Origin of the sequence: Pseudomonas sp. R38(2017) (assembly GCF_002112395.1) — a bacterium.
Lineage (GTDB): Bacteria > Pseudomonadota > Gammaproteobacteria > Pseudomonadales > Pseudomonadaceae > Aquipseudomonas.
This window is the reverse complement of the sequence record NZ_NEHN01000001.1, coordinates 396,769-453,338: the sequence shown is the minus strand read 5'-3', so window position 1 is coordinate 453,338 and position 56,570 is coordinate 396,769. Positions and strand designations below refer to the sequence as shown.

The window sequence follows — 56,570 nt, the reverse complement described above, 5'->3', positions numbered from 1 at the left end:
TGCACGCCGGCATCGGCCTCACGGAAACCTTTCCAGCCCGCTCGCTCGATCAACCAACCCGCCGCCAGCTTCATCTGCCCGTCCGGTTGCGCATAAGCCACCAGATCCGAGTGCTGCGCCTTGATCTGCGCAACCACCGCCGCTGACACCAACGGGTTTTTGAAGAAGCTGCCGGCATTGCCCAGCACGGCCGGGTCCGGCAGTTTCTCGCTGCGGATGCTGCAAATCGCGTGGCTGACATCCGTCGGCGTTGGCTGCTCGATGCCCTGTTCGGTCAGGCGCTGACGCACCGGGCCGTATTCCAGGTGCAGATGCGCGACACGATCAAGCTTGAAGCGCACTCGCAGAATCAACCAACGACCCGGTTGCTGCTTGAACACGCTGTCGCGGTAGGCGAAGTTGCACTCTTCCAGGCTGAAGTCGCGCAACTCGCCGGTCTGGCGATCCAGCGCCGTCAGGCCGGCAAACACGTCCTTGATCTCGACGCCGTAGGCACCAATGTTCTGCATCGGCGCGGCGCCGACGGTGCCGGGGATCAGGCTGAGGTTTTCCAGCCCCGAAAAACCCAGTGCCAGCGTGTGCTGGACGAACGGGTGCCACGGCTCGCCAGCTTCTGCTTCGATCACCACGCGGTCGCCGTCATCGCTGATGACACGAATGCCACGACTGGCCATGCGCAGCACCAGTGCCGAAATGTCCGCTGTCAGCAACAGATTGCTGCCGCCACCGATAACCAGCAATGGCACATCGTGGGCGGTCGCATAAGCCAGGGCTTCGCGCACATCACCGTCGTTGTGGGCTTCGGCAAACAGTTGCGCGCGAACGTCGACGCCAAAGGTGTTGAACGGTTTCAGGGAAACCTGAGGGTGTACCTGCAAACTCATAACCGGCCCTTCACTTCGATCAGCAACCGGTCGCAGGCGCGCTCGATCAGATCCAGCACCTGCTCGAAACCCTGATCGCCGTCGTAATACGGATCCGGCACTTCATCGACTTCGCCTTCATAGCGACGCAGGAACAAGTCCAGCTCGGCCTTGCCGGTAGACGGTTGCAAAGCCTTGAGGTTGCGCAGGTTGCTGTTGTCCATGGCGAGGATCAGGTCGTAACTGGCGAAATCGGCGCGGCTGACCTGCTGGGCGCGTTGCGCCGACAGATCATAACCGCGCAGTTTGGCCGCTGCCTGACTGCGCTTGTCCGGCGGATTGCCGACGTGCCAGTCGCCGGTGCCGGCGGAAGCCACCTCAACCTGATCCGCCAGCCCCGCTTCTCGCAACTTGGCGCGCATCACGCCTTCGGCAGTGGGCGAACGGCAGATGTTGCCCAGGCACACGAACAGAACGCGCATCAGGCCTCCAGCAGGCGACGGACGCGCTCGAGGTCTTCGGCGGTGTCGACTCCGGTTGGCGGCGCGATCAATGCGTCAGCCACGTGAATCCGCACGCCGTGCCACAGGGCACGCAATTGCTCGAGGGATTCGGTGTTTTCCAGCCAGCACGGGCCCCAGCTCACGAAGTCCTGAAGGAAACCGGCGCGGTAGGCATAGATGCCGATGTGGCGGCGATACGGCACGCCTTCTGGCAGCACGTCGCGGCTCTTGGCGAACGCATCGCGGGCCCATGGCAGGGTCGCGCGACTGAAGGTCAGCGCCAGACCGTTGAGGTCGCTGACAACCTTGACCACATTCGGGTTGAACAGGGTTTCCACGTCCTCGATCGGCTCGGCCAGGGTGGCCATGCGCGCTTCGGTATGGGCCGCAAGGTTGGCGGCGACCTGGTCGATCACGCTTGGCGGGATCAGCGGTTCGTCACCCTGCACGTTGACCACGATGGCATCCGACTCAAGGCCCAGCTTCGCGGCGACTTCGGCCAGACGGTCGGTGCCGGAGTTGTGATCTTCACGGGTCAGCACCACTTCGGCGCCGAAAGCCTTGCAGGCTTCGACGATGCGCGCATCGTCGGTAGCCACGACCACGCGACTGGCGCTGCTTTTGCTCGCCTGATCCCAGACGTGCTGGATCATCGGCTTGCCGGCGATATCCAGCAGCGGTTTACCCGGCAGGCGGGTCGAGGCGTAGCGCGACGGGATGACAACGGTGAAGGCGGTGGTCATTTATCCAGACGCTCGTCGGTGGTCAAGGTGCGGGCTTCGCTTTCCAGCATGACCGGGATGCCGTCACGGATCGGGTACGCCAGGCCGGCGCCCTTGCTGATCAGTTCGGTCTTGTCGGCGCTGAGCTTGAGCGGGCCTTTGCAGACCGGGCAGGCGAGGATGTCGAGCAATTTGGTGTCCATGAACATTCCCTGGATAAAAACGGTTTAAGGCAAAAGACGATCCGGCAACAGGCGCATCAGCTGCGTGTCGAACCAGGCCACGAAGGCCGGCGACGGCACGGCATCGACTGCCAGGTACCACCAGTCGGCGGCAGCGAAGGCGCGGCACTTCACCGCGTCCTTTTCAGTCATCACCACTGGCAATGACGGCGTGAAACTCAAGGCCTGCACGCTATATTCGGCGTGGTCGGCAAACGCGTGGGGCACAGGCCGCCAGTCTAGCGCTTCGAGGGTATTGAAGAAACGTTGCGGATTGCCGATCCCGGCCACCGCGTGCACGGCCTGACCGGACGAAAAATGATCGAGCGGACGGCGTTCGCCGCTGCGCAGATTGACCAGCGCCGACGGTTTGAGGCGGAAAGCGAATCCGCCGTCGCGATCCTCAAGGGCGCCGTTGAACAGCACCCCGTCAACGCTTTGCAGGCGCTCGGCCGGTTCGCGCAGGGGGCCGGCGGGCAGGCAACGCTGGTTGCCAAGGCCACGGGCGGCGTCGATCAGCACCAGTTCCAGATCCCGCGCGAGGCGATAATGCTGCATGCCGTCGTCGGACAGGATCAGGTCCAGCGGCTCGCTGTCCAGCAGGGCTCTGACGGCGGCACTGCGATCGGGATCGATCATTAGCGGTACGCCGGTGCGCTGCACGATCAGCAAAGGTTCGTCGCCGGCGATGTCGGCAGTCTGATCAGACTCGACTCGCCATGGCAGCTGCACCGGTTTGGCGCCGTAGCCGCGACTGACCACACCGACCCGCAGCCCGTGGCGTCGGCAGTGCTCGATCAGCCACAGGATCATCGGGGTCTTGCCGGTACCGCCAACGGTGATATTGCCGACCACGATCACCGGCACCGGCGACTGATAAATCTCACCTTCGCCGTCGAGAAAACGCTGGCGCTTGCCGGCCACGACGCGACGGTACAGCCACTCCAGCGGCCGCAACAGCGTCAGGGCCGGATGCCCCTGATACCAAGCGGCGAGCAGACGATCAGACATGGCCATCAGGATTTGGGCGCCGCCTCGACCGTGGTCATGCGCAAATGGCTGAAACCGAGCTTGCCGGCCGCGTCCATGGCGGTGATCACGGATTGGTGCTGGGTCTTGCCATCGGCACTGATCGACAACGGCATGTTGGTGTCACCGTTGGCTTCCTTCTGCATGGCTTCCATCAGGGTCGCCAGGTCGTTCTTCGGCAAAATCTTGTTGTTCACCGAGAACACACCTTCAGCGCTGATGGCAACGTCCAGTTGCTTGACCTGCTGATCCTCGGCCGGCGAACCGCTGACTGCTTCCGGCAGATCGACGCGCAACTGGGTTTCGCGGGTGAAGGTGGTGGTCACGACGAAAAACAGCAGCAGAATGAACACCACGTCGATCAGCGACGCGAGGTTGATATCGATGGTTTCCCGGGGCTTGCGACGGAATTTCACGCTTTGCCCCCGGCCAGATCGACGTCACGGTCGCCCTGCACCACTTCCACCAGTTTGATTGCTTCCTGCTCCATGCCGACCACCAGTTCATCGATGCGGCGTTGCAGGAAACGGTGGAAGAACACGGACGGGATACCGACCATCAGGCCCGCCGCAGTGGTGATCAGCGCCTTGGAGATACCACCGGCGAGCACCGAGGCGTTGGTGGTCATGCCGGAACCGGTGAAAGCGCTGAAAATATCGATCATGCCCAGTACCGTACCCAGCAGCCCCAGCAACGGCGACATGGCGGCGATGGTGCCCAGCGCATTGACGTAGCGTTCCAGCTCGTGGATGACCCGGGCGGCGGCTTCTTCAATGCACTCTTTCATGATCTCGCGACCATGCTTGGAGTTGGCCAGGCCCGCGGCGAGGATTTCACCCAGCGGCGAATTGGCGCGCAATTCCTTGAGTTTTTCCTTGTTGAGCTGCTTGTCCTTGATCCAGACCCAGACCTGACCCAGCAGATGCTCGGGGGTGACGCGACTGGCGCGCAGCGTCCACAGGCGCTCGGCGACGATCGCCATGGCGGCAATGGAACTCAGAATGATCGGCAACATCATCCAGCCGCCGGATTTGACCAATTCCCACACAGTGACAGCCCCCTCGAAAAAGTGCGCCACTTTACCATACCGGTTCGCGATAAAGACCCGTCGCCCCGACGACCGTGCGCTGCCTGTGCTCAACGGTACTCTGCCCCCGGCAGCGGCGGGTCGCGCCAGAACCGACGCTGCTGACGCATCGACCGGGCCGGCTGGAATCTGCCCAGTTGCAGATGAATGGCCCCCTGCTCGGCGCTGTCATGAATGCGCAAACCCAACTTGCGGTAACGGGCGATGACCGTCGGATGCGGATGCCCGAACGAGTTGCCCTGCCCCCGGGAGACCAGCACGTCTCGGGGCTGCAAAACCTTGAGCAACGCCATTGAGGAAGAACTGCGGCTGCCATGGTGCGGGGCTTGTAGCCACTGGGTCGGGACCGCCAGGGCGCTGTTGAGCAAATCCCGTTCGGCAGCGGTGTCGATATCGCCGGTCAGCAGCAACCGCTCGCCGTTGGCTTCGACCTGCAGGACACAGGAACGCTGGTTGCTGTCGTGGGCATCGGCCCATTGCCATAGATGAAAGGCAACGCCGTCCCACTGCCATTGCCGACCACTTTCACAGGTTTCTGCGTTCAGCGCTTCGGGGAGACCCGGCGGATCGCCGCTGATCACCCGGCTGACCGGCAAGCCGTTTGCCACCGCCAAGGCGCCACCGGCGTGGTCGGCGTCGGCATGGCTGAGCAGCATCAGGTCGAGTCGCTCCACACCCAGTTTGTACAAGGCCGGCAACACCACCCGCTCACCCACATCGAAGTCACCGAAACGCGGGCCGCTGTCGTACAGCAATGTGTGATGGCGGGTGCGGATCAAAATCGCCAGCCCTTGGCCGACGTCGAGTTGCCAGACATCCGCCACGCCTTCGGCCTGCCGCTCCCGGGGCGCAAATGCCAGCACCAGCAACAACGGCCAGCCCAAGGGACGCAACGGAACGCCTCGGGGCAGCAATAACAGCACAGCACCGATGCAGCCCAGCGCCAGTACCCAACCCGGCATCGATGCCGCAACCCACGCCGGCCAGTGCCCGGCAATCAGGGCCAGAGCCTGGAACAATCCATCGACCAACCCGCCGGCAATCCACAACAGCCCTTCGCCGACATAGGGAATCGGCAACAACAAAGTGCCCAGCAATGCCGGCGGCAGCACCGCAAAACTGATCCACGGCACCGCCAACAGATTGGCCAATGGCCCGCTGAGGCTGATCGGCAACCCCAGAATCAGCAACACCGGGCACAGGCCGATAGCGATCAACCATTGCGCCCGCGTCCAGGTCTGCCACCAGCGCCAAGGCCCCAGACGACTACCGAACGTGAAAATCAGCACCGCCACCGCCGTGAAAGACAACCACAATCCCGGGCGCAGACTGGCCAGCGGGTCCATCAGCAGCACACCATTGAAAGCCAGCAAAAACGGCCACCAGGCACCGAGATGGCGAAAGCGCAATCGCCACAGCAACACCAGCGCAACCATCACGCAGGCCCGCCGCACCGGCACATCGAACCCGGCCAGCAGGCCATAACCCAACGCCGCAGCGAACGCCAGACCACAGGCCCACGGCAGCCATGGCCAACGCAATGGCCACACACCGAATCGCGCCAGCCCGGCGATCAGTCCATACATCACCGCCGCCAGCAGACCGATGTGCTGCCCGGAAATCACCAGCAGGTGCACGGTGCCGGTGTCCTGCAGGATCTGCCAGTCCTCGCGACTGAGCCCCGAGCCATCACCCAGCACCAGTGCCGCCAGCGCTGCGCCCCGTCCCTGAGTGTCCACATCCAGCAGACGCTGACGGATGCTGTCGCGCCATGCCCATTGCGCTGCCGCCAGCCGGTCGCCATCCTTCACCGTACCGTTGGCACCGATGCGTTGCGCCAACAACCAGGCCTCGTAATCGAAGGCATCGGGATTGAGCAGCCCGCCGGGACGTTTGAGTTTGACCGCCAGCCGCCAGCGCTCACCGCTGTTGACCGGCGGCCCGGAGTACCAGGCCAGACGCATCAGCGACGGCAGTTTCTCGTGCCGCGAACGTGCATCGGCCAGTTCGAAGCGTACAACTCCATCACCATTCTGCGGCAGGCCAACCACCTGCCCTTCGACCCAGCGCGTCTCGCCGTCCAGCTTCGATGGCAATCGATCATCCAGCGCCCACTGTGCGCCGATGCACGACCACGCGAAGCCGAACAGCAAGAATGCCAGCGGGTAACTGCGAAACGGCAGCAGCATCAGCGCCCCGACCGGCAGCAAAACCATCCACCCGACCGGCGGCAACGCCGGCAAAAAAACCGGAACCAGCAGACCGACCGCCAGCGCGATCATCCCTGTGCGCATACGCTCGTCCTTGATTACGACTTTCCAGAAAAGTCTCCCCTCTCAAGGCATAGCGGGTGTTGGTCGCGGCCGCCGTTATCAATTGTCACAAAGTCTGAATGGGCGGTTCGTAGAATCCAGACATACTTGCCGCCTTAACCGACCGAGAAGCCTTATGCCCCGGCGCTTATTCAAACGTTACATGCCCGATCCGACGAGCATCAGGGAACACAAATCCTTACGCTTTCTCGGCACGTTGCTGCATGACCCGAACCTCTGGCATCTCAACCGTCACTCTGTTGCCCGGGCCATGGCCGTTGGCCTGTTCGCGGCGTTTCTGCCGATTCCGGCACAAATGCTGGTGGCGGCGGCATTGGCGGTCACAGTGCGCGGCAACATGCCGATTGCCGTCAGCCTGGTCTGGCTGACCAATCCGATCACCATGCCGGCCGTGTTCTTCTGCACCTATCAAGCGGGGGCGTGGTTGATGGATGTTCCCGCACGCACGCTCCCCGACGAATTGACCTGGGAGTGGATCAGCGGTGAACTCTCGACCTTGTGGCAACCCTTCCTGCTGGGTTCGGTTGTGGTCGGACTGGCGCTGGGCGCTCTCGCCTACTGCGTGGTGATGATGTACTGGCGCTGGTGGGTGGCCCGGCAATGGGCTCGGCGCAAGAAAAGTCGCCAGTCGTGAATGCAAAACGGCCTCCACTGTGGGAGGCCGTTTTGCATTGCAGCACAGGGCGAATCAGGTACGCATGCCGCGGCCGCTCACCAGCAACCGCGCACAACCGAAGTACAGCACTACGGTCGCCACCAGCATGAAGGTGATCGCGATACCGATGCGAATGTCCGAAACGCCCAGGATCCCGTAACGGAAGGCGTTGACCATGTGCAGCACCGGGTTGGCAAGCGACACGGTCTGCCAGAACGGCGGCAGCAAGGTGATCGAGTAGAACACGCCACCGAGGTAAGTCAGCGGGGTCAGCACGAACGTCGGGATGATCGAAATATCATCGAAGTTGCGTGCAAACACGGCGTTGATGAAGCCCAGCAACGAGAAAATCGTCGCCGTCAGCACCACCACCAGAACGGTGACGCCCAGGTGATGCACCTGCAGGCTGGTGAAGAACAACGACAGAATCGTCACGATCACACCCACCATAAGGCCTCGCAGGACGCCACCGAGGGTATAGCCGATAAGGATCGTGTGCGGCGACACCGGCGACACCATCAGCTCTTCGATGGAGCGCTGGAACTTGCTGCCAAAGAAACTCGACACCACGTTGCCGTAGGAGTTGGTGATCACCGACATCATGATCAGCCCCGGCACGATGTACTCCATGTAACTGAAGCCACCCATGCCGCCGATCTGCTTGCCGATCAGGTTGCCGAAGATCACGAAGTACAGAACCATGGTGATCGCCGGCGGCAGCAGGGTCTGCGGCCAGATCCGCGTGAAGCGCCGGACTTCGCGGTAAACGATGGTATTGAGGGCGACGAGGTTGGGGCGCAGCTCGGAACTCATACCGCCACCTTCGACAGATTTTTCTCCACCAGGGACACGAACAGCTCCTCGAGGCGATTGGTTTTATTGCGCAGGCTCAGCACTTCGATGTTCTGCAGGGCCAGTTGGCCGAACAGCGCAGTGATGCCCATGGACTTGTCGACCTGGACTTCCAGGGTATGCGCATCCACCAGACGGGCCGGGTAGCCGGCCAGTTGCGGTGCAACCGCCAGATCGTTCTTCAGGTCGAGCAGGAAGGTTTCCACATGCAGTTGCCCGAGCAACTGACGCATGCTGGTGTTCTCGACGATGGTGCCGTGGTCAATGATGCCGATGTTGCGGCACAGCTGCTCAGCCTCTTCCAGGTAATGCGTGGTGAGGATGATGGTGATGCCTTTCTGGTTCAGTTCGGTGAGGAACGTCCACATCGAGCGACGTAGCTCGATATCCACCCCGGCGGTCGGTTCGTCAAGGATCAGCAGACGCGGTTCATGCACCAGCGCCCGGGCGATCATCAAGCGACGCTTCATGCCGCCGGACAACGAACGCGACGGCACATCGCGCTTGTCCCACAGGCCGAGCTGAGTCAGGTACTGCTCGGCGCGTTCCTTGGCGATTTTCGCCGGAATACCGTAGTACCCGGCCTGGGTTACGACGATGTCGAAGGTCTTTTCGAACTGGTTGAAGTTGAATTCCTGGGGCACCACGCCGATCGAGCGCTTGAGCGCCGCCGGGTTCTTGTCCAGGTCGTGGCCGAAGATATTCACCGTGCCACTGGTCTTGTTGACCAGGGTCGAGAGAATGCCGATGGTCGTGGATTTGCCGGCGCCGTTGGGGCCGAGCAAGGCGAAGAAGTCACCTTCAGCGACGTCCAGATCGATACCACTCAAGGCCTGGAACCCGTTGCCGTAGGTTTTGGTTAGCTGCCGGATGGACAGAGCGGAACTCATATCGGATTACGCACCAAGAAGAGAAAAAGGACTGAATGACGGCGGGCGGCGAGGGAGACAACCGCGGCGCACAAGCGCAATGGTGCTTGCCGCCGCCGCACAAGTACAGTCAAGTGTGTCGATAGTAGGTATTAAGTCAACGCGGTCATGACGGCTTTGCGATACGCCGGACGCTGCTTCAGTCGCGCGTACCAGGCCTCCAGATGCGGCATCGGCGCGCGCTCGATCGGCATCTCGAACCAGGCATAAATGAAACTGCCAAGCGGAATGTCGCCCATGCCGATTTCACTGCCGGACAGGTACGGCTGGTTTTTCAGGGCCTGATCGGCCATCGCCAGCAAGCCCTCGCATTCCTTGATCGCGGCATGGATCGCCGGCCAGTCCTGCTTGTCCGCCGGGGTGCGCAGAACGCCCCAGAACACCGTGCGGAAAGGGCCTGCAAAACTGGAAGTCGTCCAGTCCATCCACTTGTCAGCGGTGGCGCGGGTCTGCGGATCCGCCGGGTACCACGCGGTATCGGCCGCATGTTTTGCCAGCAGGTAACGCACGATGACATTGGATTCCCACAGCACAAAACCGTCGTCCTGTATCACCGGCACCCGCCCGTTCGGGTTCATTGCCCGGTACTCCGGTGTGTCGACCACACCAAACGCACCACCGGCATCAATGGCCTCGTAGGCCAGCCCGAGCTCTTCGGCAGCCCACAACGGTTTTCTGACATTCGACGAATTCTTGCGACCCCAGATCTTCAGCATGACCGCCTCTTTTCCAGTAAATGGGCAGGCAGCATACGCCGGATCAGAGGCTGCCGACATCACCGCGCATGTCACTGGACAACGGTTTCTGCTGATCGTTGAACAGGTGCGGATAACATTTCCGCAGATGTTCGAAGAAAAAGGATTCCGGTACATCGGCGAACTGACCGTGATCGACCAGGTACTCCATCAGCAGCGCGCCATCACTGTTGTAAGGGTGAAAAACGCTGTCGTTCATGCCGTCGAATTCCAGCGGTGCAACGTTGAACATTTCGCAGAGCTTCTGGTTGAACGCGGGTGTGGCTTTCACCCAGCGATCATTGAGAAACAGCTCGGTATAACCATGCATGGCGAACACCTCGCTTCTCAGCAGCTCAAGCAGACGCGGCGTCGACAGATGATTTTTCACATCCGCCAAACCAATTCGTGCAGGGATCCCGCAATGGCGCGCGCAAGCGGCGAGCAGCGTGGCTTTGGGCACGCAATAACTCTCACCCGCCGCCAGCGCGTAACTGCCGCGCAAGGTCTGCGGGTCGCGGCTGAAGGTGTACATGTTGTAACGCACCGCCTCGCGCACGGCGTAATAAAGACTGATCGCCTGCGCGCGCAGGTCGCGACTGGCACCACGGTGCTGCTCGGCGAACTCCACCACCGAGGGGTGGTCACTATCGATAAAGCGGCCGGGGCTCAGATACTCGTGCATGACGACATTCTCCTGATTGAGCCTCGAGTCTAGCGAGAGGTTCAGCACAGAGATAACGACGTTTCGGCCAAACATGCACGCAAAGACGCGGAAGCTGCGAACGATTTCCCACGCGTGTTGCCCACCGAACCTACAAAAGACATCCGGGGTTTCCCACGATTTCAATCACCTTGCTCTGACCGCCCCGTTTTGCAGATGCCGTCTAAGCTCTGGAGGGTCGGTTCGCCCTGGTTCACGGAGGATTAAATATGCTGTTGTTGTGGATACTGGTTCTGATCGTCGGCGTGGCGTATCTGGCCCACCGGCGCATCACCCCGCTGCCTGCACTGGGCATCATTGCCGCTTACCTGTTGGCGATGGGGATTTTCAGCCACGCGCCGGGCTGGCTGCTGCTGATTTTCTGGGTCATGCTGGCCCTGGTGGCCACCCCGCTGCTGTTGCCTGACCTGCGCCGCAAACACTTCACCGCGCCACTGTTCAGTTGGTTCCAGAAAACCCTGCCACCGATGTCGCAGACCGAACGCGACGCGATCGATGCCGGCACGGTGTGGTGGGACGGCGAACTGTTCAGCGGGCGCCCGGACTGGGACAAGCTGCTGTCCTATCCAAAAGCGCAACTGAGCGACGAAGAACAAGCGTTCATCGACGGCCCGACCGAAGAGCTCTGCGCCATGGTCACCGACTGGCAGATCGGCCAGTCGATGGACCTGCCGCCAGAAGCCTGGACGCACATCAAGGAACACGGTTTCTTCGCCCTGATCATTCCCAAGGAGTTCGGCGGCAAGGGTTTCTCCGCCTACGCTCACTCCCAGGTGGCGATGAAACTGGCGACCCGCAGCGGCGACCTCGCCTCCACCGTGATGGTGCCCAACTCCCTTGGCCCGGCCGAACTGCTGCTGCACTACGGCACCGACGAACAGCGCAATCATTACTTGCCACGACTGGCCCGGGGTGACGATATTCCATGCTTCGCGTTGACCGGCCCGCTCGCTGGTTCCGACGCCGGCGCCATGCCCGACACCGGGATCATCTGCAAGGGTGAATGGGAAGGCCAGGAAACCCTCGGCCTGCGCCTGAACTGGGAAAAACGCTACATCACCCTCGGTCCCGTCGCGACCTTGCTCGGTCTCGCCTTCAAGGCCTATGACCCGGATCACCTGCTCGGCGATAAAGAAGACCTGGGCATCAGCCTGGCGCTGATCCCGACCGACACCCCCGGCGTGGAAATCGGCCGTCGCCACCTGCCGCTGGGTGCAGCGTTCATGAACGGCCCCAACTCCGGCAAGGACGTGTTCATCCCGCTGGACTTCCTCATCGGCGGCCAGGACATGCTCGGCAAGGGCTGGATGATGCTGATGAATTGCCTGTCGGTCGGGCGTTCTATCTCGCTGCCGGCGGTAGGTACCGGTGCGGCCAAGTTCACCAGTCTGGTGACCGGGCAATACGCGCAGATCCGTGAGCAGTTCAATGTTCCGCTGTCGGCGTTCGAAGGCATTCAGGAAGCCATGGCACGCATCGGCGGCAACGCGTGGATGATGGACGCCGCCCGGATGCTGACCGCCAACGCTGTGGATCTGGGCGAGAAGCCCTCGGTGCTGTCGGCGATCCTCAAGTACCACCTCACCGAACGCGGCCGCGAGTGCATCAGCCACGCCATGGATGTGCATGGCGGCAAGGCGATCATCATGGGCCCGAACAACTATCTGGGCCGCAGCTGGAACGGTGCGCCGATCTTCATCACCGTGGAAGGCGCGAACATTCTTTCGCGCAACCTGATGATCTTCGGCCAGGGCGCGATCCGCTGCCATCCGTTCGTGCTCAAGGAAATGGCTCTCGCCGGTCGCGAGGACAAGGATCAGGCACTCAAGGAGTTCGATGGCCTGCTGCTCAAGCACATCGGATTTGCCGTGAGCAACGCCGCCAGCACGCTGGTGCTGAACCTTGGTTTCGGCCACTTCGAACACGCGCCGGGAGACAAGCTCAGCCAGGGTTATTTCCGCGCGCTCAACCGTCAGGCTGCCGCGTTTGCCATGCTCGCCGACCTGAGCATGATGCTCCTGGGCGGAGAACTGAAACGACGCGAGCGGCTGTCGGCCCGTCTGGGCGATGTGCTGAGCAACCTGTATCTCGCCTCGGCGGCGCTCAAGCGTTATCACGACCTCGATTCCCCGGCGTACATGGAGCCGCTGTTCAGATGGGCCATGGAAGAAAGCCTCGGCCAGTCGGAAAAGGCCCTGGATGAACTGCTGACCAACTTCCCGAACCGGGTTTTCGGCTGCCTGTTGCGGGTGATCGTGTTCCCGTTCGGTCGTCGTCACAAAGGCCCGTCGGACAGACTCGGTGCCGAAGTGGCTGGCGTCATCGGTCGGGCCAAGGGCGATCCGGCGCTGGAAGAACTGCTCGCCGGCTGCTATCGCCCGCAATCGGCGGACGATGCGGTCGGTGCACTGCAACACGCCTGCGATCAGTTGAACGCTGCGCAACCGTTGCACAAAAAGCTGCATTCATCGCTCAAGAGCGGCCAGGTCAAACCGGTCGCCGGCGAACACGTCATCGATGCAGCACTTGAAGCCGGGGTGTTGCAGGCGGTGGAAGCCCAGACCCTGCGTAATGCCGAAGCGGCGCGGCGTAAGGTGATCGATGTCGATGACTTCGACAAAGAGGAACTGAAACCGGCGGAAGGGAAAGTCCGCTGATCCCTTCAATCAGTGAAAAACGGGCGCAGGGGCTTTATACTCCCGCGCCCGTTTTGCTCTTGAGGACTTATCTCGTGTCCAACGTCGTTGCCAATCATCTGGTTTTGCTCGACCACCTGCGCAGTATCCTGGTCGCCGTAGGTGAGGCCGATCAGGTTCCCGAAGAAAGCCATGCCCTGTTCCTGGAGCGTTTCGACGAACTGCTGGCGTCACTGCCGATCGAGCCGATCGAAAGCCAATACCTGGGCCAGGACATCCTGACTCAAGTGATTACCCGCTATCCGCAAATTGCCCACCTGATCCCGCGGGATCTGCTGTGGTTCTTCGCAGGCGATTGCCTGCACTACCTGTCCGATGAAGAAATCGACATGTATCAGGCGCTGGAAGAACGCCGTTACGAAGCCGAACAGAACGACGAGCCGTTCGACTGGAATCAGGAAAAACAGCTGCTGGCGATGTCCGCCCAGGACAGCAAGCACTGATTTTCGCCCGGTAAAGAAAAGGCCCGCATGGTGATCCATGCGGGCCTTTTTCATGCGGTTAAAGCAGCCCTTCACTCTCGGGCAATTCGTACTCGGCCAAGGCTTTTGAACCGGTGGGTTTTCCGGGCCTGCTCAATGTCGGCTCTTTCTCCAGGCACTCCACCAGATAGTCGATGAACACCCGCAGCTTCGGTGGCAGGTAGCGCGTTGGTGAATGCAGCAACCACAATCCGCCATGGTAGGACGCCAGGAATGTCCAGTCCGGCAGAACCTGCACGACCAGCCCCTGTTCCAGGGCATAGCGAGCCGTGAAATACGGCAGGCTGCCGATTCCGATGTGCTGCAACACAGCACCCAGACGCACGCCGGTGTGATTGGCGGCATACCGGCCACGCACGCCGACCGTCACTGCCTTACTGCCCTTCTTGAATTTCCAGCGCGCATCGCTCGGGGTTTCGCCCAGGTAGATGCAGCTGTGATTGAGCAAGTCATGGGGATGAGTCGGTGCGCCATGTTCGGCCAGATACTGCGGCGTCGCGCAGAGCAAATGGTCGATTGTCAACAACTGCCGTCCAACCAACCCCGCCGGCGGCCGCTCTGTGATGCGAATCGCCAGGTCGACATGATCGTCGATCAGATCCACCTGGCGGTCTTCCAGCAGCAACTCCACATCGACCTTCGGATAACGGCGTAGAAATTCCGGCATATGCGGATGAATCACGAAGCGTCCGACCGCTTTCGGCACACTGACCCGCACCAGTCCTTCGACTTCGTGGGTGAACTGGCCGCTGATCTCCATCACTGACCTTGCGGCGCTGACCATCTCCTGGCAGCGCTTGAATACCTCTTCACCGCCATCACTCAAGCGCAATTTGCGCGTGGTGCGTTGCAGCAGCCGCGTGGCCAATGCCTTTTCCAGCCGGGAAATACTGCGGCTGACCGCCGAGGGCGACGAACCCAATTGACGAGCGGCCTCGGAAAAGCTGCCGGTCTCCACGACCTTGACGAAAATCGCCATTTCACCGAGCAACGGCAGAGGAAGATTTATGCTCACAGCGCAACAGTCCTTTGATGTTTGAACGGATTATCACGTTATTGCACGATTCATATAATTAAAAAAGAAACTTTAATAAGGGCATGGAATATGACGCTTCGCCTCTTTTTCCATAGTGATGACCTCAAGGCCAATGTGGAAGTCCTCGACTGCACGCCCCACGAGAACGAATTCGCTGTTGTGTTGCGAGCCACGCTTTTTCATCCTCAGGGCGGCGGCCAGCCCTGCGACACTGGTTGGATCGGCGATAGCCAGGTTCTGCGCGTCGTACAGGATCCAGACCGAATTGTTCACTACGTCAGCCAGCCGGTACCACTGGGCATGACCCAGATTCGCGTCGATGAAGAACGTCGCCGCTTCAATACCCGCATGCACTCTGCCGGGCATTTGATTGGTCACTTTGTCCAGGCCATGGGCTGGATGCCGATCAAGGCACACCACTGGCCGGACGAAGGTCGGGTGCAATTCAAGCCAGGGGAATCGGCGCAGGAAGTCGATGCGCATACCGTTCAATACGGCATCGGGCAATGGATCGAACACGATCTGCCCCGCCTGACGTCCCTGCGCGAAGGCGCGCGGGAAATCGGCTTCGGTGAACTGCCAGCCTACGGTTGCGGTGGCACCCATGTACGCAGCCTGAAGGATCTGGGCACAGTCACGATCGCGTCCCTTTCGCAGAAGAAAGGCACGTTGTCCGTCCACTACAGCGTGGATTGAGGATTTCGGGCGCTGCCAGATGCAGCGTCCGACGCCGGGGGAACCGCGCTCGCCGGTTCCGTTGACTACTCGTTAGATGGACCTGAAACCATGATGCTTGACGTCGAGCGTCTCGATGAGACGTGCATAAAAAAACTGGCCAACGAAGAAGTCCTCGCCATCCGCGTCAAAGGCTTTTTGCCTGAAGACCAGGCGATCCGGATTGGCGACAAGATCCTCGAGCCCGGCTTCGAGGGCTATATCAACGCGCCCAGCATTGGCCGAATCGGCATGGCGTTCTATGAGGCGGAAAACCAGCCGTTGCTGATCGAGGATTACTTCGAACGCGCCACCAGCAACATCGCCGAACTGCGCAACCGCTGCGCACCCTACTCGTCGCCGGTCGACACCCTGCGCTGCATGCTCGACGAATCCTGGCCGGCTGGTGCCCATCTGGAAAACCTCTACGGTCGCAAGATGTATGTCGGTCTGTCACGGGTGGTCAAACCCGGCGTCTGCTTCCTGGCCCACCACGACATCTTCGCCAAGGACGCGCCGGAGAGTTTCCAGGCTCACAGCCTGGAGGCGCAATTCGCCTGCAACGTCTATCTGAACATGCCGACCGAGGGTGGCGCGTTGCAGATGTGGGAAGACGACATTTCACCGGACCGGTTCGACGAGATGCGCGGCGACAGCTACGGCATCGATCCGGCGCTGCTCGGCCCGCCAGCCCTCGAAGTACGCCCGGAACCGGGGGATTTCATCATGTTCAATTCGCGTCGTATGCACTCGGTAACGCCGGGTGTGGCCGATCCGCGCTTGAGCCTTTCGTTTTTTGTCGGCTATCGCGGCAACGCTTCACCCCTGACTTTCTGGAGCTGAAATGACATCGAATTACCTGGGCGAGTTTCTGGCGCTGGCCACCATCCACTTTCTGGCCGTGGTTGCTCCCGGCCCGGACTTTGCCGTGACCATCCGCCAGAGTGTGCGATTCGGTCGACTGGTCGGCATCTGCACGGCACTGGGCATCGGCGCGGGGATTTCCGTACACGTGCTGTACACCCTGCTGGGCGTCGGTGCCTTGATGCACACCACGCCCTGGCTACTGACAGTGGCCAAGGTCGTGGGCGGCGCCTACATCTTTTACCTGGGCATCAGCCTGATCCGCAGCAAACCCAAGACAACGCTGGAAGGTGAAAAGACCAGCGACGAGCCACTGGTCGAACAATCGCTGTTCAAGGCGTTTACCACCGGTTTCCTGACCAACGCCACCAATCCCAAGGCAACGCTGTTTTTCCTGGCGATCTTCACCACGATCATCAGCGCCAGCACGCCGCTGGAAATCCAGGCCCTGTACGGACTGTGGATGTGCGGAGTCAATGCATTGTGGTTCGTGATCGTTGCGCTGTTCTTTTCAAGCAGCAAAGTGCGGCTGCTGTTCATGCGCATGGGGCACTGGTTCGAGCGCAGCATGGGGGTGATTTTGATCCTGTTTGCCGGGCGACTGGTGCTGTCGATGTAAGCATGCGGATAGGAGAAGCCCGGCCCAGACAGATTGGACGGGCTTTTTCGATTCTGCGCCGCTTTTGCATTTCTGTGCGACGCGTCCCACTTCGGGGGCTCCCCTATCGCTTGCTTGTGGTGTTAGTTTGCGAAACCGTCTGACGCATCGATCAGACACTTCCTACTCACTGCCTGCAAAGGAATGCCCTTAGCAATGGACTTTTCACTCAAGCAACTGGCCGCATCAACCCTGATTCTGGCCAGCCTTTCGTCCGTGACACTGCCCGCCCACGCCAACATCACACCGCAGCAAAGCGCGACCATCCTCAAGACATTCAGCGATGCAAAGGTCAGTGATTTCCGTCAGTTCCTCGGCGAAGTGGCCAAGAGCGACCTGAGCAAGACCGACGACCTGCGCCCGTCCATCAGTGCGTTTCTCGACAACAAGACACTGACCGCTGAACAGCAAAACGAGATCTATCGCCTGCTGGGCCTCTACACCCGGGCGAAATACGGCAAGGCCGCTCTCGAAACCCTGCGCGAACTGGTCGAGATCCCGACTGATCGCAAAGAGGGTGTCGCCCAGCACGAGAATCCTGAATTCATCAAGATCGCCGCCAAGATCAAGGACCTGGCCGAGTCCTTTGGTTTGAACTACCGAAACGTCGACAATCGTGTCTACGAAATTTCTCTCGATGGCAGCGGCAAGGAAGTCGTGGGCATTCACGCGCACGCCGACGTGGTGCCAGTGACACCGGAAAACTGGGTGCTGAAGGACGGTACCAAACTCGACCCATTCAAGGTCACATTGATCGGCGACCGCATGTATGGCCGTGGCACCGAGGACGACAAGAACGGGATCGTGGTGACGCTGTATGCCATGAAGGTGATCAAGGAAGAAAAGCTGCCGCTGGCCCGCAATTTCAAACTACTGGTGGACACCACCGAAGAAACCACTGGCGACGCGATTCCTTACTACTTCGAGCGCAACCCGACGCCGGAGTACAACCTGGCGCTGGATGGCGGCTACCCGGTGGTGATCGCCGAGAAAGGCTACGGCACGGTCATGGCCAAATTTGCCAAGCGCAAGGCCGAGGGCAAAGGTGCGGAACTGATCTCGATGACCGGCGGCATGGCGACCAACCAGATTCCATCGGTTTCGCTCGTCACTCTGGTGACAGACAAGCCTGCCGAGCTGGCCGCCAGTCTGCAAAAGGCCGGTAACGAATACGCCAAACAACATGGCGGCGACTTCGAAGTGAATGCCAAGGTCGATGGCAAGGACGTGAAACTCAGCGTTACCGGCGTTTCCGCGCACTCTTCAGAGCCTGAGTCCGGCGTCAACCCGGTCGCCCGCATGCTGGACTTCATCCACAGTGTGGATGGCAAGATCGCGCTCAAACACAACCACATCACCGATGCCGCCCGTTACGCCGCCGACAACTGGGGCCTGGACTACAAGGGTGGCAAGCTGGGCGTCGGTTTCGCCGATGACTTCATGGGCCCGCTGACCACCTCGCTGACCTATGTCGGGATGGATGACAAAACCTTCAAACTCGCGATCAACCTGCGTGTGCCGAAGGGCAAGTCGCCGCAAGTGCTCAAAACCGAAATCGCCGACAAACTGGCGGCCTGGAGCAAGAAAACCCACGTCGCGGTCAACTTCGATTACTCGATCGCCGAGCCGATGTACCGCAACCCTGAAGGCGAATGGGTCAAGGCGCTACTGGCCGTGTCCACCGAAAACCTGGGCATGAAACACGAGTTCGGCACCTCTGCCGGCGCCACCTCGGTGCATGAGCTGCCCAACGGTGTGCAATTCGGTCTGGCCCGACCTGAGGTCAAATACACCGGTCACACAGACGGCGAGTTCAAGACCGTTGACCAGTTCCTGCTGGACCTGCAGATCGTTACTGAAATGATGGGCCGCATCGGGCAACTGCCGAAGCTCTGATCGCGACACTGGCCCACCACCTTGGCGGGCCAACAAAAAAGGACCGTGAGGTCCTTTTTTGTTGCGCGACAAATAACGCACAAACAAAAACGCCGCTCATCACTGAGCGGCGTTTTTGTTGAATATGGAGCGGGAAACGAGACTCGAACTCGCGACCCCGACCTTGGCAAGGTCGTGCTCTACCAACTGAGCTATTCCCGCAATGGCGTCCCCTAGGGGACTCGAACCCCTGTTACCGCCGTGAAAGGGCGGTGTCCTAGGCCACTAGACGAAGGGGACAGGCTACAACTTTCACTAATAAAAACGCCGCTCATTGCGGAGCGGCGCTTCTTGAATTTGGAGCGGGAAACGAGACTCGAACTCGCGACCCCGACCTTGGCAAGGTCGTGCTCTACCAACTGAGCTATTCCCGCAAATGGCGTCCCCTAGGGGACTCGAACCCCTGTTACCGCCGTGAAAGGGCGGTGTCCTAGGCCACTAGACGAAGGGGACACGCTACCCGGAACACATGGTGTGTGTTTCGGTGCCCAGATCCGCATCCGAAGACTTGGTTCTGGTTTCACTCAGCACCGCCCGAAGGCACTGCCGTTTAAAATTGGAGCGGGAAACGAGACTCGAACTCGCGACCCCGACCTTGGCAAGGTCGTGCTCTACCAACTGAGCTATTCCCGCATTGGCGTCCCCTAGGGGACTCGAACCCCTGTTACCGCCGTGAAAGGGCGGTGTCCTAGGCCACTAGACGAAGGGGACACACTACAACATTCACTCCCTGCCGCGTTTCGCTGTGTGCTTTACGCTGCAAGTGGCGCGCATTCTATGGATGGATTGGAAGGTCGTCAACCCCCTGATATAAATTTATTTAAATCAATGACTTCGCCCTGCTTTACGCGCCGATTCGGACTTTTCCGTCGCCCGACGATTGACGCCTATATTCCGACACTCGCCAAGGCGCTATAGTCCACGGCACAGGTGATGGCAATCTGTACCCCAAGGGCCAGCATTTATATAAGCAGGCTTGCGGCCGATACAGATGAAGCTTCGCTGATCCAACCCGTCGAGCGGCGCTAGGCTCCTATATGCCGAGCTACTACACTCGCACGCGAACCCTATAAAGAGGTCTTACCGGTGACACCACTCATGATCACCCTGCTAGTCATAGCCGGGATCGCAATCTTGATCGCCATTGGCTACATGAACCATGTGGTGGAAAACACCAAACTGGAGAAGGCCCGCACCAAGGTCGAACTCAACGACCGCCTGCGCCGTTGCGGCGAACTGACCGAAACCTTCCCCGGCCAGTTCATGACCCCTGCCCTCAAGCTGCTGATGACCCGCCTGGAACTGAACGTCTGCCAGCGTCTGCTGAATCTGGAAAAAACCAGTGCCACCACCAAGGCCCGCATCACCGAACTGAGCGCCCTCGTCGCCCAGGGCGAATCGATCCCGGTCAACAATCCGCCAGCCCCGATACAGACCGAAGCCAAGGCCAAAGACGTCCGCTTCCTCCTCGAAGCCCTCCACGGCCAGATCACCCGCGCCGCCCAGGACGGTTTCCTGCCACCGAACGAAGCCAAGCACTGGATTCGCGAAGTACGCCATATTCTGGTGTTGCTGCACATCGAGTTCTTCAACAACCTCGGCCAGCACGCCCTGCAACAAAACCAGCCAGGCCAGGCCCGTCTCGCGTTTGAACGCGGCGTGCAATACCTGCGCAAACAGCAGGACCCGCAGATCTACGCCGAACAACTCCAATACCTGGAAAAACTCCTGGCCCGCGCCAACGCCCAGGTCATGGACAAGATCGCTCCGGTCGAAGGCGAAGAAAACCAGCTGACTGCCGGCCTCAAGGATGTCGAGGCAGATGCGGACTGGAAAAAGAAAGTGATTTACGACTGAGTGTAGTCAGAGAGAGAAGCCACCGAGAGGTGGCTTTTTTATTGGCTTCAAAGCAGAAGATCACAAGCCCCCCTCACCCTAACCCTCTCCCTAAGGGAGAGGGGACTGACCGAGTTGTTTGGGAGAGGTACGCCGACGTGAAATACCGAGTTGAACTCGGGTTTTAAAACGCGTGCAACTCGACTCCTGCTGCTGCACCTTCTTCTGCTTCTTCTGCTTCTTCTGCTTCTTCTGCTTCCTCTGCCCTTCTGCCCTGGCTTAGGCTTTGGCTCTACACCACTCAACACGATGAGCGTTAGCTCGAGTACCGCTTTTGACGTACCGGCCCCATCGGAAGGCTGAGTGGAGGGATTTATCCGGGGGTGGGCGCGTAGCGCCGTTTGGCGAAGCCAAACACATCGAGAGGAGGTGCAGCGAAGCAAACCGGAGGCGATGCCCCCGGATGAATCCCGGAACGAAGGAACACCGAGCCTCAGCGAGGTGCCGAACGCCGGGGCCTAGACCTTTTGGTTCCTTTTGGGGCGTTTGCCAAAAGGGACTCGCCGTAAGGGCGAAACCGCCAGCCGCAACACCCAAAAAAACGGATATTCACCCAAACCACCCCAAAACCTGGTCGGCCCCAAGGCCGCCAAGGTCAAAGCCGAAAGTGCCCCACCATCCCCCGCAACTCACTCCCCAACTGCGCCAGCTCAACACTCGAAGCCGCATTCCCGCGCATCGCAATCGAAGACTGATCTGCACTCGCCCGAATACTGGTCACACTGCGATTGATCTCCTCAGCCACCGAACTCTGCTCCTCGGCCGCTGCCGCAATCTGCTGATTCATCTGCTGAATCAACGAAACCGCCGCCGCGATACTCCCCAGCGCACTTTCGGTCTGCAACGCATCACTCACCGCCAGCTTCACCAGCTCGCCACTGCTCTGAATCTGCTGCACCGACGAATGCGCCGCCGAACGCAAGGCGCTAACCAGTCGTTCGATCTCCTCGGTCGACTGCTGCGTGCGCCGGGCCAGCGCTCGCACCTCGTCGGCAACCACCGCAAAGCCCCTGCCCTGCTCGCCCGCCCGCGCGGCTTCGATCGCGGCGTTGAGCGCCAGCAAATTAGTCTGCTCGGCAACACTCTTGATCACTTCGAGTACCGTGCCGATGTTCTGGATTTCTGCGCTCAGGCTTTCGATGCTCGAACTGGCCGACGTCGCCGAATCCGCCAGTTGCTCGATCCGCGCCATGCTCTGGCGCACCACCTGCTGGCCACTCTCGACCTTGTCGTCGGCAGTCTGCGCTGCGAGCGCGGCTTCTTCGGCATTGCGCGCCACGTCATGAACGGTGGCGGTCATCTGGTTCATGGCCGTGGCAACCTGCTCGGTTTCCTCTTTCTGGCTGCTGACTTCAAGGTTGGTCTGCTCGGTCACCGCCGACAGCGATTGCGCGGAACTGGCCAACTGTTCAATGCCCGCCTGCAATCCGCTGACGATGGTGCTGAGGCCCGCGCCCATCTGCCGCATGGATTGCATCAATTGACCGATCTCGTCATGACGGGTCACCTCCACTGTTGCGCTCAAGTCACCGGCAGCAATCCGCTGAGCAACCTGCATCACGCTGCGCAACGGGGCGACGATCAACCGGGTGATCACCCACGCCGCAACCAGCCCAACCAACAGCGCCAACGCTGACGAGCCGATGATCAGCACCGAGTTCTTCTTCAGCTCCCCCTGCATCGCGACGTCCTGGGCGACATAGGCCTGATCGACCCGTTCCACCACTTGTGCGGCTCGCTGATGCAGTTGCTCGTAGACGGTTTTTTCCTGAGCCAGAAGCCCGGTGTACTCGGCGAGCTTGTCATTGAAACCGGCGATGTGGCCTGAGACCTCATTGAGAACCGTCAGATAACCTTCGTCCTTGACCGTGGATTTCAGTTGTTCGGCTTGCGCCTGAGCCTGCGCGGCCTGTTCGATGTTGCCTTTGGCGCTGTCGTCACCCTTGCGGCTCTGATCCAGCCGCACCCGCGCTTCGTTCATGGCTTGCAGCATCAAGCGCGAGACCTGGCTGACCTGACTGGCCTGTTCGATGAACTGCGCCCCATCCTTGCCCTCGCTGTCTTTCAGCGTGTATGCGCCGTCATCGGCAAGCCCGGCCTGCAGGACGTCGAGGTTGTTGGCAACGCTGGACACCGACCAACTGGCCATTTCCAGCGCCAGATCCTTGGCCTGGGTCAGCGACACGAACTCATCGAACGCCTTGCGGTAAGCACCAAGGGACTGCTGGACATCGTTCATGACCGACTCATTGCCCGGCGATTGAGCCTTGAGCTGATCGGCCATGGCGATCAGGCCCTCCACGCCCTCGTGCAAGGCATCAGCGGTTTTCGAGTTGCCGTGCAAGGCGTAGTCCTGTTCCAGCAGACGCACTTTCAGCAAGCCGCTGTTGAGCGAGGACATCTGCTTGAGCCCGTCGAAGCGCTGACTGATGGTCTGCAGGGACCAGACGCCGATGGCCGCCACCAGCGCGGTCAACAGCAGGACCAGCACAAACCCGATACCCAGTTTTTTCGCCATACCGAGGTTGGCAAAACGTCCTTGCACGGCCGAAATCATTGCGCGTAGTCCCCTGCCAAAGTCTGTTGCCGAAGAGTCGCAACGGCCATGAACCAGCACAAGTCTCTGGCGTCGGAATAATGGCAAAAAGCTACGCGCGCGTCGTTTTCAGAACACTTGAGGTCGATCCACAGCCGTACTGCGAAAAAACTGTCGCGCCCGCGGATCGCAGGCGTAAGCCACATTGATGCGCTGCCAGTCACTCGTTTCCCCGCTGGGACTGAACGACGTCGCACAGGACAGTTGCACGCCATGGCGCAAGGCTTGTCTACGCAAGCGTCCCTCGTCCGACAGCGGCGAACGCGCCCAGATGAACAGCCCGCCCGTCGGCTTGCCAAACACCTCCCAATCGGCATCTTCCAGCGCCTGCAAGGCCGCCGCACGATCGGTATTGAGCCGCTGGCGCTGGCGCTGCACCAGTTTGCGATACGCACCGCTGGCCAGCAGTGCCGCAAGAACCGCCTCACTGAACCTTGAAGTGCCCATGCAACTGATCATCTTGACCCGCGCCAGTTGCTCGATCACCTCGGGACTGGCCATCACGAAACCTGCCCGTAACGAGCTGCTCAGCGTCTTGGAAAAACTGCCGATGTAAATCACCCGCCCGTCTTCATCCAGTGCCGCCAGGCGCGTGCCGCTGCCGTTATGCATGTCGGCGTAGACGTCATCTTCGATCAGTTGCAAATCGTAGGTTTTGCTCAATTCCAGAATGCGTCGAGCGACTGCCGGCGCCAGACAGCTACCCGTAGGGTTGTGGTGGTGGCTGTTGATAAACAGCGCCGCCGGCCGAAATTGCCGCAGCAGTGCCTCGAGCGCCTCAAGGTCCGGTCCGCCTGGGGTACGGCGAACCTCCAGCATACGCACGCCATGCAGCCGCAAGAGATCGAACAGCGGCGCATATCCCGGCGTTTCCACCACCACACAATCACCGGCCCGAAACAGCGTACGCACGATCAGGTCCAGCCCATGGCTGGCACCGGCCGTGGTCAACACACCGTCCTCATCGGCGACGATATCGAGCAGCCTGAGTCGTTTGACGATTTGCTCGCGCAGCGCGGGGAGCCCTAGAGGCGTGTTGTAGTTGAACAGGCTGGCCATGTCGGTGCGGGCCACCTGACGGATCGCGTAGCTGAGATCATCGGGTTCTCGCCAACTCTCCGGCAGAACGCCGTCGCCCAGTTTCAACCCGCCGCGCCGTTGCGGATCCGTATCACAGCCGTGGCGCTCGCCTTCGAAAGCCGGGCTGTCGAGGGCCTTGCAACACTTCGGCAATGTGGCCGCGACCATGAACCCGGCCCCTTGCCGCGAGGCCAGCACGCCCTGTGCCACCAGACGCTCGCAAGCTTCCATGACGCTCGACTGGCTGAGCAGGTTCAACCGCGCGATTTCTCGCACGGAAGGCAGGCGCGTGGATGGTGGCACCTCTCCCTGCACGACCCATTCGATCAATCCATCAACAATCTGCTGTACAACCGGCACCATTGCCTGTCGGTCAATTCTCAATTCCATGAGTACCCAAACTCCTGTCCGTTTTGCCCGCAGCAGTAAATCACAGCCGCGCCGGTCAGGCTGTGCGACAACGCCGTCAAAAGCCATCGTTCTAACTATTTGAAACACATTGTTTATCAATGACATGGAACCGAGCGCAGGCGAAAAAAAACCCGCTGGCAGGCGGGTCTTTTTCCTGCAACAGCAGATGCTTTTTCAGAACGCGGTCACGCCACCGTCCACAGCCAGTGAATGGCCGGTGGTGAACGCTGCACCATCGCTGCACAGGTAAAGTACGGCGCTGGCAATCTCCTCGACCTTGCCGATACGACCCAACGGGTGCATGGCGTTGGCAAATTCGCCTTTCTTCGGGTCTGCCTCATAGGCGCGACGGAACATGTCGGTATCGATCACCGCCGGGCAAACCGCGTTGACGCGGATTTTCTTCTTGGCGTACTCGATGGCGGCAGACTTGGTCAGACCGATCACCGCATGCTTGGAGGCGGCGTAGATGCTCATCTTCGGCGCGGCGCCCAATCCGGCCACCGACGCGGTGTTGACGATCGCCCCGCCGCCCTGGGCCAGCAGCAACGGCAACTGGTACTTCATGCACAGCCAGACACCTTTGACGTTGACGCCCATGATCGCGTCGAACTCATCCATCGAGCCTTCGGCCAGTTTGCCTTTCTCGATTTCGATGCCGGCGTTGTTGAAGGCATAGTCGAGACGGCCGTAGGTCTTGATCACCTCGTCCATCAGATTTTTCACTTCGCTTTCGACGGTAACGTTGCATCGCACGAAGGTCGCTTCGCCGCCGGCGGTACGAATCAGCCCCACCGTCCCCTCGCCCCCGGCAGCATCCAGATCGGCCACCACCACTTTCAGACCTTCAGCGGCGAACGCCTGGGCGGTCGCGCGGCCAATACCATTGGCGGCGCCCGTGACGACGGCAACCTGACCGGAAAACGTCATGCTCATTGTTATGTCCTCAAATGCGGGGGGGATTGATGAGCAGCATAGCCACAGGGGCCTGAGTGACGTCAGCACTATCAAAAGGCCGGTTAGGCTTTCATGAATCGCAGTGATGAAACCCCGCCGGGGACTATCACCGTACTGGATCAGCCTGCATTCGCCCCGTGAGCCAACCTTGCGGCATCGCCCCTGAAGGTCTATCAACAAGGCTTCATTCAATTCGAGTGCCTGTCATGACCAACCAGACCAATCGCCAGTTCCTGCTCGCCAAACGCCCAGTGGGCGCCGCCACCCGTGAGACCTTCACCTATCAGGAAGTACCGGTCGGCGAGCCGGCGGCGGGGCAGATTCTGGTCAAGAACGAATACCTGTCCCTCGATCCGGCCATGCGCGGCTGGATGAACGAAGGCAAGTCCTACATTCCGCCGGTGGGTCTGGGCGAAGTCATGCGCGCATTGGGCGTAGGCAAAGTCGTCGCGTCAAACAATCCGGGGTTTGCCGTCGGGGACTACGTCAACGGTGCCATTGGCGTGCAGGATTATTTCCTCGGCGAGCCAAGAGGTTTCTACAAGGTCGATCCGAAACTGGCACCGCTGCCGGTTTATCTGTCCGCACTGGGCATGACCGGCATGACCGCCTACTTCGCCCTGCTCGATGTCGGCGCACCGAAAGCCGGCGACACCGTGGTGCTGTCCGGCGCAGCGGGCGCGGTCGGCAGCATCGCCGGGCAGATTGCCAAGATCAAAGGCTGCCGGGTCATAGGCATCGCTGGCGGCGCTGACAAGTGCAAGTTCCTGATCGATGAACTGGGTTTCGACGGCGCCATCGACTACAAGAGCGAAGACGTACTGGCAGGCCTTAAACGTGAATGCCCGAAAGGCGTAGACGTGTATTTCGACAACGTCGGCGGCGACATCCTCGACGCGGTGTTGAGTCGTCTGAACTTCAAGGCACGCGTGGTGATCTGCGGCGCGATCAGCCAGTACAACAACAAGGAAGCGGTCAAAGGCCCGGCCAACTACCTGTCGCTGCTGGTCAACCGCGCGCGGATGGAAGGCTTCGTGGTGATGGATTACGCCGCACAGTACGCGAGCGCCGCCCAGGAAATGGCCGGCTGGATGGCCAAGGGTCAGCTCAAGAGCAAGGAAGACATCGTCGAAGGCCTGGAAACCTTCCCTGAGACACTGGGCAAACTGTTCAGCGGCGAGAACTTCGGCAAACTGGTGTTGAAGGTCTGAAAAACAAATAAGGGAGCCATCGGGCTCCCTTATTTGATGCTTCAGCAGTTCGCTCAGGCCAGTTCGGCAACCACCGAGGCCAGTGCCTTGGCCGGATCTGCCGCCTGGCTGATCGGACGGCCGATCACGAGATAGTCGGAACCGGCATCCAGCGCCTGACGCGGGGTCAGGATGCGACGCTGATCGTCCTGGGCGCTGCCCGCCGGACGAATCCCCGGGGTCACCAGTTGCAGCGACGGATGCGCGGTTTTCAGCGCAGTGGCTTCCAGCGCCGAGCACACCAGACCGTCCATCCCGGCCTTCTCGGCCAGCGCCGCCAGCCGCAACACTTGCTCCTGCGGCTCGATGTCCAGACCGATACCCGCCAGATCCTCACGCTCCATGCTGGTCAGCACGGTCACACCGATCAGCAACGGCTGCGGGCCGCTGCGTTTGTCCAGTTCTTCACGGCAGGCCGCCATCATGCGCAGGCCACCGGAGCAGTGAACGTTGACCATCCACACGCCCATCTCGGCGGCAGCCTTGACCGCCATCGCAGTGGTGTTGGGAATATCGTGAAATTTCAGGTCGAGGAACACTTCAAAACCCTTGTCACGCAGGGTGCCGACGATTTCCGAGGCACAGCTGGTGAACAGTTCCTTGCCCACTTTGACCCGGCACAGTTTCGGGTCCAACTGGTCGGCCAGCTTCAGTGCGGCGTCACGGGTGGGGAAATCCAGGGCGACGATGATAGGAGTCTGGCAGGCGGACATGGATGGGCTCTCAGGCAAGTCGAAATCGGCGCGCATTGTAGCGGAACCGGCGGCGGCGCGGCACCCGATGATCGGTAAATCGTCGCGCCGGACGTGATCAGCATAGCCTTGCAGGGTATTGTGTCGAAGCCGATACACAACCGACACGCCGACAACATGCGCCCGCGCTAGCCTCGCCAGCCGCAACATGTCCTTACAGCAGCCCTTCCCGCCTCACGGCCGGACGCCTATGCTGAAACCACAACCTCGCAGCCTATCTTTGTGGTTGGCGGCTTACTGGCAGATGAACAGCCTCATGCACAACTCCCTAGTCTCCGTGAATGAAGAGCAGAAAGACGACAAGCGCTGGAGCATCCGGGCACTGATCGTCGACGATGACGTGCCGATCCGCGAACTGATGATCGACTACCTGGCCCGTTTCAACATTCACGCCAGCGGCGTCACCGACGGAGCGGCCATGCGCCAGGCGATGCAGGCCGAACATTTCGACGTGGTGGTACTCGACCTGATGCTGCCCGGCGAAGACGGCCTGTCGCTGTGCCGCTGGCTGCGCGCCGAATCCGACATCCCGATCCTGATGCTCACCGCACGTTGCGAACCCACCGACCGGATCATCGGCCTGGAACTGGGTGCCGATGACTACATGGCCAAACCGTTCGAACCTCGGGAACTGGTGGCGCGAATCCAGACGATTCTGCGTCGGGTGCGCGACGACCGCACCGAACAGCGTGCGAACATTCGCTTCGACAACTGGCGCCTGAACAGCGTCCTGCGTCAGTTGATCGCCGACGACGGCCTGGTGGTGCCGCTGTCCAACGCCGAATTCCGCCTGCTCTGGGTGTTCATCGAACGTCCGCGCCGGGTGCTCAGCCGCGAACAGTTGCTGGACGCCGCCCGTGGTCGCTCAATTGAAGCATTCGATCGCAGTATCGACCTGCTGGTCTCGCGCCTGCGGCAAAAACTCGGCGACGACCCGAAAGCCCCACAGCTGATCAAAACCGTACGCGGTGAGGGTTATTTGTTCGACGCACGGGACATCGGCTGATGCGGTTGCGCTTCGACACGCTGTTCGGCCGCCTGTTTGGTGTGCTGTTCGTGGCGATCGTCCTGGCGCACCTGTTGGCTTTCGCTTGGTTCCACCATTACGGCCCGCCACCACCGCCTCCACCACCCGAGTTTTCTGAAGGAATGGACGGCCAACGGCCGCCGCCAGATCCGCGCTTCGCACGTCGTCCCCCGCGCCCATGGTTTGGCGGACCGCTGGTGCCGCTGACCTTTCAGTTCATCTCATTGATGATCGCGGCGTGGTACGGCGCCAAACTGCTGAGCCGGCCGATCCAGCGCCTGAGCGATGCTGCCGAACGCCTCAGTGAAAACCTCGACAGCCCGCCGCTGGACGAGTCCGGCCCGCGCGAAGCCCGCCAGGCGGCGCACACTTTCAACCTGATGCAGCAGCGAATTCGCGAACAGGTGCAGCAACGCGCGCGCATGCTAGGCGCCGTCTCCCACGACCTGCGCACACCGCTGTCGCGGTTGAAACTGCGCCTGGAAAAGATCGACGATGACAAACTGCAGGGCCAGATGCGTCAGGACCTGGACGACATGATCGGCATGCTCGACGCCACCCTCACCTACCTGCACGAACAACGCACCAGCGAAGCGCTGCAACTGATGGACGTGCAGGCGTTGGTCGAGTCCCTGTGCGAGAACGCCCAGGACCAGGGCGCCGACGTGCAGGTCAGCGGCCACTGCGCGCCCTTGCAGGTGCAGCCGATGGCTTTGCGTTCCTGCATCAACAACCTGATGGACAACGCCTTGCGCTACGCCGGGCAGGCACGCATCGAACTGCAGGATCAGCGCGAACAACTGCTGATCCGCGTCATCGACCACGGCCCGGGCATCGCCGTCGACAAACGCGAAGCCGTTTTCGAACCGTTCTTTCGTCTGGAAGGCTCACGCAACCGCAACTCCGGCGGCGTCGGCCTGGGCATGACCATCGCCCGGGAAGCCGCGCAACGCCAGGGCGGACAGTTGAACCTCGAAGAAACCCCAGGCGGCGGCCTCACTGCCGTGATTCGCTTGCCCCGCCACTGAAGCCGACTGTGTACCGCCCGGTACAAAATCCATATACCCACGACACCTCCCGCCTTGACGCTGCGTAAACCGGTACACAAACCGGTTTTCCAGCCCAAGGAGAGAGCCTGATGATCGGTAGCGTGAGCAACTACACGAGCTACACCAGCACCAGCACCAGCACCAGCACCAGCACCACGACGCAAAACACCCGCAGCCAGCAACTGCAAAAGGAACTGTTCGCCAAACTCGACAGCAACGGTGACGGCGCGGTGGATCAGGACGAACTGAACAGCGCCCTGTCGCAAAAATCCAGTGACGGTTTGCTGGTCAACCTGAGCAAACAATTCGGCGATCTGGACAGCGACAGCAGCGGCAGCCTCAGCGCCGAAGAAATGGCCGCCATGGCGCCACCGCCGCCACCCGACCACGTACAAGCCCCCAACACTGACCTGGCCGACGCCCTGATCAAAGCCCTGGACACCGATGGTGACGGCGCCATCAGCGGCGACGAACTGAGCAGCGGCCTGACCAGCGCCGGCAGCACCGCCGACAGCAGCAAAATTTTCTCCGCCCTGGACAAGAACAAGGACGGCGTCGTCAGCCAGGACGAACTCACTGCCAGCCTCACCCCGCCACCGCCACCACCTCGGGTTTCCGGTGACGAACTGTTCAGTCAGCTCGATGCGGACGGCGACAGCAATGTGACGGCGACCGAACTGAGCAGTGCGCTGCAGGCCAGCGACAGCACCTCGTCCTCCAACAGCGACACCAGCGCGGTGCTGCTCAAAGTGCTGGATAGCGACAGCAGTGGTGGCGTGAGCAGTGATGAATTGAAGGCCGCGTTACAGGCGGGACGCCAGCGTCCGAGCGATGAACAGACTGCCAGTACCTCTCAAACCACGACCGAAGCGTTGAACCGGATGATTGCCAATTTGAGCAAGCAGTATTCACTGGGTAGTACGGCGTCGGTGGGCAAGTATTTGAATGTGGCGACGTGAGGTAATCCAAAAACAGGATGAGCGTTAGCTCGACAACGCTTTTGTTCTTGATCCACCCGCCCCTTCGGAGCGAAGGAACCCGAGCCTGCGAGGGCCGAACGCCGGGGCGAGCGTTTTTTGCTTACTTTTTCAGGCGCTTGTAAAAAAGTGAGTCGCCGTAAGGGCGAAACCATAAGCCGCCGTTACCGAAGAAACGGATATGTACACAATTAACCCAGAGCCTGGCCGGCCCCAAGGCCGCCAAGCCCCACCGTCAACGCCGATCCTCAACCCGCCCCTGACTCTTGCTCCAATCCGTCAACAAACTATAAGCCACCGCCAAAAGCGTAGGCCCGATAAACAACCCGATAAACCCGAACGCAATCAACCCGCCAAACACCCCGAGCAACACAATCACCAACGGCAGATTCCCGCCACGGCTGATCAGATACGGCTTGAGCACGTTGTCCACGCCACTGATGATGAACGTCCCCCAGATCCCGAGAAACACCGCCATCCCGTACTCGCCCTTCCAGGCCAGCCAGGCCGTGGCCGGAATCCAAACCAGCGGCGGCCCCATCGGAATCAGACTGAGCAGGAACGTCACGATCCCCAGCACCAAAGCCCCCGGCACCCCGGCAATCAGGAACCCGATCAGCGCCAGGATCGCCTGCGCCGCCGCCGTACCGATCACCCCGTTCACCACCCGCTGCACCGTACCGGCCACCAGTTCGATGTAATACCCGGCACGGTCGCCGATCAAGCGCTCCAGCAGGCTGTGCACGAACGCCGCCAGCCGCGGCCCGTCACGGTAGAAAAAGAACACGAAGACAATGCTCAGGGTCAGCTCGAGAATCCCGCCGCCAATCTGCGCACTGCGCGCCAGCAGCCAGTTGCCCACCTGCCCCAGATAAGGCTTGAGCGACACCATCAGCGCCGCCCCCTGCTGATCGACACTGTTCCAGAAACCGACCAGCCGTTCTCCCACCAACGGAATCGTGCCGAGCCATGCCGGTGCTTCCGGCAGCCCGTCGACCTGCACATCCTTGATGAACACCGTGGCATCGCGCACATGATCGGCCAGATTGAAACCCAGCCATACCAGCGGTGCCGCCACCAGCAGCATCCAGCCCAAGGTCAGGATACCTGCTGCCAGAGACTCGCGACCGCCGAGCCAGCGCGTCAGCAGACGCATCAATGGCCAACTGGCGAATGCCAGCACCGCGCCCCAGAACAGCGCCGACCAGAATGGCGCCATCACCCAGAAACTGGCGCCGAACAACACCAGCAACAGGATCTGCACCAGCAGACGATCATTATTGGGCATGTGAAATCTCGAAAAAGTCAGTCAGGCAAAGAGTAGGCGAACACGCCGCGCGTGTCCGCCAGAGACACCTTATCGCAACAGATCGATGCGCAGGCCGGCACCTTCGACATTGCCGGTTTCCATCCGTGCCGCGCGCACACCCTGCGCGATCAGCGCCTGACGCCAGGCCTCGGCCTTGGGTCCGGAGACCGTCACCCGCAACGTAGTGTCGAGGTTCAGGCCACGGGACAGCAGACGCAGCCAGGTGTCGTCGGGATCGCCAGCCAGTTTCGGCAACTTCAGCTCACCGGTGTCTTTCAACTGACGCAACAGGGTCGCGGACGTCGGCAGCAGCTCCCCCAACGGCGTGGCGGCCTCGAACTGCTCGACATGCAGATAGGCTTTGCGATTGCCGCGAGTGATGCTGTACAGCGCCACCAGCGTGTTGTCGCGAGGTGCCGCAAGTCTCAGCAACAGATAGGCCTGCTGCTCGTCGGCGCCGTACAGCTTGGCATTGCCGAACACTTCGTTGGCCCACAGGCTGCTTTCGCCACAATCCCTGGCCTGACACCAGAACAACAGCTCGGCGTCCTGTTTTTGCAGGGCCTCGCGGGCGACGGTGAAGGCTTCGTTGGCGGAATGTTCGGGCGGCAATTCGTAGGTGACCGAGGTGGTCTGCCCCCGGGCACCGACCTGACCGTCGAAACGCAACTGGCCACTGATCTTGCGGATCGAGCCCATCGGGTAAATCCGCTCCAGCGTCACGGCCGGGCGATAGTCAACGATCTGCGCATCGGCCAGACGCGGCACGATCGGCAGATCCTGACTGCCCGGCAGGTCGGCAGCGAGCAACACGGGACTGAAACAGCACAGCGCCAGCAGACTGAAAGATCGCATGGACAGGCTCATCGGATCGGCATGGCCGGGGCGCCTTTCTGGCTATTCGGGTTCGCAGCGGTGTAGAAATCCATTGTGGTTGTCTCCCATTTCAACCCGCCCAGCCTCGACAGTTGCCCGGGGCAAGTCAAGGAATGGCGAAGAACCGATTGAAACAGTCTGCGACAAGAACCGCACCCGACTCGTCATTCAAATGCAGATGGTGCCCGCCCGGCAGCTGTTCCCGGCTAAAGGGTAGACGCTCCAGCAGCTCGGGATGTTTGGCCAGCATGCCATCGGCCGCCACCACCAATTGTGCAGGACAGGCAATGCGCTGGATGAAAGCCATCGCCTGCTCCTGAGTCAGACGCAGTGGCGATGGCAGGGTCAGACGGTTGTCGGTGCGCCAGGTGTAACCGCCGGGCACCGGCATCAGGCCGCGTTGCGCCAGCAGTTCGGCGGCCTCACGACTGACCGCCACCAGGCCTTTCATGCGCACTTCGATGGCCCGGTCGAGGGAGGCGTAGACCGGTTTGCGTTTTTCACGCAAATCAAGCTGTGCCTGAAGGGCCATGCCCATGCGTTCGGCGGCGTTTTCGCCTTTATCTGTAGGAGGAATCACCCCGTCGATCAATGCCAGATGGGTGATGCGCTCCGGCAACGACCCCGCCAGCACCAGCGAAACAATTGCCCCCAGCGAATGCCCGAGCAGACCGAAGCGCTGCCAGCCCAGTTGTTCGGCGACTTGCAGCACGTCATGGGCGTAGTCCCACAGCGCGTAACCTGCGCCGACCGGGCGATGCCCTGAGTGACCATGACCGGCCATGTCCAGCGCAACAATGCGCAAGCCTTTAAGCTTCGGCGCCAGGCGAGCGAAGCTGTTGGCATTATCCAGCCAGCCATGCAGGGCAATCACCGGCAACCCGTCTTCCGGGCCGAAAATGTGCGCTGCCAGTTCGATATGCGGCAGGCTCAGGCGCACTTCTTCGACCGACGGGCTCATGCGCAATCCTTGTGCTGGCGATTTTCCCAGCGAGAGAACAGGTTCTTCAGCAACTGCGCAGTATCCTGCGGCCGCTCAAGGGGAAACATGTGACCGCCAGGCACGGTCAGCGACTCGCCCTGAGGCAGACGCCCGACGAACCGGGTGTGATGGTTCATCACCACGCGACTCTTGTGCCCGCGCACCACCGCCAGAGGCACCTGAAGCTGTCGGGCTCGTCCGGGGCTGGTGTGCGGCACACCGCGATAGATGCTGATCTCGGTGGCAGGATCGAAGCGCAGGCGCAGCTTGTCGCCGACCTTTTGCAAGCCGTGTTGCAGGTAGGCGTCGAAGCACTCAGGATCGAAGCTTCGGAACAGCGTCTTGCCGGCAAAGTAGCTGCGGGCACTGTCGAGGTCGGCGAATTCTTCTCGTCGTCCCAAGGTGCGACCGGCCGGGGTGAGCTTATCGATGAAGCCAAAACGCTTGGCGGCACGGATCACCCATCGGTCGGTGCGCGTCAGCACCGGAGAATCGAGCATCACCACCCCGCGATACAGTTCTGGGCAACGTAGCGCAGCGTGCAGGTGCAGCATTCCGCCGAAGGAATGGCCAACGCCCCATACCGGCTCGTCCTGCTGTTGCAGGTGATGGATCAGCTCGTCCACCAGGTGGTACCAGTTGTCACCCGCCGGGAAACGCGGATCGTGGGCATGCTGCTCCAGATGCGTCACCCGGAACTCGGGCGCCAGCGCCGAGAACAGCTTGCCGTAGGTGCCGGAAGGGAAACCGTTGGCGTGGGCGAAGAAGATCGGTTGCGACATACGGGTAAATCCATGGGCGGTAAACGTGGCGTTGATTGTCCGTAAGACCACGCTTCACAGCAATGACCGTAACTGCCAGGAATGATGACAGTCCGGTCAGGGCTATGACGGATCGGTCAGCGCGCAGGCGGTTGCTCGCCCAGCGGCACCACGGCCATGGTCAACCGCGACACGCAACTGGCCTTGCCTTCATCGCTGGTCAGGCGGATGTCCCAGACGTGGGTCGTGCGACCGATGTGGATCGGTTTGGCCACCGCCGTCACCCGTCCGCTGCGCAGGCCGCGCAGATGGTTGGCGTTGATCTCCAGACCCACGCAATAAAACTTGCTGGCATCAATGCACAGATAGCTGGCCATCGAGCCGACGGTCTCGGCCAGCACCACCGAGGCGCCGCCGTGCAACAGGCCGTAAGGCTGGTGGGTGCGGTGGTCGATCACCATGCTGGCGGTCAGAGACTCTTCGTCGAAGGACTCGAAACGGATATCCAGCACTTCGCCGATGGTGTTTTTCTGGATGGCGTTCAACTGCTCGATGTTGGGGGTGGTGCGCCATAAGGTCATCGCAGGCTTCCTTTGTTGTTTTGATCGTCGCTCAATCCTGCCACAGCACCGCCTCGCTGCGCTCGCTCCATTCTTCGAAGCGCGCGCCGTAGGTGTCTTCGATGACATTGCGCTTGATCTTCAGGGTCGGCGTCAGGAAGCCGTTCTCCACCGCCCAACTGTCCTTGACCACCACCAGACGGCGCAGCCGTTCATGCTTGTCGAGGACCGCGTTGACCTCCTCCAGCAGCTTTTCCAGGCTCGAATGCAGTTGCGGTCGTGCGTCTTCATGCCCGGCTGCCGAGATCACACACAGGCCCAGCGGTGCGCTCAGACCATCGCCGACCACGCAGACCTGCTCGATCCGGGCATGCACGGCGAGGCGGTTTTCAATCGGTGCCGGAGCGACGTACTTGCCTTTACTGGTCTTGAAGATTTCCTTGAGTCGCCCGGTCAGGCGCAAGCGACCCTCGGCGTCCTGTTCGCCCTTGTCGCCGGTGCGCAGGAAGCCGTCGACGGTCAGGGTCTCGGCGGTTTTCTGCGGTTCCTTGAAATAGCCCAGCATGTTGGCCTGGCTACGCACCTGCACTTCGCCGGACTCGTCGATTCGCACCTCGACGTCAGGACACGGCCGGCCGATCCAGCCCTCCTTGTATTGCCCCGGCAGGCAGATGTGCGAATAGCCGCAGCTCTCGGTCATGCCGTAGACCTCCAGCACGTCGAGCCCGAGTTTCTGATACCAGCGCAACAAGGTCAGCGGCACCGGCGCCGCACCGGACAGCGCCACGCGCAGGGCATCCAGCCCTAACCCGGCCAGCACCTTGTGGCCGATCCGTTTGCCTATAAAGGGCAGACCGAGGAGAAAATCCAGGCGTTTCGCCGGGATCTTGCTGTAGACGCCCATCTGGAATTTGGTCCAGATCCTCGGCACGCCAAACATCGCCGTCGGCCGCGCCCGTCTCAGATCGTCGAGAAAAGTATCGAGACTCTCGGCAAAGAAAACGGTTTGCCCGGTATAGATCGACGCCAGCTCGACGAACATCCGTTCGGCCACATGACACAGCGGCAGATAGGACAGCAGCCGATCGTTTTCATTGAGGCCGAACAATTGCGTGCCGCGAGTCGTTGCGAATCCGAGGTTGGCAAAACTGTGCATCACGCCTTTGGGCAGGCCAGTGGTGCCGGAAGTGTAAATGATGGTCGCCAGTTGCTCGGCGGCAGGTCGCGGGTCGTCCTGGATCGGTGAATAACGTTGCAGGTCGCCCCAGTTGAAATCGAACTCGCCCGGTGGGTGCAGTGGCAGGCTGATGGTTGGCAGATCCGCCGGCACCCCGACCGACATCCCCGGCCAGTCATCCAGTTTGCCGATGAACGCCAGCACGCTTTCCGAATGAGTGAGGACCTGATTGACCGAGTCGGCTGTGAGATTGGGATAGAGCGGCACCGAAACATGGCCGGCCATCCAGATCGCCAGGTCGACGATGATCCAGTGGGCGCAGTTTTTCGAGATCAGCGCGATGTGGCTGCCCTGGGGCAACTCCCGGGAGCGCAGCCAGTGCGCGGCGCAGCGGGCCTGATGGCCGACGTCGGCCCAGGTCAGCGTCTCGACCTGCCCACCGCCGACGGGTTGCACCAGAAAGCGTTGGCGCGGGTGCCGGGCCTCGCGTTCGTAGAACACGTCCAGCGGTAATCGAAAAGCAGCAGACATGCGACTCGCTCCTTTCTTTTAGGGTTGGAGCAAGCGTAGCCAACCAAGCAAGTGCTTGGTTGACTATTTCATACAAAAAATTTCACGGATGCTTGAGGCTGTTGAGCGTCATCGAGCCGATCAGCAACTCGCTGTGCTCAAGCTCGGCAAGCCCGGCGGTGCTGACTTTTTCCGGCGGATAGCCGGCACCGTGTTGCAGGTAGCTGAGCAGATTTCCCACCAGCGGATTGTGACTGACCAGCAGCACATTGCTCACCGACACCAGTTGTTCGGCGACGCGGTCCGGATCGACTTCCGGGGTCAACCATTCGACTGTGCGGATCTCCGGTTCGAACCCCAGCGCCTCGCGCACCAGTTGCGCAGTCTGCTGTGCCCGCAGGTATGGGCTGGCGTAGATCGCCGTCAGTGGCTGGCCCATCAAGCGGGCCGCGCTGCTGAGCACTTCCTTGCGGCCATGAGCGGTCAGCTCCCGCTCGGAATCGGGGCGCGAGCCATAGGGCTCGGCCTCGCCGTGACGCAATACCCAGAGTTTAATAGCTTGGGTTCCTCATCCCGGGCCGGATGCGGTGCCGGCGCGACGACGTGTGGCGCTTCACCTTCCGGGGTACGCGGCGCCGGCCAGTCGGCGAACGGCCAGGGTTTCTGGTCGCTGTGGAAACTGCCGAACCGGCCGATCTGGGCCAGGAACTGGCTCAGGCTGTCGCCGAAATTCATCAGGCTGGCGCTCGGGGCGCCATAGATCAAACGATAGATCAGTTGCACCAGTACCACCGCGCCGAGGATGAACTGCGCCACCTGCCAGACCAGGATGTAGACGATCATCCACAACACCCGCAGCAGGATGGATTCGTACTTGGCTTCGGTTTTCGGATCGTTCATGTCTAGCTCCCCTGCCCTGAAATAAAAGGCAATCAGTTGAAACCACTGGTGGAAATGAAGTCGACGTCAGTCTTCGGCTCGGCGCGCATCAACAGGCCGATCACCTGTTCCAGCGTGCGCCCTTCGAACAGGATCGCGTGCAGCCCGGCGACCAGCGGCATGTACACGCCAACCTCCTGGGCCTTGGCCTTGAGCACTTTCAGGGTATTGACCCCTTCGGCCACTTCACCAAGACGCGAGACTGCTTCATCGAGGCTCAAACCCTGACCGAGTGCAAAACCGACCTGATAGTTGCGGCTCTTCGGCGACGAGCAAGTGACGATCAGGTCGCCGACCCCGGCCAGACCGAGGAAGGTCATCGGGTTGGCGCCCTGATTCACCGCAAACCGGGTCATCTCGGCCAGGGCGCGAGTGATCAGCATGCTCTTGGTGTTCTCGCCCATCTCCAGCGCCACAGCCATGCCGGCGATGATCGCGTAGACGTTTTTCAGTGCACCGCCCAGCTCCACGCCGAAGCGGTCGGCACTGGCATAGACACGGAAAGTGCGACCATGCAGCGCGGCCTGCACTTCTTTGCACAGTTCTTCGTCCTCACTGGCGACCACCGTGGCGGTCAGCGCGTGCTCGGCGATTTCCCGCGCCAGGTTCGGCCCGGACAGCACGCCGATGCGCGCCTGCGGGGCGATTTCTTCGAGGATCTGGCTCATCAGTTTGAAGGTGTGGGCTTCGATGCCCTTGGTCAGGCTGACCAGCATCTTGCCGCTCAGGCGCTCGGCATGCGCCGCCAATACCGTGCGCAGTGCGCTCGATGGCAACGCGACGAAGCACAACTCGCAGGCATCGAGGGTTTCCGGCAGGTCGGTGACGGCCGTCACGCCCGGCAGAATCTTGATGCCCTTGAGATAACGCGGGTTCTCGCGATTGACCCGGATGGCCTCGGCCTGTTCGGGGTCACGCATCCACTGCCGGACTTGATGGCCGTTCTCGGCCAACAGATTGGCCACGGCGGTACCGAAACTTCCGCCTCCCAGGACCGCAATCGGGCGCTGTTCAGTCATATGTAATCCGTTAATCCATACCAGTGGCGATGCGGGCATTATACGGAGCGGCCCCTTCTCGGACAGCCCCGGCGTCAATTACCCGCACTTGTAGGAAGAAGACCAATAAAACCGAGGAAAATGCCCGCAACGTGACTGGAAAAGTCACTGTCCTCGGTTAACATGCGCGCCAATTCTTTGCTATCAAGGCCGCGTCGTGTTTTCTGGCACTCCCTCCCCGCGTTCGTCCCTGCTGCTGGCGCTGCTGTTCAGCCCGATGTTGCTGGCGGACGACCTGTTTCTCGACAGCGAGGCCTTGCCCCAGATCCTCACGGCCACGCGCCTGAAACAGTCGCCGGCGGAAGTCCCCGGCAGCATGACCGTGATCGACAGCGAACTGATCAACGCCAGCGGTGCCCGGGACATCAGCGAACTGCTGCGCCTGGTGCCCGGCATGATGGTCGGCAACATCAGCGGCAATCAGGCGGTGGTGAACTATCACGGCACCAACGCCACCGAAGCGCGGCGCATGCAAGTGCTGATCGATGGCCGCTCGGTGTACCGCGCCGGCCTGGCCACGGTGGACTGGAGCGACATCCCGGTGGCCATGGAAGACATCGAACGCATCGAAGTTTTTCGCGGCCCGAACACCGTCAGTTACGGCGCCAACGCGCTGATGGCGGTGGTCAACATCATCACCCGCAACCCGGCCGACAGCCACGGCACACGGCTGAAAATCACCCGTGGCCAACGGGGCATCAACGACTTCTATGCCAGCCAGGGAACGGGTTGGAATGGCGGAGACCTGCGCCTGTCGCTGTCCGGCCAGGAAGATGACGGCTTTGACAGCGACCGCACCGGCGCCGATTACCGCGACAGCCGACGCTTGAACCGCTTCAGCCTTGCCGTGAGCCAGACCCTCAGCGATAACCAGAGCGTGGACTGGCAGCTCAACGCCAAAGACGGAACCAACCAGCGACCTTACACCTACCGCCCGGTGTTCTCCGGGATTACCGCTGCCGGGAACAATTCCGACGTGATCGCCAAGGATTACGCCGGCTCGGTGCGCTGGAACCTGGACATCAACCCCGATCACAGCCTTTATGTACAAGGCTCGGCGCAACACTGGGATCGCCAGCAGACCTGGCGCGCCTGCGATGCTGAAGTGTCCTTCAGTCCGCAACTCACAGAGCTGTGGCAACTCAATCCGAACTACACCGAACAACTGGCGCGCAATATCACCCGCTACACCGGGCCCGGTGCTGCGCCCGGCACGCCAACGGAAATGGCCCTGGCCAATCAGGTGCTCGATCAATGGCGCAATGGCGCCAGCCGGACCCTGTGCGGCGACATCGACCAGAGTGCCCGGGAATCGCGCTATGACCTGGAATTGCAGGACACCCTCAGCCTGTCCGACAGTCTGCGTCTGGTCAGCGGCCTGAACTATCGTTACGACCGGGCCGATTCTGAGACCTATTTCAACGGAACGCTGGACGACACCACGTGGCGCGCCTTTGGCCAACTGGAATGGCGCGCCAGCGAACACTGGTTGTTGCAGGGCGGCGCCATGTTTGAAAACACTCAACTGATCGGCAGTTCGCTGACGCCCAGGTTTGCCGTCAATTACCTGATCAGCCCGCGCCACAGCCTGCGCGCGGTGTACTCGGAAGCGATTCGCTCGCCGGACATGTTCGAGAACAACGTCAACTGGAGTTATCAGGTGACCAACCTGCGCCCCTCCGCCTATGGCCAGTCTTCGGCCCGTTACTTCGTCAAGACCCGGGGCCCCGGCGATCTGGACCAGGAGCACATGCGCTCGCGGGAACTCGGCTACAACGGCTTTTTCCCCGAGTGGGGCCTGGCGCTCGACGTGAAGCTGTTCTATGACGAAATCACCGGGATGATCAGCGAGCCGCTGCGCAACAATCAGTACATCGCCAGCAACGCCAACGACTCGCGCTTTCGCGGCACCGAAACCCAGCTGGACTGGCGCCTGAGTGCGGCCGATCGGCTGCGCCTGACTTACGCCTACGTCGATGCCGAGGCGAGCAACCCGCTGGACCAGAAGTTTACCGCGCGCAACAGCGGCTCGGCCGGCTGGCTGCGCGACTGGGGTCAGGGCTGGAACAGCGCCCTCTTCTATTACGGTGACAACGCACTCAACGGCTATCGCTTCGAGCGGGTCGACACGCGCATCGCCAAACGCATCCCGCTGGGCAAGGCTCAACTGCAACTGGCCGGGGTGCTGCAACAGCGTCTGGACAATGAGCCGACCACGTTCGTCGACAACAATTACGACGAACGCCGAGTGATGTATTTCAGCGCCGAACTGGAGTTCTAGGATGCGCTACGCCCTGTCACGGAAGATGCCAACCGCCGGCCAATGGCTGGTCGGGTTGTGCCTGTTCCTGACAGCCTGGCTGCACGGCGTGGCGGTGCAGGCGGCCGATATTCTGCTGACTGGCGCCGAGGAAAGCCCCGGCGTGCAATCGTTCGTGCAGGCCCTGAGCGAGCTGCGCCCCACCGACCGCGTACATTTCCAGCCACTGGCGAGCCTGCCGGCGCCGGGCAAGTTGCCGTCCAGCCTGCGCCTGATTCTTCTGGACCTGCCGAGCCTCGACTGGCGCATGCAGGAATCCCAGGGGCCGGCGACGCTGGTCCTGCGCATCAGCCGCTTGCAGGCCCGACAGCGCTTCGGCACCGCCCAACCGCCCCACTTGAGTCTGCTGTGGAGCGATCCGCCGCTGAGTCGCCAGTTGCAGTTGATCCGGCGGATCCTGCCTCAGGCTCAGCGAGTCGGCGTGCTGTTCGATCAGCACAGCGAGTTCCTGCTCAAGGAGCTGCAATCGGCCGCCCGGCCGCTGAATCTGCAAATCGTCCCGCAGCGCTGGGATAACACCCATGACAGCCGCCCCTTGCAGACCGTGCTGAAAAACAGCGATGTGCTGCTGGGCCTTGACGACCCCGACCTGTACAACCCGAAAACCGCGAAAAACCTGCTGCTCAGCAGCTATTCGCGACAACTGGCGCTGATCGGTCCGAACGTTTCGTTCGTGCGCGCCGGCAGCCTCGCCAGCACTTACAGCGACCAGAGCGATTGGCTGGCGGTGCTCGACGAATTGCTCGACCGACCACCGACCACCTGGCCGAGAGAGCTCTATCCCGAGCGCTTTAAAGTATCAAGCAATGCGCAGGTGGCTCGTTCATTAGGAATAGAACCGATGAACGAAGCGTCTGTTGCCGAAGAGTTGGCCCAAGGAGAGCGCCGCCCATGATTTTCCGCCGTTGGGACATCAATACCCGCACCCAGTTGATCAGCCTGGGCCCTGCGCTGTTGCTGACCTTGCTGCTGATCAGTTTTTTCACCTTCGTGCGCATCCAGGATTTGCGTCAGGAGCTGAATCACACCGGCCAACTGATCGCCAACCAGCTCGCGCCAGCTACCGAGTACGGTGTGATTTCCGGCAACAACGAGGTGTTGGAAAGCCTGCTGAAAGCCACACTGGCCACGCCGAATGTGCGGTTCCTGGAAATCCAGGACAGCGCCAACCGGATTCTGGCGTATGTGGAACAACCGTCGGACATCCATAAGCGCCCGCATCAGGTCGAAGTGTTCCAGTCACCGGTGCGGCTGCAACGGATTGCCTTGCACAATGATTTCTTTCAGGACGGCAAGACCAATAACGGCGGTGCCAGCGAGGATTATCTGGGGCGGGTGATCGTCGGTCTGTCCAACGATGCATTCAGTCAGCGCCAACAGGAGATCCTGCTCAAGGCCGGGATCCTGGCGCTGTTCGCCCTGCTCTTCACCTTCGTTCTGGCGCGGCGCCTGGCCGGCAGCCTGTCGCAGCCGATCCGCGATATTGGCGATGCGGTCAAGGCGATTCAGGACGGTGACTACAAGACTCCATTGCCGATTGTCGATGACACCGAGCTGGGGGCTTTGTCGCAGCACATCAACAACCTTGCCCAGGCACTGGAACAGGCCAGTCGCGAACAGCACCAGGCCATGGCGCAACTGATCCAGACACGCGAAGAGGCGGAAAAGGCCAACAACGCCAAGTCGGACTTCCTGGCCATGATGAGCCATGAACTGCGCACTCCGATGAATGGTGTCCTGGGCATGCTGCAATTGCTGGAAACCACCGACATGACCGAGGAGCAGGTCGAGTACGCGGCGCTGGCTTCCGAGTCCACCGAGCATTTGCTCAAGGTGATCAACGACATTCTGGATTTCTCGCGCATCGAGCGTTCGGAACTGGAACTGGAGCACATCCCGTTCAACCTCGCCGACTTGATCGGCGCGTGTGCGCAGTCGTTCCAGCACAGCGCGGCGCAACGTGGCCTGGAGTTGCAACTGCGGATTCCTGAAGACTTGCGCGGCTTGCAGGTACAGGGCGATCCGACGCGGATCCGGCAGATTCTGGTCAATCTGGTGGGCAATGCGCTGAAGTTCACCGAACAGGGGCGCGTCAGCATCGAGGCGCAGTGGCAATCGCTGGATCACGAATTGCTGTGGTTCACCTGCTCGGTGCGCGACAGCGGCATCGGGATTTCTTCCGAAAGCCTGGAATTGATGTTCAACGCGTTCCAGCAGGCCGACAGCTCGATTTCGCGTCGTTATGGCGGGACCGGTCTGGGCTTGCCGATTGCCCGCACGCTGGCCGAACGCATGGGCGGCACCTTGCGCGCGCAAAGCGAAGAAGGTCGCGGCTCGGTGTTTACCCTGGAAATTCCGCTGGCTCTATATAAGCAGGCATTGCCGATGCTGGCAGCGCCGCGGGCAATCGATGGCAATGCACACGGCGAAGGCCGCAATGTCCTGCTGGTGGAGGACAACCCGGTTAACCAGACGGTGATCGAAGCCATGCTGCGCAGCCTGGGCTTCACTGTCAACGTCGCCACCGATGGCATGCAGGCTGTTCGCAGTGCCGGTGGCAGTCGTTACGAAGCGATCCTGATGGATTGCCGTTTGCCGATCATCGATGGTTACGAAGCGACCCGACAGATCCGCCGCCTGCCCGGCTGCGGCCATGTTCCGATCATCGCCCTGACGGCCAACGCGTTGCAGGGCGACCGGGAAAACTGCCTGTCGGCGGGGATGAATGATTACCTGGCCAAGCCGTTCAAACGTAATGACCTGCAGCAGATTCTGCAGCGCTGGGTGCAGTAGGGAGGCCCTTTCGAGCATCTGCGACTGGCGTGAAAAGCGAAAGTGCGGCAGTCTTAGGCACCCGAACGAGCCTCAAAAGGGGCTTGAATAAAAATTTCAGTGCACAAGTGTACATTCATGTCCTTGGTGCTGTGACTTTCACCACAACGCAATAGTCTATGAGTAGGCTGCCGGTTCGAGGCATGAACGCGTCGATCGGTCGGGAAGATTTGCCCCACCTGCCGCATGGGATTATTGAGGAGCTCGCATGACCAAACAAAACGCCTTTACTCGGGAAGACCTGCTGCGCTGCAGTCGCGGTGAGCTGTTCGGCCCAGGTAACGCGCAACTGCCCGCCCCGAACATGCTGATGGTGGATCGCATCACCCTGATCAGCGAAGAAGGCGGCAAGTACGGCAAAGGTGAATTGGTCGCCGAGCTGGATATCAACCCTGACCTGTGGTTCTTCGCTTGCCACTTCGAGGGTGATCCGGTGATGCCGGGCTGCCTGGGTCTGGACGCCATGTGGCAACTGGTCGGTTTCTTCCTGGGCTGGCAAGGCCTGCCGGGCCGCGGCCGTGCGCTGGGTTCGGGCGAAGTGAAGTTCTTCGGACAGGTCCTGCCGACCGCCAAGAAAGTCACCTACAACATTCATATCAAGCGCGTCCTCAAAGGCAAGCTGAACCTGGCCATCGCCGACGGTTCGGTGACTGTCGACGGTCGCGAAATCTACACCGCCGAAGGCCTTCGCGTCGGCGTGTTCACCTCCACTGACAACTTCTAAGGGTTATTCGCATGCGCCGCGTCGTTATCACTGGTCTGGGCATTGTTTCGTGCCTGGGCAATGACAAAGAGACCGTCTCCGCTAACCTGCGTGCAAGCCGCCCTGGCATCCGGTTCAACCCGGAATACGCCGAAATGGGTCTGCGTAGCCAGGTTTCCGGCTCCATCGACCTCAACCTTGAAGAACTGATCGATCGCAAGATCTATCGCTTCGTCGGCCACGCAGCGGCTTACGCCTACCTGGCCATGAAAGACGCCATCACCGATTCCGGTCTGACCGAAGAGCAGGTATCCAACCCGCGTACCGGCCTGATCGCAGGTTCCGGCGGCGCTTCGACCCTGAACCAGATGGAAGCGCTGGACATCCTGCGCGAGAAAGGCGTCAAGCGCGTCGGCCCATACCGCGTAACGCGGACCATGAGCAGCACCGTTTCGGCGTGCCTGGCCACTCCGTTCAAGATCAAGGGCCTGAACTACTCCATCGCGTCTGCCTGCGCCACCAGTGCTCACTGCATCGGTACCGCCATGGAACAGATCCAGATGGGCAAGCAGGACATCGTGTTCGCCGGTGGCGGTGAAGAGGAGCACTGGAGCCAGTCGTTCCTGTTCGACGCAATGGGCGCCCTGTCCAGCAAGCGCAACGACACCCCGGAAAAAGCCTCCCGTGCCTACGATGCCGACCGTGACGGTTTCGTCATCGCCGGTGGTGGCGGCATGGTCGTGGTCGAGGAGCTGGAACACGCTCTGGCCCGTGGCGCGAAGATCTACGCGGAAATCGTTGGCTACGGCGCGACGTCCGACGGCTACGACATGGTGGCTCCAAGCGGCGAAGGCGCCATCCGCTGCATGCAGCAGGCGCTGTCCACCGTCGACACCCCGATCGACTACCTGAACACCCACGGTACTTCGACTCCGGTCGGCGACGTCGCGGAAATGAAAGGTGTGCGTGAAGTGTTCGGCGACAAGGCCCCGGCCATCAGCTCCACCAAGAGCCTGTCGGGTCACTCCCTGGGCGCCGCCGGCGTGCACGAAGCGATTTACTGCATGCTGATGATGGAAGGCAACTTCATCGCCGGTTCCGCCAACATCGACGAACTGGACCCAGAAGTGGCCGATCTGCCGGTGCTGACCAAGACCCGCGAGAACGCCACCATCAACACCGTGATGAGCAACAGCTTCGGCTTCGGTGGCACCAACGCCACCCTCGTCCTGAAGCGCTGGGAAGGCAAGTAATTCCCTTGCGCTGAGCCGCACACGAAAACGCCCCGACTGGTTCGGGGCGTTTTTTTTCGCCTGGAGAAAGGCATTTTCAGCGGCGCCAAGATGAAACGTTTGTCATGCAACTTACCGCCCTGCGACTGAATGTCGCGGTTTATGCGGGCTCCAGCGCTGTTGCAGATTTCGCAAGAATAGATTGCACAAATCAGGCGTTTACTTAGCAGGCTAACAAATTCTATAACAGAGGCCTGCACACGCCTTGCTGCAGATAACAGAGATTGGAGCTAGCAGATGACTGTAAAAGTAACTGAACGCGACGATTCACACATGTCCCATGAAGGCGTAGCCGCCGGCGTACGGATCTGGGATGTGCATCAACAAGACTTGCTGGTCGGCATGTTCCACAACGAGATCGACGCCCACAACTACAAGGCCGAACTGGAACTGCAAGAACGCCAGCGGGATCTGAAATCCGCCTGAATCAAAAACCACAGCATTGAAAACGACAAACCCCGCGATGAGCGGGGTTTGTCGTTGTTGGGTGCTTCAAGGGCACTTCGCAGCCCGGTGAAACCCGCTTACCACATCAGATCATCCGGGATCACATAGGCCGCGTACGGATCGTCCTCGGCATTGACCTCTTCGACCTTCTCGTTGAGCTGCACGATGCGCTGTGGATCGCGCTCCTGAATCTTCAGGGCCGCCTCACGAGGAATCACTTCGTAGCCGCCGGCATGGTGCACGATCGCCAGCGAACCGCTGCTGAGCTTGTTGCGCATCAGCGTGTTGACGGAGATGCGCTTGACCTTCTTGTCGTCGACGAAGTTGTAGTAGTCCTCGGTGGTCAGCTTCGGCAGACGCGAGACTTCGATCAACTGCTTGACCTGCGCAGCACGGGCCTTGGCTTCAGCCTTCTCCTGCTGCTGACGGTTCAGCTCCTGGTCGCGCTTGACCTTCTCGGCCATGGCTTCCTGGGCAGCACGCTGCTGGGAGTCGTCCAGTTCGATCTGGCCTTTGTGGGCCAGACGCTGCTGTTTCTGTTTGTCTTTGCTGACCTGTTTGGCCTGCTTTTGGTTGACCAGTCCTGCCTTGAGCAACTGATCGCGAAGGGAAAGGCTCATTGATGCTTACTCACTTGGGCAACGGCTCAGCCGCAGCTGGGCAAATTCTTTTCCTGACGTTTGGCTTCGCCCCACAGGGCGTCCAACTCTTCGAGGGTGCAATCTTCCATGGGTCGGTGGGTGTCGCGCAATGCCTGTTCGATAAAACGGAAACGTCGCTCGAACTTGGCGTTGGCGCCACGCAATGCGGTTTCCGGATCGACCTTCAGATGCCGGGCCAGATTGACCACGGAAAACAGCAGGTCACCGATCTCGTCGGCCACCGCTTGCGGGTCATTCTCAGACATGGCTTCGAGCACTTCATCAAGCTCTTCACGGACCTTGTCCAGCACCGGCAAGGCATCCGGCCAATCGAAACCGACCTGCCCTGCGCGCTTCTGCAACTTGGCCGAGCGGGACAGTGCCGGCAATGCGGCGGGAACATCGTCGAGCAGTGACAGTTGCTGCGGCTCGGCGGATTTCTCGGCACGCTCTTCGGCCTTGATCTCCTCCCAGCGCTGCTTGACCTGCTCTTCGTTCAGGCGCGGCACGTCCAGCGGCGCATACAGATCGCCGGTGGGGAATACATGCGGATGACGACGAATCAGCTTGCGGGTAATGCTGTCGACCACCCCGGCAAATTCGAACCGCCCCTCTTCCCGCGCCAGCTGGCTGTAATACACCACCTGAAACAGCAGATCGCCCAACTCGCCCTGCAAGTGGTCGAAGTCGCCGCGCTCGATGGCGTCAGCGACTTCGTAGGCCTCTTCAAGGGTGTGCGGGACGATGGTCGCGTAGGTTTGCTTGATGTCCCACGGGCAACCGTACTGCGGATCCCGCAGACGGTTCATCAGGTGCAACAGGTCTTCAAGGCTGTAGGTCGGTTTCATGGAGTCCGGTTACGCCGCGTCTCGATGATGTTCGGCAATTGGGAAATCCGCCCCAGCAACCGGCCCAGTGCGTCCAGTCCCGGGATCTCGATGGTCAGGGACATCAGTGCGGTGTTGTCCTCCTTGTTCGAGCGGGTGTTGACCGCCAGCACGTTGATCCGCTCGTTGAGCAGCACCTGCGAGACGTCACGCAGCAGACCGGAACGGTCGTAGGCGCGGATGACGATGTCCACCGGGTAGGTGAGCACCGGCACCGGGCCCCAGCTGACCTGGATGATCCGCTCCGGCTCGCGCCCGGCCAGTTGCAGTACCGAGGCACAGTCCTGACGGTGAATGCTCACGCCACGGCCCTGGGTGATGTAACCGACGATCGCATCGCCCGGCAACGGTTGGCAGCAGCCGGCCATCTGGGTCATCAGGTTGCCGACGCCCTGGATCTGGATGTCGCCGCGCTTGCCCGGCTTGTAGCCAGTGGCCTTGCGTGGAATCAGCTCCAGCTGTTCGTTGCCGCGCTCCGGCTCGACCAGTTGCTGCGCCAGGTTGACCAGTTGCGCCAGACGCAGGTCGCCGGCCCCGAGGGCGGCGAACATATCTTCGGCGGTTTTCATGTTGGCCTTGTCAGCCAGCTTGTCGAAATCCACCGCCGGCAGACCGAGGCGAGTGAGTTCACGCTCGATCAGGGTCTTGCCCGCCGCGACGTTCTGGTCGCGAGCTTGCAGCTTGAACCAGTGAACGATCTTCGCCCGCGCCCGCGATGTGGTGACGTAACCGAGGTTCGAGTTCAGCCAGTCACGGCTCGGCGTGCCGTGCTTGCTGGTGATGATCTCGACCTGCTCGCCGGTCTGCAGGCTGTAGTTGAGCGGCACGATACGCCCGTTGATCTTCGCACCACGGCAGTTGTGACCGATTTCGGTGTGCACCCGGTAGGCGAAGTCCAGCGGCGTCGCGCCCTTCGGCAAGTCGATGGCGTGACCGTCCGGGGTGAAGATGTAGACCCGGTCCGGTTCGATATCGACCCGCAGCTGTTCAGCGAGGCCACCGATGTCGCCCAGCTCTTCGTGCCACTCGAGCACCTGACGCAGCCAGGAGATTTTCTCTTCGTAGTGATTGGAGCCGGATTTGACGTCGGTGCCCTTGTAGCGCCAGTGCGCGCAGACGCCGAGCTCGGCTTCTTCGTGCATCGAATGCGTACGAATCTGGACTTCCAGCACCTTGCCTTCCGGCCCGATCACCGCCGTGTGCAACGAGCGGTAGCCGTTCTCTTTCGGGTTGGCGATGTAGTCGTCGAACTCTTTCGGGATGTGCCGCCACAGGGTGTGGACAATGCCGAGCGCGGTGTAGCAGTCGCGCATTTCCGGCACCAGCACCCGCACCGCACGAACGTCGTAGATCTGGCTGAACTCCAGACCCTTGCGCTGCATTTTGCGCCAGATCGAATAGATATGTTTGGCCCGGCCGCTGATGTCGGCGTCGACGCCGGTGGCCTGCAATTCGTCCTTGAGCTGGGTCATCACGTCAGCGATGAAACGCTCACGGTCGAGCCGCCGCTCATGCAGCAACTTGGCAATCTGTTTGTATTGGTCGGGTTCCAGGTAACGGAAGGACAAGTCCTCCAATTCCCACTTGATATGGCCAATGCCGAGTCGGTGGGCGAGCGGTGCATAGATGTCGAAGACTTCCCGCGCAACCCGGTTGCGCTTTTCGTCGTCGGCGGTTTTCACCGCGCGGATCGCACAGGTACGTTCGGCGAGTTTGATCAGCGCGACGCGTACGTCGTCGACCATCGCCACCAGCATCTTGCGCAGGTTTTCCACCTGGCCCTGGGTACCCATCACCATCGACTGGCGCGGGCTGAGGCTGGCGCTGATCGCGGCCATGCGCTGCACGCCATCAATCAGTTTGGCGACCACCGGGCCGAAGCGCTGGCTGACCGCTGACAGTTCGATCTGGCCTTCGCGCACGCCACGGTAAAGCACCGCCGCGACCAGCGAATCCTGATCGAGCTTGAGGTCGGCGAGAATCTCCGCGATCTCGAGGCCGGTGCTGAAACTGCCGCTGCCTTCGGACCAGAGATTCTTCGCCGCGTTGGACTGTTGCTCGGCCTGTCGAGCGTACTCACAGGCCTCCTTCAAGGCTTCGCGATCCAGTGCCAGATCGACACTGACCGCATGATCGAGCCAAGCCTCGAGATTGATACTGCCGTCGGTGTTGATCGGCTGGTGTGCTCTCACCTGTACCATCTTGCTTTACCTTCCCTACGACGCAGACTCAATGCGTCAAATCACTGACCTTGATTGCCCGTCCGCACTCGCGGGGCTAAGACGAGTGCTGCACGGACCGATCAGTCGGATCAGACGAGCCATCCTAGCTCGCTTCAAATAACGCCATGGCCTCGACATGTGCCGTCTGAGGAAACATATCGAGAATCCCGGCACGTTTTAACCGGTAGCCCTGCTTGATCAATTCGACCGTATCGCGCGCCAGAGTTGCAGGGTTGCACGACACATACACCAACCGCTCGGCACCCAGGGTCGCGAGCTTGCGCACTACCTCGAAAGCACCGTCACGCGGTGGGTCCAAGAGTACCGCAGAAAAGCCGTTTCCGATCCATTCGGCATCGGTCAAAGGCTGGGATAAATCGGCCTGAAAAAACTTTGTGTTATGCAAATTGTTACTGGCAGCGTTGGCGGCGGCGCGATCGACCATGGTCTGCACGCCTTCGACCGCCACCACTTCGCGCACGGTTTTGGCCAGCGGCAAGGCAAAGTTGCCGAGACCACAGAACAGGTCGAGCACACGCTCATCGGCGGTCGGTTTCAACCAGTCCAGCGCCTGGGCGACCATGGCCTCGTTGACCCTGGCATTGACCTGAATGAAATCCCCCGGCCGCCAGGCCAGCTCCAGATCCCACTGCTCAAGGCGATAACCCAGCGACTGCGTGGCATCGACCGGCTGCGGCTCACCTTCGCCGTGCAGCCACAACTGCGCTTCATGGAATGCGCAAAAATCCGTGAGGATCATCAGGTCGGCCTCGGACAGCGGCGCCATGTGACGCAGCAGAACGGCCAGGGACGAGCCACTGAATAATTCCACATGACCCAGCGCCTGAGGTTTGCTCAGGCGACGGAGCATCTCCGGCAAACGGGTCATGATCGGTTGCAAGGGCTGTACCAGCACCGGGCATTCGCTGATTGCCACAATGTCCTGGCTGCCAGCAGCGCGGAAACCGACTTCGAGCGTTTTGGCCTTGCTGTCCCAGCGCACGGCAATCCGGGCACGGCGACGGTAGCCGAACTCCGGACCGGTCAACGGTGCAGCCCACTCTTCAGGCTCGACACCGGCAACTCGTGACAGCTGCTCGGCAAGCATGCGCTGTTTCAGGGCAAGCTGTTCGTCGTGGGGCAAATGCTGGACGCTGCAACCGCCGCAGCGACCGGCGTGCTGACAAGCTGCGGGGCGGCGTAATTCGCTGGCGGTGAACACACGCTCGGTGCGCGCCTCGACCACTTTGCCGTGGGCGCCAAGCACTCGCGCCTCGACCTCTTCACCGGCAAGGGCGCCGAGGACGAACCAGGTCTTGCCTTCAAAAAACGCGATACCGCGACCGTCATTGGCCAGGCGCTCGATCTTCAAGCGCTGCTTTTTGCCGGTCGGGAGTTGCGGGGCCTTGCTGCCGCCGGTGGGCTGGAAGCGCAGGCCTCTCTCGTGCTTGGCCATCAGTTGGGCGCGTCGAAAATGCCGGTCGACAGGTATCGGTCGCCACGGTCACAGATGATCGCAACGATCACCGCGTTTTCAACTTCTTTGGACAGGCGCAGCATCGCTGCCACCGCACCGCCCGAGGACACGCCGCAGAATATGCCTTCTTCGCGGGCCAGACGGCGGGTGACGTCTTCGGCTTCGCTTTGTGCCATGTCGACGATGCGGTCGACGCGGTCGGCCTGATAAATCTTCGGCAGGTATTCCTGCGGCCAGCGGCGGATGCCAGGAATAGCCGAGCCTTCCATCGGTTGCAGGCCGATGATCTGCACGTTGTCGTTCTGCTCCTTGAGGTAACGCGACACGCCCATGATGGTGCCGGTGGTGCCCATGGAGCTGACGAAATGGGTGATGGAGCCCTGGGTCTGACGCCAGATTTCCGGACCGGTGGTGGTGTAGTGCGCTTCAGGGTTGTCGCCGTTGGCGAACTGATCCAGCACCTTGCCACGGCCTTCGGCTTCCATCCTCTGGGCGAGATCGCGAGCGCCTTCCATGCCCTCTTCCTGGCTGACCAGAATCAGCTCCGCGCCATAGGCAGTCATCGCCGCTTTACGCTCGGCGCTGGAGTTGTCCGGCATGATCAGGATCATCTTGTAACCCTTGATCGCGGCAGCCATCGCCAGGGCGATCCCGGTGTTGCCCGAGGTCGCTTCGATCAGCGTATCGCCGGCGTGGATCTGCCCGCGCAACTCGGCACGGGTGATCATCGACAGCGCCGGACGATCCTTCACCGAACCCGCAGGGTTGTTCCCTTCGAGCTTGAGCAATAGGGTGTTGCTGGTGACACCGGGCAGGCGCTGCAAACGCACCAGCGGCGTGTTGCCGACGCAATCGGCGATGGTTGGGTACTGCAAGGTCATGGCGTTTTTCGCAATCCGGACAGCGGGGGGGCCTATCATACCGGCAAACCTGCGCGGCCCATATCACGCAAAGTGTGGTGCTTATGGTTTCTTGGAATAAGCAGTAAAAGTCGCGCCAGTGGTGCGACTTTTAAACGAGTGTCAGCAGCGCTGACACTTTCCTGTGCTATTCACACAACCTGCGGGCGACACATATCCCCGGCAGTAACTGGCTTGCCAGCGAAGGCGTCGGGAGTGACGGCACTGTCATCCGCCACTAACCGCAAATTCAATCGCAATCCCGACTGGCCGTTCTCGGCCCACAGGGTCCCGCCCTGCCGCTGCACCGCATTCCTCGCAATGCTCAGCCCCAGACCGAATCCACCATCCCCCGGACGCGAACCGTCGAGTCGGGTGAACGGCGAGAAGATTCGCTCCAGATTCGCCTCGGCCACGCCACCGCCCTCGTCTTCCAGCCATAGATGCCAGTAGTCCCCGTCACGTCGGCCATCCAGTCGCACGATGCCGCCCGGTGGCGAATGACGGATTGCGTTGCGCAGGATGTTTTCCAGCGCCTGGGCCAAGGTGTTGAGATTGCCGCGCACCCAGCACGATGCGTCCACCGCACATTGCAATTTCCCTTCCGGACAGCAACTTTCGTAACAGGCGTTTTCCGTGAGCATCTCCCACAAGGCCTGGATCTGGATCGCCTCGTCCGGCAATGGTGCACGTTCAGTTTCGAGCCAGGCCAGTTGCAGGGTGTCTTCGACCAGCCGCTGCATGCCATCGACTTCGCGGCCAATGCGTTCGCGCAATGGCAACAGACCCTGTTCGCTTTCGCTGGCCACCCGCAGGCGACTCAAGGGGGTGCGCAGTTCGTGGGACAGGTCGCGCAACAATTGCTGTTGCAGGGCGATGGTCGATTGCAGGCGTTCGGACATCGAGTCAAAGGCACGGGCCAGTTCGCCGAGTTCGTCCGGGCGCTGGGTAATGCCACTCGACAGGCGCACATTCAATTGATCGGCACGCCACGCATTGGCCTGCTCGCGCAGGTTGTTGAGCGGCACCACCAGCAAGCGATACAGGCCAACACACAGCAACAGGGTGAACAGGCCGGGAATCACCCCGTTGGTGATCACCCGCCAGAACACTCGATATTTGCCCGGCAGAAACCTCTCGGGCAACTCGATGACCAGGCTGCCAGCGGCCGGCTCTGTCGGGAACGGAACACGCAGCCATGGCCGGCCCTTTTTATGAATCGGCCAATCAAGTCCACGCAAAAAAGTCAGGTGCTGGATTTCCTTTTCGTTCAGCGGATCGCTGCTCAGCGACTGCAAGTTGCCGTCGATCACGCCGACCCAACCGGCTTCGCGCAATTCCATGCTCTGCAACCAACGGTCCACGCCATCACGTCGATCGCGCCGCCATGCTTCTTCGGCTTCGGTGGCATAACGGGTGAGCGTGCCGCGAGCCTCGTCGGAGAGGAACTGATTGCGTTCCTCCATATAACGGCCCCAGGACCAACTCAGCCAGATCATCAGCAGACAGAAGGCCACCAGCAGGCAGGCCAGCTTCCAGAACAGTGAATGCCGGCCCGGCAGGTCAGACACCTTCATCGACGGCGCTCAGTACGTAACCCTTTCCCCACACCGTGCGCACTTCCCGCTCGGTGTAGCCGATCGATTTGAGTTTGCGGCGGATCTGGCTGATGTGCATGTCGAGGCTGCGGTCGTGGGCCGCGTAGCCGCGCTGAAGCACGTGCTGATAAAGGAAGGCCTTGCTCAGCACCTCTTCATCATTGCGATTGAGGGTTTCGAGCAAGCGGTATTCGCTGCGGGTCAGGCCGGCGGGTTGATTGCGGTAGGACACTTCGCACTGCTCATCGTCGAAATGCAGACCGCCCGCGGCCACCGGCTCAACGCTGACGGCCGGGCGCCGGTCGAGGGCGACCCGACGCAGGATCGCTTCGATCCGCACATGCAACTCGGCCATGCTGAACGGCTTGGGCAGATAGTCGTCGGCCCCCAAACGAAAACCGCTGATGCGATCAGCCTCGGCCCCCAGCGCCGACATCAACAGCACCGGCGTGGAATGACTCTGACGCAGTTGCGTCAGCACATTCAGACCATCAAGGCCCGGCAACAGAATGTCCATCAGCACCACATCGAATGGCTGGTGCCGGGCGATGCTCAGGCCTTCGCTGCCGCTCTGGCACCAGGTGACCTGGAAGCCGCTGCGCCCCAACTGTTCGTGAACATAGGCGCCGAGAACGGGATCGTCCTCGATGGAAAGAATGCGTGGCTGACCAACAGAGACAGGATTCATGACTATCTGCAAATAATTCTCAGTTGGGCGATTATTCAAGATTGCCCGCCGCCCGGCAACCCAAGGTTGACCTGTCGGACAAATGACCGGCGCCGAAACGACGGATCACGACATGATTTTTCCCGGGAATGCCCGCAAGCAAATCGCTACACTGCGCCCATGCCGCGTGCCGGAAGCACGCAAGAGTCAACGATCAGCGGGATGCAGGAGATAGGCGTGCTCAAGAAACTGGGAATCAAAGGTCGCGTGTTGTTGCTGACCCTGTTGCCGACCAGCCTGATGGCGCTGGTGCTGGGCGGCTATTTCACCTGGACGCAGCAGTCCGACCTGCAGGCCCAATTGATGCAGCGCGGCGAAATGATCGCCGAGCAACTCGCTCCGCTGGTGGCGCCGGCCATGGGTCACGGCGATTCCGATCTGCTCGAGCGCATCGCCACCCAATCCCTTGAACAACCGGACGTGCGCGCGGTGACGTTCCTCGCCCCCGACCGTTCGCCACTGGCCCACGCCGGCCCCACCATGCTCAACCAGGCCCCCAGCGGCGACAGCACGCAACTGCTGCGGCGCAGCGGCAACGACGCCACCCGCTATCTGCTGCCAGTGTTCGGCAAACACCGCAATCTCGCTGGCGAACTGATCCCTCAAGAGTCCGATCGCCTGCTCGGCTGGGTCGAACTGGAGCTGTCGCACAACGGCATGTTGCTGCGTGGTTATCGAAGCCTGTTCGCCAGCCTGTTGCTAATTGCTGCGGGACTCGCCGGCGCCGCACTGCTGGCCCTGCGCATGGGCCGCACGATCAATCGCCCGATCAGCCAGATCAAACAGGCAGTCGCGCAACTCAAGGACGGTCATCTGGAAACCCGCCTGCCGCCCCTCGGCAGTCAGGAACTGGATGAACTGGCGTCCGGCATCAACCGCATGGCCGGCACCCTGCAAAATGCCCGGGAAGAATTGCAGCACAGTGTCGATCAGGCCACCGAAGACGTGCGTCAAAACCTGGAAACTATCGAGATCCAGAACATCGAGCTGGACCTGGCCCGCAAGGAGGCCCTGGAAGCGAGCCGGATCAAGTCCGAGTTCCTCGCCAACATGAGTCACGAAATCCGTACGCCGCTCAACGGCATTCTCGGTTTCACCCACCTGCTGCAGAAAAGCGAGCTGACCCCGCGCCAGCTCGACTACCTGGGCACCATCGAAAAGTCCGCCGACAGTCTGCTGGGGATCATCAACGAAATCCTCGACTTCTCGAAGATCGAGGCCGGCAAACTGGTGCTCGACCACATCCCGTTCAACTTGCGCGACCTGTTGCAGGACACCCTGACCATCCTCGCCCCTGCTGCCCATGCCAAGCAGCTGGAAC

At 61.0% G+C, this 56,570-nt stretch carries 51 protein-coding genes, 6 tRNA genes and 2 pseudogenes (2 of these 59 only partly in view); 19 read left to right on the top strand and 40 right to left on the bottom strand.

The genetic code is table 11. The annotated features are described in order from the left end of the window. The 8 genes from murB to CAF87_RS02170 form a co-directional block, all read right to left on the bottom strand. A protein-coding gene (murB, locus tag CAF87_RS02205) for a UDP-N-acetylmuramate dehydrogenase (RefSeq protein ID WP_085730455.1) crosses the window boundary here: on the bottom strand, nucleotides 1-884 show its 5' portion. The gene continues 136 nt to the left of window position 1, outside the view; only the first 884 of its 1,020 coding nucleotides appear in the window; its start codon is at nucleotides 882-884; its stop codon lies beyond the left edge, outside the window. After that, entirely contained in the window at nucleotides 881-1,345 is a 465-nt protein-coding gene (locus CAF87_RS02200) for a low molecular weight protein-tyrosine-phosphatase (protein WP_085730454.1), read from the bottom strand. The genes murB and CAF87_RS02200 overlap by 4 nt, the downstream gene beginning before the upstream one ends. After that, on the bottom strand, nucleotides 1,345-2,109 hold the full coding sequence (gene kdsB, locus CAF87_RS02195; RefSeq protein ID WP_085730453.1) for a 3-deoxy-manno-octulosonate cytidylyltransferase: 765 nt from the start codon (nucleotides 2,107-2,109) through the stop codon (nucleotides 1,345-1,347). Before kdsB ends, CAF87_RS02200 begins: the two co-directional genes overlap by 1 nt. Next, a complete protein-coding gene (locus tag CAF87_RS02190; protein WP_003179363.1) occupies nucleotides 2,106-2,291 on the bottom strand; it encodes a Trm112 family protein in 186 nt (61 codons plus the stop codon). Before CAF87_RS02190 ends, kdsB begins: the two co-directional genes overlap by 4 nt. Before the next feature lie 24 nt (nucleotides 2,292-2,315). Beyond that, a complete protein-coding gene (gene lpxK / locus CAF87_RS02185; protein WP_085730452.1) occupies nucleotides 2,316-3,326 on the bottom strand; it encodes a tetraacyldisaccharide 4'-kinase in 1,011 nt (336 codons plus the stop codon). Further along, nucleotides 3,326-3,754: a biopolymer transporter ExbD gene (locus CAF87_RS02180; RefSeq protein WP_007950767.1), complete on the bottom strand. Its 429-nt coding sequence runs from the start codon at nucleotides 3,752-3,754 to the stop codon at nucleotides 3,326-3,328. The genes lpxK and CAF87_RS02180 overlap by 1 nt, the downstream gene beginning before the upstream one ends. Then, nucleotides 3,751-4,386, bottom strand: coding sequence for a MotA/TolQ/ExbB proton channel family protein (locus CAF87_RS02175; RefSeq protein ID WP_162803506.1), 636 nt, complete (start codon nucleotides 4,384-4,386; stop codon nucleotides 3,751-3,753). The genes CAF87_RS02180 and CAF87_RS02175 overlap by 4 nt, the downstream gene beginning before the upstream one ends. Nucleotides 4,387-4,475: 89 nt before the next feature. After that, nucleotides 4,476-6,719 (bottom strand): DNA internalization-related competence protein ComEC/Rec2, encoded by a 2,244-nt coding sequence (locus tag CAF87_RS02170; protein ID WP_085730451.1) that lies wholly within the window; start codon nucleotides 6,717-6,719, stop codon nucleotides 4,476-4,478. A gap of 154 nt (nucleotides 6,720-6,873) precedes the next feature. On the opposite strand from CAF87_RS02170, the gene CAF87_RS02165 reads away from it, so the two are divergent. After that, entirely contained in the window at nucleotides 6,874-7,392 is a 519-nt protein-coding gene (locus CAF87_RS02165; protein WP_085730450.1) for a DUF2062 domain-containing protein, read from the top strand. Nucleotides 7,393-7,446: 54 nt separating this feature from the next. On the opposite strand, the gene CAF87_RS02160 is transcribed toward CAF87_RS02165, so the two are convergent. The 4 genes from CAF87_RS02160 to CAF87_RS02145 all read right to left on the bottom strand — a co-directional run bounded on the left by CAF87_RS02160 (nucleotide 7,447) and on the right by CAF87_RS02145 (nucleotide 10,613). Continuing rightward, entirely contained in the window at nucleotides 7,447-8,226 is a 780-nt protein-coding gene (locus CAF87_RS02160; RefSeq protein ID WP_085710947.1) for an ABC transporter permease, read from the bottom strand. Next, the gene (locus CAF87_RS02155; RefSeq protein WP_085710948.1) at nucleotides 8,223-9,155 is read right to left on the bottom strand and encodes an ABC transporter ATP-binding protein; all 933 of its coding nucleotides are present in this window, start codon (nucleotides 9,153-9,155) and stop codon (nucleotides 8,223-8,225) included. The genes CAF87_RS02160 and CAF87_RS02155 overlap by 4 nt, the downstream gene beginning before the upstream one ends. 131 nt (nucleotides 9,156-9,286) lie before the next feature. After that, entirely contained in the window at nucleotides 9,287-9,910 is a 624-nt protein-coding gene (locus tag CAF87_RS02150; protein WP_085730449.1) for a glutathione S-transferase family protein, read from the bottom strand. A 43-nt stretch (nucleotides 9,911-9,953) separates the two neighbouring features. Further along, entirely contained in the window at nucleotides 9,954-10,613 is a 660-nt protein-coding gene (locus CAF87_RS02145; RefSeq protein ID WP_085730448.1) for a transglutaminase family protein, read from the bottom strand. Between the two features lie 248 nt (nucleotides 10,614-10,861). Here CAF87_RS02145 and CAF87_RS02140 point away from each other — a divergent pair, with 248 nt between their 5' ends. Beyond that, nucleotides 10,862-13,309: an acyl-CoA dehydrogenase gene (locus CAF87_RS02140; RefSeq protein ID WP_085730447.1), complete on the top strand. Its 2,448-nt coding sequence runs from the start codon at nucleotides 10,862-10,864 to the stop codon at nucleotides 13,307-13,309. A 74-nt stretch (nucleotides 13,310-13,383) separates the two neighbouring features. Continuing rightward, complete coding sequence (locus CAF87_RS02135) at nucleotides 13,384-13,791, top strand: PA2817 family protein (RefSeq protein ID WP_085730446.1); 408 nt, start codon at nucleotides 13,384-13,386, stop codon at nucleotides 13,789-13,791. A 58-nt stretch (nucleotides 13,792-13,849) separates the two neighbouring features. On the opposite strand, the gene CAF87_RS02130 is transcribed toward CAF87_RS02135, so the two are convergent. After that, complete coding sequence (locus tag CAF87_RS02130; RefSeq protein WP_085730445.1) at nucleotides 13,850-14,845, bottom strand: LysR family transcriptional regulator; 996 nt, start codon at nucleotides 14,843-14,845, stop codon at nucleotides 13,850-13,852. 90 nt (nucleotides 14,846-14,935) lie between these two features. Here CAF87_RS02130 and CAF87_RS02125 point away from each other — a divergent pair, with 90 nt between their 5' ends. The 4 genes from CAF87_RS02125 (at nucleotide 14,936) to CAF87_RS02110 (ending at nucleotide 18,998) form a co-directional block, all read left to right on the top strand. After that, a complete protein-coding gene (locus CAF87_RS02125) occupies nucleotides 14,936-15,562 on the top strand; it encodes a hypothetical protein (RefSeq protein ID WP_085730444.1) in 627 nt (208 codons plus the stop codon). A 90-nt stretch (nucleotides 15,563-15,652) separates the two neighbouring features. Beyond that, the gene (locus tag CAF87_RS02120) at nucleotides 15,653-16,423 is read left to right on the top strand and encodes a 2OG-Fe(II) oxygenase (protein WP_085730443.1); all 771 of its coding nucleotides are present in this window, start codon (nucleotides 15,653-15,655) and stop codon (nucleotides 16,421-16,423) included. Nucleotide 16,424: 1 nt separating this feature from the next. Next, the gene (locus tag CAF87_RS02115) at nucleotides 16,425-17,063 is read left to right on the top strand and encodes a LysE family translocator (RefSeq protein WP_085730442.1); all 639 of its coding nucleotides are present in this window, start codon (nucleotides 16,425-16,427) and stop codon (nucleotides 17,061-17,063) included. 195 nt (nucleotides 17,064-17,258) lie between these two features. After that, nucleotides 17,259-18,998, top strand: a complete 1,740-nt coding sequence (locus CAF87_RS02110; protein WP_085730441.1) for a dipeptidase — start codon at nucleotides 17,259-17,261, stop codon at nucleotides 18,996-18,998. A gap of 125 nt (nucleotides 18,999-19,123) precedes the next feature. Here the strand turns inward: CAF87_RS02110 and CAF87_RS02105 are convergent. The 6 genes from CAF87_RS02105 to CAF87_RS02080 form a co-directional block, all read right to left on the bottom strand. Beyond that, nucleotides 19,124-19,199: transfer RNA gene (locus tag CAF87_RS02105), tRNA-Gly, on the bottom strand. A 2-nt stretch (nucleotides 19,200-19,201) separates the two neighbouring features. Beyond that, nucleotides 19,202-19,277 (bottom strand) — tRNA-Glu (locus CAF87_RS02100). 58 nt (nucleotides 19,278-19,335) lie between these two features. After that, nucleotides 19,336-19,411: transfer RNA gene (locus tag CAF87_RS02095), tRNA-Gly, on the bottom strand. A 3-nt stretch (nucleotides 19,412-19,414) separates the two neighbouring features. Further along, nucleotides 19,415-19,490: transfer RNA gene (locus CAF87_RS02090), tRNA-Glu, on the bottom strand. Between the two features lie 104 nt (nucleotides 19,491-19,594). Beyond that, nucleotides 19,595-19,670, bottom strand: a tRNA-Gly gene (locus CAF87_RS02085). 2 nt (nucleotides 19,671-19,672) lie between these two features. Next, nucleotides 19,673-19,748: transfer RNA gene (locus CAF87_RS02080), tRNA-Glu, on the bottom strand. Between the two features lie 387 nt (nucleotides 19,749-20,135). On the opposite strand from CAF87_RS02080, the gene CAF87_RS02075 reads away from it, so the two are divergent. After that, nucleotides 20,136-20,894: a hypothetical protein gene (locus tag CAF87_RS02075; protein WP_065261849.1), complete on the top strand. Its 759-nt coding sequence runs from the start codon at nucleotides 20,136-20,138 to the stop codon at nucleotides 20,892-20,894. Between the two features lie 634 nt (nucleotides 20,895-21,528). Here the strand turns inward: CAF87_RS02075 and CAF87_RS29660 are convergent. The 4 genes and pseudogenes from CAF87_RS29660 to CAF87_RS02060 all read right to left on the bottom strand — a co-directional run bounded on the left by CAF87_RS29660 (nucleotide 21,529) and on the right by CAF87_RS02060 (nucleotide 25,956). Then, nucleotides 21,529-22,392, bottom strand: a complete 864-nt coding sequence (locus CAF87_RS29660) for a methyl-accepting chemotaxis protein (protein WP_371857194.1) — start codon at nucleotides 22,390-22,392, stop codon at nucleotides 21,529-21,531. Next, nucleotides 22,390-22,614 (bottom strand): annotated as a pseudogene (locus CAF87_RS29655) (HAMP domain-containing protein); the annotation flags it as partial. The pseudogene CAF87_RS29655 and the gene CAF87_RS29660, both read right to left, overlap by 3 nt. A gap of 984 nt (nucleotides 22,615-23,598) precedes the next feature. Next, nucleotides 23,599-24,999 carry a PLP-dependent aminotransferase family protein gene (locus tag CAF87_RS02065; protein ID WP_085730439.1) on the bottom strand — a complete coding sequence of 467 codons (1,401 nt, stop codon included), beginning with the start codon at nucleotides 24,997-24,999 and terminating at the stop codon, nucleotides 23,599-23,601. Nucleotides 25,000-25,194: 195 nt separating this feature from the next. Continuing rightward, a complete protein-coding gene (locus tag CAF87_RS02060) occupies nucleotides 25,195-25,956 on the bottom strand; it encodes an SDR family oxidoreductase (protein ID WP_085730438.1) in 762 nt (253 codons plus the stop codon). Nucleotides 25,957-26,183: 227 nt separating this feature from the next. Here CAF87_RS02060 and CAF87_RS02055 point away from each other — a divergent pair, with 227 nt between their 5' ends. Next, nucleotides 26,184-27,188 (top strand): NADP-dependent oxidoreductase, encoded by a 1,005-nt coding sequence (locus CAF87_RS02055; protein ID WP_085730437.1) that lies wholly within the window; start codon nucleotides 26,184-26,186, stop codon nucleotides 27,186-27,188. A 53-nt stretch (nucleotides 27,189-27,241) separates the two neighbouring features. On the opposite strand, the gene pyrF is transcribed toward CAF87_RS02055, so the two are convergent. After that, a complete protein-coding gene (gene pyrF / locus CAF87_RS02050) occupies nucleotides 27,242-27,940 on the bottom strand; it encodes an orotidine-5'-phosphate decarboxylase (protein ID WP_065258867.1) in 699 nt (232 codons plus the stop codon). Between the two features lie 283 nt (nucleotides 27,941-28,223). On the opposite strand from pyrF, the gene CAF87_RS02045 reads away from it, so the two are divergent. From CAF87_RS02045 to xopAW, 3 genes are all read left to right on the top strand, one after another. After that, entirely contained in the window at nucleotides 28,224-28,985 is a 762-nt protein-coding gene (locus tag CAF87_RS02045) for a response regulator (protein WP_371850973.1), read from the top strand. Further along, a complete protein-coding gene (locus CAF87_RS02040) occupies nucleotides 28,985-30,034 on the top strand; it encodes an ATP-binding protein (RefSeq protein ID WP_085730436.1) in 1,050 nt (349 codons plus the stop codon). The genes CAF87_RS02045 and CAF87_RS02040 overlap by 1 nt, the downstream gene beginning before the upstream one ends. Before the next feature lie 110 nt (nucleotides 30,035-30,144). Continuing rightward, nucleotides 30,145-31,014: a XopAW family type III secretion system calcium-binding effector gene (gene xopAW / locus CAF87_RS02035; RefSeq protein ID WP_085730435.1), complete on the top strand. Its 870-nt coding sequence runs from the start codon at nucleotides 30,145-30,147 to the stop codon at nucleotides 31,012-31,014. 253 nt (nucleotides 31,015-31,267) lie between these two features. Here xopAW and CAF87_RS02030 read toward each other — a convergent pair whose 3' ends face one another. From CAF87_RS02030 to CAF87_RS01990, 9 genes and pseudogenes are all read right to left on the bottom strand, one after another. Then, a complete protein-coding gene (locus tag CAF87_RS02030; RefSeq protein ID WP_085730434.1) occupies nucleotides 31,268-32,320 on the bottom strand; it encodes an AI-2E family transporter in 1,053 nt (350 codons plus the stop codon). Between the two features lie 69 nt (nucleotides 32,321-32,389). Continuing rightward, nucleotides 32,390-33,196 carry a DUF4892 domain-containing protein gene (locus CAF87_RS02025; protein WP_085730674.1) on the bottom strand — a complete coding sequence of 269 codons (807 nt, stop codon included), beginning with the start codon at nucleotides 33,194-33,196 and terminating at the stop codon, nucleotides 32,390-32,392. 127 nt (nucleotides 33,197-33,323) lie between these two features. Then, nucleotides 33,324-34,178 (bottom strand): alpha/beta hydrolase, encoded by an 855-nt coding sequence (locus CAF87_RS02020; protein WP_085730433.1) that lies wholly within the window; start codon nucleotides 34,176-34,178, stop codon nucleotides 33,324-33,326. Further along, the gene (locus CAF87_RS02015; protein ID WP_085730432.1) at nucleotides 34,175-34,981 is read right to left on the bottom strand and encodes an alpha/beta fold hydrolase; all 807 of its coding nucleotides are present in this window, start codon (nucleotides 34,979-34,981) and stop codon (nucleotides 34,175-34,177) included. Before CAF87_RS02015 ends, CAF87_RS02020 begins: the two co-directional genes overlap by 4 nt. A 116-nt stretch (nucleotides 34,982-35,097) precedes the next feature. Further along, a complete protein-coding gene (locus tag CAF87_RS02010; protein WP_007957810.1) occupies nucleotides 35,098-35,541 on the bottom strand; it encodes a hotdog fold thioesterase in 444 nt (147 codons plus the stop codon). Between the two features lie 31 nt (nucleotides 35,542-35,572). Continuing rightward, nucleotides 35,573-37,228: an AMP-binding protein gene (locus tag CAF87_RS02005; RefSeq protein WP_085730431.1), complete on the bottom strand. Its 1,656-nt coding sequence runs from the start codon at nucleotides 37,226-37,228 to the stop codon at nucleotides 35,573-35,575. Nucleotides 37,229-37,310: 82 nt separating this feature from the next. Further along, complete coding sequence (gene sixA, locus CAF87_RS02000; protein ID WP_007957806.1) at nucleotides 37,311-37,763, bottom strand: phosphohistidine phosphatase SixA; 453 nt, start codon at nucleotides 37,761-37,763, stop codon at nucleotides 37,311-37,313. Continuing rightward, nucleotides 37,763-38,107: pseudogene (locus CAF87_RS01995) on the bottom strand (DUF4389 domain-containing protein); the annotation flags it as partial. The pseudogene CAF87_RS01995 and the gene sixA, both read right to left, overlap by 1 nt. Before the next feature lie 32 nt (nucleotides 38,108-38,139). Beyond that, entirely contained in the window at nucleotides 38,140-39,165 is a 1,026-nt protein-coding gene (locus CAF87_RS01990; protein WP_085730430.1) for an NAD(P)H-dependent glycerol-3-phosphate dehydrogenase, read from the bottom strand. A 256-nt stretch (nucleotides 39,166-39,421) separates the two neighbouring features. Between CAF87_RS01990 and CAF87_RS01985 the strand changes: the two genes are divergently transcribed. The 6 genes from CAF87_RS01985 to CAF87_RS01960 all read left to right on the top strand — a co-directional run bounded on the left by CAF87_RS01985 (nucleotide 39,422) and on the right by CAF87_RS01960 (nucleotide 46,777). Next, nucleotides 39,422-41,485, top strand: a complete 2,064-nt coding sequence (locus CAF87_RS01985; RefSeq protein WP_371850976.1) for a TonB-dependent receptor plug domain-containing protein — start codon at nucleotides 39,422-39,424, stop codon at nucleotides 41,483-41,485. Between the two features lies 1 nt (nucleotide 41,486). Beyond that, nucleotides 41,487-42,419 carry an ABC transporter substrate-binding protein gene (locus CAF87_RS01980; protein WP_085730428.1) on the top strand — a complete coding sequence of 311 codons (933 nt, stop codon included), beginning with the start codon at nucleotides 41,487-41,489 and terminating at the stop codon, nucleotides 42,417-42,419. Continuing rightward, complete coding sequence (locus tag CAF87_RS01975; protein ID WP_085730427.1) at nucleotides 42,416-44,317, top strand: ATP-binding protein; 1,902 nt, start codon at nucleotides 42,416-42,418, stop codon at nucleotides 44,315-44,317. The genes CAF87_RS01980 and CAF87_RS01975 overlap by 4 nt, the downstream gene beginning before the upstream one ends. A gap of 247 nt (nucleotides 44,318-44,564) precedes the next feature. Then, entirely contained in the window at nucleotides 44,565-45,080 is a 516-nt protein-coding gene (gene fabA, locus CAF87_RS01970) for a 3-hydroxyacyl-[acyl-carrier-protein] dehydratase FabA (RefSeq protein ID WP_003227150.1), read from the top strand. An 11-nt stretch (nucleotides 45,081-45,091) separates the two neighbouring features. Beyond that, a complete protein-coding gene (gene fabB, locus CAF87_RS01965; RefSeq protein WP_007974551.1) occupies nucleotides 45,092-46,312 on the top strand; it encodes a beta-ketoacyl-ACP synthase I in 1,221 nt (406 codons plus the stop codon). A 276-nt stretch (nucleotides 46,313-46,588) separates the two neighbouring features. Continuing rightward, a complete protein-coding gene (locus CAF87_RS01960) occupies nucleotides 46,589-46,777 on the top strand; it encodes a hypothetical protein (RefSeq protein ID WP_007957795.1) in 189 nt (62 codons plus the stop codon). Between the two features lie 98 nt (nucleotides 46,778-46,875). Here CAF87_RS01960 and CAF87_RS01955 read toward each other — a convergent pair whose 3' ends face one another. The 7 genes from CAF87_RS01955 to CAF87_RS01925 form a co-directional block, all read right to left on the bottom strand. Further along, a complete protein-coding gene (locus tag CAF87_RS01955; protein ID WP_011335479.1) occupies nucleotides 46,876-47,418 on the bottom strand; it encodes a DUF2058 domain-containing protein in 543 nt (180 codons plus the stop codon). Between the two features lie 26 nt (nucleotides 47,419-47,444). Further along, entirely contained in the window at nucleotides 47,445-48,287 is an 843-nt protein-coding gene (gene mazG / locus CAF87_RS01950; RefSeq protein WP_085730426.1) for a nucleoside triphosphate pyrophosphohydrolase, read from the bottom strand. Continuing rightward, nucleotides 48,284-50,527 carry a GTP diphosphokinase gene (gene relA, locus CAF87_RS01945; protein ID WP_085730425.1) on the bottom strand — a complete coding sequence of 748 codons (2,244 nt, stop codon included), beginning with the start codon at nucleotides 50,525-50,527 and terminating at the stop codon, nucleotides 48,284-48,286. Before relA ends, mazG begins: the two co-directional genes overlap by 4 nt. A gap of 124 nt (nucleotides 50,528-50,651) precedes the next feature. After that, complete coding sequence (gene rlmD, locus CAF87_RS01940) at nucleotides 50,652-52,004, bottom strand: 23S rRNA (uracil(1939)-C(5))-methyltransferase RlmD (protein ID WP_085730424.1); 1,353 nt, start codon at nucleotides 52,002-52,004, stop codon at nucleotides 50,652-50,654. Continuing rightward, entirely contained in the window at nucleotides 52,004-52,906 is a 903-nt protein-coding gene (gene cysM / locus CAF87_RS01935; protein ID WP_085730423.1) for a cysteine synthase CysM, read from the bottom strand. The genes rlmD and cysM overlap by 1 nt, the downstream gene beginning before the upstream one ends. A gap of 170 nt (nucleotides 52,907-53,076) precedes the next feature. Beyond that, nucleotides 53,077-54,501, bottom strand: a complete 1,425-nt coding sequence (locus tag CAF87_RS01930) for a sensor histidine kinase (RefSeq protein WP_085730422.1) — start codon at nucleotides 54,499-54,501, stop codon at nucleotides 53,077-53,079. Further along, on the bottom strand, nucleotides 54,488-55,210 hold the full coding sequence (locus tag CAF87_RS01925; RefSeq protein WP_085730421.1) for a response regulator transcription factor: 723 nt from the start codon (nucleotides 55,208-55,210) through the stop codon (nucleotides 54,488-54,490). Before CAF87_RS01925 ends, CAF87_RS01930 begins: the two co-directional genes overlap by 14 nt. A gap of 216 nt (nucleotides 55,211-55,426) precedes the next feature. Between CAF87_RS01925 and CAF87_RS01920 the strand changes: the two genes are divergently transcribed. Further along, nucleotides 55,427-56,570 carry the 5' portion of a response regulator gene (locus CAF87_RS01920; protein WP_085730420.1) on the top strand. The gene runs 1,610 nt beyond the window's last position, so 1,144 of the gene's 2,754 nt are visible here — the first part of the coding sequence; it begins with the start codon at nucleotides 55,427-55,429; the stop codon falls past the right edge of the window.

Coding starts and splice junctions, on each gene's coding strand:
- pyrF (WP_065258867.1), bottom strand. CDS start 27,940: ATGTCCGCCTGCCAGACTCCTATCATCGTCGCCCTGGATTTCCCCACC.
- CAF87_RS02170 (WP_085730451.1), bottom strand. CDS start 6,719: ATGCGCACAGGGATGATCGCGCTGGCGGTCGGTCTGCTGGTTCCGGTT.
- CAF87_RS01985 (WP_371850976.1), top strand. CDS start 39,422: ATGTTGCTGGCGGACGACCTGTTTCTCGACAGCGAGGCCTTGCCCCAG.
- CAF87_RS29660 (WP_371857194.1), bottom strand. CDS start 22,392: ATGGGCGCGGGCCTCAGCACCATCGTCAGCGGATTGCAGGCGGGCATT.
- CAF87_RS02110 (WP_085730441.1), top strand. CDS start 17,259: ATGGACTTTTCACTCAAGCAACTGGCCGCATCAACCCTGATTCTGGCC.
- CAF87_RS02150 (WP_085730449.1), bottom strand. CDS start 9,910: ATGCTGAAGATCTGGGGTCGCAAGAATTCGTCGAATGTCAGAAAACCG.
- fabA (WP_003227150.1), top strand. CDS start 44,565: ATGACCAAACAAAACGCCTTTACTCGGGAAGACCTGCTGCGCTGCAGT.
- CAF87_RS02165 (WP_085730450.1), top strand. CDS start 6,874: ATGCCCCGGCGCTTATTCAAACGTTACATGCCCGATCCGACGAGCATC.
- CAF87_RS02160 (WP_085710947.1), bottom strand. CDS start 8,226: ATGAGTTCCGAGCTGCGCCCCAACCTCGTCGCCCTCAATACCATCGTT.
- CAF87_RS02010 (WP_007957810.1), bottom strand. CDS start 35,541: ATGACCTTATGGCGCACCACCCCCAACATCGAGCAGTTGAACGCCATC.
- CAF87_RS02075 (WP_065261849.1), top strand. CDS start 20,136: ATGATCACCCTGCTAGTCATAGCCGGGATCGCAATCTTGATCGCCATT.
- CAF87_RS02190 (WP_003179363.1), bottom strand. CDS start 2,291: ATGGACACCAAATTGCTCGACATCCTCGCCTGCCCGGTCTGCAAAGGC.
- CAF87_RS02030 (WP_085730434.1), bottom strand. CDS start 32,320: ATGCCCAATAATGATCGTCTGCTGGTGCAGATCCTGTTGCTGGTGTTG.
- CAF87_RS02005 (WP_085730431.1), bottom strand. CDS start 37,228: ATGTCTGCTGCTTTTCGATTACCGCTGGACGTGTTCTACGAACGCGAG.
- CAF87_RS02065 (WP_085730439.1), bottom strand. CDS start 24,999: ATGGAATTGAGAATTGACCGACAGGCAATGGTGCCGGTTGTACAGCAG.
- CAF87_RS02120 (WP_085730443.1), top strand. CDS start 15,653: ATGATGCTTGACGTCGAGCGTCTCGATGAGACGTGCATAAAAAAACTG.
- CAF87_RS02040 (WP_085730436.1), top strand. CDS start 28,985: ATGCGGTTGCGCTTCGACACGCTGTTCGGCCGCCTGTTTGGTGTGCTG.
- CAF87_RS01930 (WP_085730422.1), bottom strand. CDS start 54,501: ATGAAGGTGTCTGACCTGCCGGGCCGGCATTCACTGTTCTGGAAGCTG.
- cysM (WP_085730423.1), bottom strand. CDS start 52,906: ATGACCTTGCAGTACCCAACCATCGCCGATTGCGTCGGCAACACGCCG.
- relA (WP_085730425.1), bottom strand. CDS start 50,527: ATGGTACAGGTGAGAGCACACCAGCCGATCAACACCGACGGCAGTATC.
- CAF87_RS02055 (WP_085730437.1), top strand. CDS start 26,184: ATGACCAACCAGACCAATCGCCAGTTCCTGCTCGCCAAACGCCCAGTG.
- CAF87_RS02140 (WP_085730447.1), top strand. CDS start 10,862: ATGCTGTTGTTGTGGATACTGGTTCTGATCGTCGGCGTGGCGTATCTG.
- lpxK (WP_085730452.1), bottom strand. CDS start 3,326: ATGGCCATGTCTGATCGTCTGCTCGCCGCTTGGTATCAGGGGCATCCG.
- CAF87_RS01980 (WP_085730428.1), top strand. CDS start 41,487: ATGCGCTACGCCCTGTCACGGAAGATGCCAACCGCCGGCCAATGGCTG.
- CAF87_RS02045 (WP_371850973.1), top strand. CDS start 28,224: ATGAACAGCCTCATGCACAACTCCCTAGTCTCCGTGAATGAAGAGCAG.
- CAF87_RS02025 (WP_085730674.1), bottom strand. CDS start 33,196: ATGCGATCTTTCAGTCTGCTGGCGCTGTGCTGTTTCAGTCCCGTGTTG.
- mazG (WP_085730426.1), bottom strand. CDS start 48,287: ATGAAACCGACCTACAGCCTTGAAGACCTGTTGCACCTGATGAACCGT.
- CAF87_RS02060 (WP_085730438.1), bottom strand. CDS start 25,956: ATGAGCATGACGTTTTCCGGTCAGGTTGCCGTCGTCACGGGCGCCGCC.
- CAF87_RS02015 (WP_085730432.1), bottom strand. CDS start 34,981: ATGTCGCAACCGATCTTCTTCGCCCACGCCAACGGTTTCCCTTCCGGC.
- fabB (WP_007974551.1), top strand. CDS start 45,092: ATGCGCCGCGTCGTTATCACTGGTCTGGGCATTGTTTCGTGCCTGGGC.
- kdsB (WP_085730453.1), bottom strand. CDS start 2,109: ATGACCACCGCCTTCACCGTTGTCATCCCGTCGCGCTACGCCTCGACC.
- CAF87_RS01990 (WP_085730430.1), bottom strand. CDS start 39,165: ATGACTGAACAGCGCCCGATTGCGGTCCTGGGAGGCGGAAGTTTCGGT.
- CAF87_RS01975 (WP_085730427.1), top strand. CDS start 42,416: ATGATTTTCCGCCGTTGGGACATCAATACCCGCACCCAGTTGATCAGC.
- CAF87_RS01955 (WP_011335479.1), bottom strand. CDS start 47,418: ATGAGCCTTTCCCTTCGCGATCAGTTGCTCAAGGCAGGACTGGTCAAC.
- xopAW (WP_085730435.1), top strand. CDS start 30,145: ATGATCGGTAGCGTGAGCAACTACACGAGCTACACCAGCACCAGCACC.
- CAF87_RS01925 (WP_085730421.1), bottom strand. CDS start 55,210: ATGAATCCTGTCTCTGTTGGTCAGCCACGCATTCTTTCCATCGAGGAC.
- CAF87_RS02200 (WP_085730454.1), bottom strand. CDS start 1,345: ATGCGCGTTCTGTTCGTGTGCCTGGGCAACATCTGCCGTTCGCCCACT.
- CAF87_RS02125 (WP_085730444.1), top strand. CDS start 14,936: ATGACGCTTCGCCTCTTTTTCCATAGTGATGACCTCAAGGCCAATGTG.
- CAF87_RS02115 (WP_085730442.1), top strand. CDS start 16,425: ATGACATCGAATTACCTGGGCGAGTTTCTGGCGCTGGCCACCATCCAC.
- CAF87_RS02020 (WP_085730433.1), bottom strand. CDS start 34,178: ATGAGCCCGTCGGTCGAAGAAGTGCGCCTGAGCCTGCCGCATATCGAA.
- CAF87_RS02145 (WP_085730448.1), bottom strand. CDS start 10,613: ATGCACGAGTATCTGAGCCCCGGCCGCTTTATCGATAGTGACCACCCC.
- rlmD (WP_085730424.1), bottom strand. CDS start 52,004: ATGGCCAAGCACGAGAGAGGCCTGCGCTTCCAGCCCACCGGCGGCAGC.
- CAF87_RS02155 (WP_085710948.1), bottom strand. CDS start 9,155: ATGAGTTCCGCTCTGTCCATCCGGCAGCTAACCAAAACCTACGGCAAC.
- CAF87_RS01960 (WP_007957795.1), top strand. CDS start 46,589: ATGACTGTAAAAGTAACTGAACGCGACGATTCACACATGTCCCATGAA.